Source organism: Vibrio profundi, assembly GCF_043642225.1.
Taxonomy (GTDB): Bacteria; Pseudomonadota; Gammaproteobacteria; order Enterobacterales; family Vibrionaceae; genus Vibrio; species Vibrio profundi_A.
Genome location: NZ_JBHZSF010000006.1, coordinates 1 through 57671, shown reverse-complemented (window position 1 = coordinate 57671; position 57671 = coordinate 1). Strand labels below are relative to the sequence as shown.

Here is a 57671-nt window from a genome sequence, read left to right as displayed (position 1 = left end):
TGTTCCTGCAGACGCGTACTATGGTATTCACACGCTACGCGCGATTGAAAACTTCAATATCTCCAACGTAACGATTTCAGATGTTCCTGAATTTGTTCGTGGCATGGTCATGACGAAGAAAGCTGCGGCTTTAGCAAACAAAGAGTTAGGCGTAATTCCAAGTGAAGTGGCTAAATACATCATTCAAGCTTGTGATGTGATCCTAGACACTGGTAAGTGTATGGATCAGTTCCCATCCGACGTATTCCAAGGTGGTGCTGGTACTTCTGTAAACATGAACGCGAATGAAGTCGTGGCGAACGTTGCTCTAGAGTTAATGGGCAAAGAAAAAGGTCAATACGATTTCATCAACCCTAATGATCACGTAAACAAGAGCCAATCAACAAACTGTGCTTACCCAACAGGTTTCCGTATTTCTGTTTACAACAGCGTACGTAAGCTGATTGACTCTATCGAGTACCTAAAAGGTGCATTCGAGCTTAAGAGCCAAGAATTCAACACGATCCTAAAAATGGGTCGTACTCAACTGCAAGACGCAGTGCCAATGACGGTTGGCCAAGAATTCCACGCTTGGGCGGTCACGTTAAACGAAGAAATAAAAAACCTAGAGTATACCTCTAAGCTGCTACTTGAAGTGAACATCGGTGCAACTGCAATCGGTACTGGCTTAAATGCAGCAAAAGGCTACCAAGAACTCGCAGTAAAACATCTCGCTGAAGTGACTGGCCTTGAGTGTGTACCAGCGGAAGATTTGATTGAAGCGACATCAGACTGTGGTGCTTATGTAATGACGCACGGTGCGCTTAAGCGTCTAGCGGTGAAACTGTCTAAGATTTGTAACGACTTACGTCTACTGTCTTCAGGCCCACGCGCAGGCCTAAACGAATTAAACCTTCCTGAGCTGCAAGCGGGTTCTTCTATCATGCCTGCAAAAGTAAACCCTGTTGTGCCAGAAGTGGTTAACCAAGTATGTTTCAAAGTTCTAGGTAACGACAACACAGTTTCTTTCGCGGCTGAAGGTGGTCAATTACAGTTGAACGTAATGGAGCCTGTGATTGCACAAAGCATGTTTGAATCGCTAGATATCCTAACCAATGCTTGTGTGAACCTACGTGACAAGTGTGTTGATGGCATCACAGTAAACAAAGAAGTCTGTGAAGCTCATGTATTTAACTCTATCGGTATCGTGACTTACCTAAACCCATACATTGGCCACCACGAAGGTGACATCGTTGGTAAGATTTGTGCGGAAACCGGTAAGAGTGTCCGTGAAGTCGTCCTTGAGCGCGGTTTATTAACCGAAGAAGAGCTCGATGACATCTTCTCTGTTGACAACCTCATGAATCCTCAATATAAAGCAAAACGCTACGAATAATCGAAAATATAGGGCTCCTTTCGGAGCCCTTTTTTAGTCCAGAATACGGTTAACCTTATTCTGGCCATGGTTATTTAGCACAGCAATTAAGAGTAATTATCTGAATGTTTAAAGGTTGAGTTTTCAGATAATTAAAATCTAAAAATGAGGTATCACTATGGTAGCGGTTGAACTATTTGTTGTTCTGCTCTTTATCTTTTTAGGGGCCAGAATTGGCGGCATCGGTATCGGCTTTGCCGGCGGTGCAGGTGTTATAGCACTCTCTTTACTTCTTGGCGTTCCAACAAGCCAAGCTTTCATTCCTGTCGACGTAATTTTAATCATCATGTCTGTTATCACAGCCATTGCAGCCATGCAGGTTGCCGGTGGTATGGACTGGTTGGTTCAAATAGCAGAAAACTTTTTAAGAAAGCACCCTGAACGTATTACCTTTTACGCGCCTGTCGTGACCTTTTTAATGACGCTAATGGCGGGAACAGGTCACACAGCCTTCTCGACATTACCCGTGATCGCAGAAGTTGCCAAAGGCCAAGGTGTACGCCCTTCTCGTCCACTTTCTATCGCTGTGGTCGCGTCGCAGATTGCTATCACAGCCTCACCGATTTCAGCGGCAGTCGTTGCATTCGCCGCCATGTTGGCTCCATTCGGAGTTGATTACTTAACCTTGTTGGCCGTCTGTATTCCGACTACGTTTATTGCGTGTATGGTTGGTGCTTTCGTCGCTAACTTTATGGGCAGCGAACTTAAAGACGATCCTATTTATCAAGAACGTCTAGAAAAAGGACTGATTAAGCTTTCGACAGAGAGACAGCGTGAAATTTTGCCGACAGCGAAAAAGGCGACGTTCATTTTCTTAGCCGCGATCGGATTTGTGGTTTGCTACGCTGCTGCTATTTCGAGTTCCGTAGGCCTCATCGAAAACCCAGCGCTTGGTCGTAACGAAGCAATCATGAGTGTGATGCTTGCTGCGGCGGCAGGTATCGTACTGTTCACTAAAATTGATGCATCGAAAATCGCTTCTGCACCGACTTTCCGCTCAGGCATGACCGCTTGTGTCTGCGTACTGGGCGTTGCGTGGTTAGGCTCGACCTTTGTAAACGCACACGTTGATGGCATCAAAGATGTCGCAGGGGCATTGCTGTCTGACTACCCTTGGATGCTTGCATTAGTACTGTTTTTTGCATCGATGCTGCTTTACTCTCAAGGCGCGACCACTGTTGCACTCATGCCTGCTGCACTTGCGATTGGCGTAGCACCGCTTACTGCTGTCGCGTCGTTCGCTGCGGTCAGTGCTCTATTCGTACTTCCAACTTACCCAACGCTACTTGCGGCGGTTGAAATGGATGACACAGGCTCAACTCGCATCGGTAGCTACGTGTTTAATCACCCATTCTTCATTCCTGGCGTCGTGACAATCAGCACTGCGGTTGCGTTAGGATTCGGCTTTGGCGGGCTATTCATTTAATCCCCTCTAGACTGTTAAAAAAGGAAGCCTCGGCTTCCTTTTTCTCTATCCATTGTCACGATTTCTCACTTATGTTTGAGTATTTGTGAAACTTATTAAGCGCCTACCCTGTCTGATTACGTTAAGATACTCTCAACTTAATTTTGTCGAACTCCCTTATGCGCGCAGTCATTTCATTTCTTGTGATTGGTCTTTTGACCCTTTCAAACCCTGCTTTTGCCCTGTTTGGTAAAAACGCTCAGGGCCTTACACTAGGTAATAGCAGCAATACCTTTGTCCCTGTCGATCAAGCCTTTCCTTTCAATCACTACCAACAAGGCAATACGGTCCTGCTCGATTGGCAGGTAAAAGAAGACTATTACCTGTACCAAAGCCGGATGTCGTTTAGTGCAGAAAATGCGGTGGTCGGCGATGTGGTGATGGAAGAAGGTCAGCCTTACCAAGATGAGTTTTTCGGTAAAGTTAATATTTACACTCAGCCACTGTTCGTAGAAGTTCCACTGTCTGACTATCAAGATGGCGCAAAACTGATTGTGCAATACCAAGGTTGTGCCAAAGCGGGCTTTTGTTATCCGCCAGAAACGCGCGTTATCGACTTACAACCGTTTGATACTGTAAGCCCATCTGGAACACCTGCCGTTCAAACCGCCAAGGCTCCTGAAAGCACAGTTCAGCCCGCACCAGTTCAATCAGCTACAGCGGTTACTCAAGAAAGTAACCTTGCGGATAAGCTTGGTGACAGTTGGTGGACACCCTTCCTATTTTTAGCGCTTGGGGTTGGCCTAGCGTTCACGCCTTGTGTATTGCCTATGTACCCAATCCTCACAGGAATCGTGCTTGGCGGTGGTAAGCTCAACCAACGCCGAGCATTAGGGCTATCGTTCATTTATGTTCAGGGCATGGCGCTCACCTATACCTTATTAGGCTTAGTGGTCGCGTCAGCTGGTATGCAATTTCAAGCAGCGATGCAGCACCCTTACGTATTGATTGGCTTGAGCCTGCTATTCGTTGCGCTGGCAATGTCGATGTTTGGCCTTTACAGCCTACAGTTACCTAGCAGCGCACAAACTTGGCTCAACAACCTCTCGAATAAGCAAAAAGGGGGCAATAGCGCTGGCGTATTTGCGATGGGTGCAATCTCCGGCTTAGTGTGCTCGCCATGCACCACTGCACCACTTTCTGGCGCGCTATTATATGTCGCGCAAAGTGGTGATTTAGTGACGGGTGGCATTGCGCTTTATGCACTTGCAATGGGCATGGGCATTCCACTGATTTTAGTTGCGGTCTTTGGTAACAAATTGCTGCCTAAAGCAGGAAGCTGGATGGATAAAGTCAAAATCGTCTTCGGCTTCATTCTGTTGGCTGCACCGATCTTCTTACTAGAACGTATCTTGCCAGAACTTTGGTCGACCGTATTATGGTCTGCGCTTGGGTTTGTTGCATTCGGCTGGCTATATCACAGCAAAAACGCATTACGTTTTGGTGGTTGGAAGCAAAGTACAGTTGGCATTATCGCGATGCTAGGGCTCTTTGCTTCAGCACAGCCAGCACTCAATTACTATTTCGCTGCTCAATCACCGGCGGTCACGCAAACTCAAGTTTCTTTCACTCGCGTAAGCAATGTTCAAGAACTCGAGGAGCAATTAGTTCTCGCGAAAAAACTTGGGAAACCCGTCATGCTCGATTTCTATGCCGACTGGTGCGTCGCGTGTAAGGAGTTTGAAAAATACACATTCCATCAAACCGATGTCGAAGCGAAGCTTAAAGGCTTTGTATTATTGCAAGCGGACGTCACTCGTAACCAGCCACAAGACATCGAATTACTCTCTCAATTGAAAGTGTTAGGGCTCCCAACCATCGAATTTTGGGATGCATCCGGTCAGCATGTTCCGAATGCAAGGGTGACTGGCTTTATGAATGCCGAGAAGTTCTTAAGCCACATCAATGGTCATCAACTGTAATCAAATAAGCCGCACGACATTGTGCGGCTTTTTTATGACACTAATGAAATGGACTTAATCAGAACGGTGCAAAAGTCGATTGAGTTCAGACTTTTAGTGCTTAGAGATTGTCCAGATAAGCAATCAAGACAATAATAAAAACAATTTCATCTCCAGAAGTGTATACAGTCATGGATTCGACCTACACCATTATCATCGCTGATGATCACCCTCTTTTTCGTAATGCACTCTTCCAGTCGGTACATATGGCGATCAGTGGCGCGAACTTGTTAGAAGCCGACTCTCTTGATGCTCTACTTAGCCTATTAAAAAAAGAAGATGAACCGGATCTTTTGCTGTTAGATCTAAAGATGCCCGGCGCGAACGGCATGTCAGGGTTAATCCAACTGCGAGCTGAATACCCAGATTTACCGATTGTGGTGATTTCTGCCAGTGAAGATGCCAGTGTGGTGACGCAAGTTAAAAGCCATGGCGCATTCGGCTTCATTCCAAAATCGAGCGACATGCGCGAGTTAATCAGCGCGCTCAACCAAGTGCTGGACGGCGACCCGTTCTTCCCTGAAGGTCTCATAACCAATAATGCTGCTTGTACTGATTTAGCCGAGAAGATTGCGACTCTTACTCCGCAGCAGTACAAGGTATTAGGCATGTTGTCTGATGGCTTATTAAACAAGCAAATCGCTTATGAACTCAATGTTTCTGAAGCCACCATCAAAGCGCATATGACCGCAATTTTCCGTAAGTTAGATGTAAAAAATCGCACTCAAGCGGTGATCTTGTTACAACAGATGGAACCAGAAAGTTAATCCCCTTTACTTGAGAGTCCTCACATTGTGATGACTTAAAAGGAATAGTAGACGCTATAATATCAAGGCTGCCTTCCGGCGGCCTTTTATCCCTCTGTAACCAACTCTGGGAGGCTTTACCTTTTGCTTAGCATCATCATTACTCAATTCGTCGTATTATGGGCCGTCATTGACCCTATCGGATCCGTGCCCGTCTACCTATCCCAAACCCAAAGCTTAACCGTGAAACAAAGACGCTTAGTTGCACTCAAAGCCGTCGCGATTTCTGCTGGGGTGCTACTGTTTTTCCTTATCGCGGGACAGCTACTACTCGAAGCAATGCAAATTCCATTGCCAGCATTCCAAGCTGCCGGCGGGTTAGTCCTACTTCTGTTTGCATTAACCATGATTTTTGGTGAGAGCAAACCTGAGCAAGAGCAAAAGCTCTCTGAGGAAGTCAGTCATTCTCAACTGGCGGATCTAGCGGTCTATCCACTCGCGATTCCATCCATTGCATCACCAGGGGCGATGATGGCGATTGTGATGCTAACCGACAACCATCGATTCTCTTTGGTGGATCAGAGCATCACTGCTGGGGTAATGCTTGCAGTACTGGTGATTACTTTACTGCTCCTGCTCGGCGCTACAACGATTCACAAACTCATCGGTAATGTCGGTGCCGCGATAATTAGCCGCGTCATGGGCCTAATACTGGCTGCCGTTGCAGTGAACAACCTGTTACTTGGCATCAAAGATTTCTACTTATAATTTCCATTTATCTAGGTAAGTTAGGCTTACCTAGAACCTCTTTTCTCATGTACTCCTCCTTGTTTTAACGTCTCCCTTTCAACAAATTCACTGTTTAAAACGTTTTTTCGCGCATAGTCGAAGTTAAATTCAACTCCAACGTTAGACCTTTGGCTAATTTAACAACAAATTAACATCACAGTTTTCATTCATATTTTATATAAAAGCCCATTTTAAAGGCATTTCTTGCTTTTTTCGTGCCGACTAAAGTTGCACAGATCCCTTGACTTAACCTTGCTATCTTTCAAATCGTAACATTACGTTAACACAACATCTTTCTACGGAATGAAATAAAGGAGAAGGCCATGGCGTTCGAATCTACAGAACATGCTCAAGCCTACTGGAAGGAAAACTTGGGAATTATGGGAACACTGCTAGCCGTCTGGTTCGTAGTTTCTTACGGCGCAGGCATCTTATTTGTTGATGCCCTCAATACCATTCAATTTGGTGGCTTTAAGCTAGGATTTTGGTTCGCTCAACAAGGTTCGATTTACACCTTCGTAGCCCTAATCTTTGTTTACGTGTCTCGCATGAACAAGCTAGACAAAAAATACAACGTACAGGAAGACTAGAGGTTTAGAACATGGATATTCAAACTTGGACGTTTATTCTCGTCGGTATTACATTCGCACTGTATATCGGCATTGCAATCTGGGCTCGCGCGGGCTCAACCAGTGAATTCTACGTAGCAGGCGGTGGTGTACACCCAGTTGCGAATGGTATGGCAACAGCCGCTGACTGGATGTCGGCAGCGTCATTCATTTCTATGGCGGGTATTATTTCATTCGTTGGTTACGATGGTGCCGTTTACCTAATGGGTTGGACCGGTGGTTACGTACTACTTGCACTCTGTTTAGCACCTTACCTACGTAAGTTTGGTCAGTTTACGGTTCCTGATTTCATCGGTGAACGTTACTACTCAAAAACAGCGCGTATGGTAGCGGTATTCTGTGCAATCTTCGTATCATTTACGTACGTTGCAGGCCAAATGCGTGGTGTGGGCGTCGTATTCTCGCGTTTCCTAGAAGTTGATATCAACCTAGGCATCATCATTGGTATGGGTATTGTGTTCTTCTACGCAGTACTTGGTGGCATGAAAGGCATCACTTATACGCAGGTAGCTCAATTCTGTGTCCTCATTTTCGCTTTCCTTGTCCCAGCAATTTTCACATCAATTATGATGACAGGTAACCCACTTCCACAAATCGGTATGGGTTCAACAATCTCTGGCACTGACGTTTACCTATTAGACAAATTGGATGGACTAACCGAAGAACTCGGATTTACCGCCTATACCGAAGGTAATAAGAGCATGGTGGATGTATTCTTCATCTGTGCGGCTCTAATGGTGGGTACTGCTGGTCTTCCACACGTAATCATTCGTTTCTTCACTGTACCGCGTGTACGTGACGCTCGTATCTCTGCAGGTTGGGCACTACTGTTCATCTCATTGCTATACACAACAGCACCAGGTGTTGCAGCATTTGCTCGTGTAAACATGATTGAAACGATTAATGGCCCTGACATGCAAGGTGTTCCAGCAGCAGACGCTCCAAGCTGGTACAAAAACTGGGAAAGCACTGGCCTAGTAGGTTGGGAAGATAAGAACGGCGATGGCAAAATGTTCTACTCGGGCGACGAACGCAACGAGATGAAGATTAACCGTGACATCATCGTACTGGCCTCTCCAGAACTGGCGAAACTTCCAAACTGGGTTGTAGCACTATTAGCAGCCGGTGGCCTAGCAGCCGCTCTATCAACCGCTGCAGGTCTACTGCTAGTAATCTCTACCTCGATTTCGCATGACTTACTGAAGAAAGGCTTCAGACCAAACATGACCGACAAGCAGGAGCTATTAGCCGCTCGTCTGGCCGCCATGGTCGCTATCATTGGTGCAGGTTACTTGGGTATTAACCCACCAGGCTTCGTAGCACAGGTAGTAGCGTTTGCCTTCGGCTTAGCCGCAGCATCCTTCTTCCCTGCGATTATCTTAGGTATCTTCTACAAGAAGATGAACAAAGAAGGGGCAATTGCAGGTATGTTGGCTGGTATCTTGTTCACTGCAAGTTACATCATCTACTTCAAGTTCGTGAACCCAGCAGCAAGCACGCCAGACAACTGGTGGTTCGGTATCAGCCCTGAAGGCATCGGTACACTAGGTATGTGTCTAAACTTTGTAGTGTCTATCGCAGTTAACAAAGTAACAGCAGAAGTACCTGAAGATGTACAAGAAATGGTTGAGTCAATTCGTTACCCTAAAGGTGCTGGCGAAGCACACGATCACTAATATGGTCGGCACTAAGCCACATCATACTGCTCTATATTCAGTTTAGATTGTAGGGGTTTAAACTGAAACCAAGCTCAAAAGCCGATGCCAATGCATCGGCTTTTTCTTTTTATAAATAGGTTGTTTTTAAAAATCCAATTGATAATAATTATCATTACATTATCGAGAGGTTTTTATGGAAGAACAACAAATTCTCTATTCAATGTTTTACAAAGCTCAGGATCGTTTCTCACAACCTGACGTACCTGAAGGGTTTGAACCGGATATTATTCAAGAGTATATCCACAGTGGTTTGACCCTCGCATCCTATTACGAAAAACACGCAGAGCATGAAAACATACTGCTATGTGAGCTTTTTCTAAGGCAAGTATTCTTCCATCTTATTGAAGCCATTGAGTCGCCACGGCGTCCACTTACCTTTCGACAGACATGTCTTAACTCAATCTACTCACCACTCTTTAGTTTGAAGCGCCATTACTGCCAACAGGTAGAAGGGAATAAACGCTTTATCTCGCTACAAAAAACATTACAAAAAGTCCAAGCACCACTTGGCTAAAAAGGATAGAACATGACTCAACAATACCGCACAGAAAAAGACAGCATGGGCGAAGTAAAAGTCCCAGTAAATGCGCTCTACCAAGCTCAAACTCAGCGCGCTGTCGATAACTTTGCTTTCAGCTCACACGGCATGCCGAACCACTTTATTCGAGCGTTAGCATTTATCAAACAGGCCGCAGCGACGACCAATGCTCAGCTCGGCCACCTTGAAGGCGATGTCGCGGAAGCTATCTGCGATGCCAGCCAAGAAATCATTGAGGGGAAGCACCTAGAACACTTCCCTATTGATGTCTATCAGACCGGTTCTGGTACAAGCTCGAATATGAATGCGAATGAAGTGATTGCCACTTTAGCCTCTTCTCGACTTGGGGGTGATGTGAGCCCCAACGACCACGTAAACATGGGCCAAAGTAGTAATGATGTGGTACCAACAGCTATCCAAGTCAGTGTTGCTCTAACCATCGAAAATCAATTACTGCCAGCCTTAAACCACCTTTCAAAGACATTAGAGACTAAGAAAGGTGAACTTGCAGAAGTGGTGAAAACTGGTCGCACCCACCTCATGGATGCGATGCCGATTACTTTTGCTCAGGAGCTAGGCGGATGGCAATTCCAAATTGAACACGCAAAACACGGCATCGAAAACAGCTTAATAGCAGTCAAAGCTCTAGCTCAAGGAGGCACAGCCGTCGGCACCGGTATTAACGCCGATCCTCGCTTTGCGGCTAAGTTTGCGGATAGCTTGTCACAAGCAACCAAACTCGATTTCACGGCTAGCGAAAACTTCTTCTTCAACTTGAGCAGTCAAGATGCGATCGTCTCACTATCTGGCCAATTGAAAACAGCCGCTGTTGCGATCATGAAGATCTCAAACGATCTTCGCTGGATGAACTCAGGCCCACTTGCAGGTTTAGGTGAAATTGAACTGCAAGCACTTCAACCGGGCTCTTCAATCATGCCAGGTAAAGTAAACCCTGTGATCCCTGAAGCAGCTGCGATGGTGGCAGCGCAGGTGATTGGCAATGACACCACCATCACCGTGGCTGGTCAATCAGGTAACTTCCAACTCAATGTCATGCTGCCAGTTATAGCCCATAACGTGCTTGAAAGCATTGAGTTGCTGGCCAATAGCTCTACCGCTTTAGCTGACAAAGCCATTGCGACATTCAACGTCCGCCAAGATAACTTGGATTTGGCTCTATCAAAGAACCCTATTTTGGTCACGGCACTAAACCCTGTGATTGGCTACTTAAAAGCGGCCGATATCGCGAAAAAAGCCTATAAAGAAGGTCGTCCAATTCTCGATGTCGCAGAGCAAGAAACAGACTTGAGCCGCGAAGAATTAGCGCGCCTGCTAGATCCAACAAAACTGACTCAGGGTGGTATCGCCGATTAAACCGACTGAAAGTACCAATGAAAAAGGCCTCACGTGAGGCCTTTTTACGTCACTAACACTAATTACGCGACTCGATTGAGGATTGAACGAAGCTTCAGCGGCTTAACGGGTTTGGCAATAAACCCAAAACCGTTACCTTTGATTGCGGACATCATATCGTCTGTTCTATCGGCACTGATGATCACACCTTCAAATTTATCCCCAAGGCGCAGGCGACATTGCTGTAACACTTCAAGCCCGGTTCTTCCATTATCTAAGCGGTAATCCGAGAAAATCACATCCGGAATCCAATCGTCATCTAAGGCTTTTAAGCTTTCGACCAAATCAAGAGCGGTTTTCACTTCACACCCCCAGCGACCGATAAGATTCTCCATGCCTACAAGAATTTCGCTTTCATTATCCACACACAGCACTTTCAAGTGATCCAGCTCGCCACTTGGCGCAGCGACTGTTGCCTGAGGAGAAACGACGACTTGCTCTGCGCGATTAAGAGTAATGGAAAAAACGCTGCCTTCTCCCGGCCATGACCGCATCGATATTTGATGACCCAGAACATGAGCAATCCCTTTTGAAATCGCAAGACCTAACCCTAATCCTTGATCGGATCGTACCTGACTGCCGCGAGTGAACTCCTCAAAGATTTCTTGCTGTTTATCTTCATCGATCCCGGTGCCATTATCCCACACATCCAACCTCACTTGCCCTGCCACACGACGAGCTCCCAACACCACCTTCCCTTTTGGGTTGTAGCGGAAAGCGTTGGTTAAGAAGTTCTGAATCACGCGGCGCAATAGCTTAGGGTCCGACTGAACAAACAAGGTGGACGGCATCATTTCAAAATCGATCTCTTGCTGTTTCGCTAGCGCACTAAACTCAGCATTGAGATTAGAGAAAACATCATTAATCGCAAAACCGTGTACATTAACTTCTAATTTCCCAGACTCCAGTCGGGAGATATCAAGCAAGTCACCGATTAAGTCCTCTGCCGCCCCAAGTGCACTTTCAATATGAGAAGATAATTGCTTCACTTCTTGTTCTTTAGCCACTTCCGATAAGGAAGATGCAAATAGTCGAGCGGCATTTAGAGGCTGCATTAAGTCGTGACTCACCGCTGCCAAAAAACGAGTTTTTGACTGAGATTCATGCTCCGATTTTTGCGTCGCTCGAACCAAGCGATGGTTTAGTTTCTCAAGCTCTTGAGTCCGTTCATGCACTCTAAATTCCAAGCTTTCATTGGTTTCTTTTAGTGCTTGCTCTGCTTCTCTAAATACCGTGATATCCGTAAAGCTCATGACAAATCCGCCGCCCGGCATAGGGTTACCTTGCACTTCAATAACGCGTCCATCAGGACGAATTCGAGAAGAGGTATGGCGCGTACCTTGCTCTAAATGAAAGACGCGTCGACGTACATGGTCTTCTGGATCACCCGGGCCACAAAGTCCTTGTTCGGCATTATGTCGAATCACATCAGCGATAGGACGCCCGACTTGAATAAGCCCAGGAGGGAACTCGAATAGCTCAAGGTAACGTTGGTTCCACGCCACCAGCCGCATTTGTTTATCGATCACAGCAATACCCTGACCAATATGCTCGATTGCACCTTGTAGCAATCCACGGCTAAAATCATACAGCTCTGACGCTTCATCAACGATGGTAGCGACTTCTTCCAACTGCATGTTTCTGCCTTGCAAAGCAGAAGTAAGCACTAACTTAGCAGAAGAGGCACCAAACACCCCGGCTAAAACCCTTTCCGCATGGCGAATTAAGCTCGCTGGCGCTTGCTGGTTCGGTAATAGCACTTCTTCTTGCTGTTGCCAGTACGTTCGAAAAGCGCTTTTGGCTCGAGTCCTTCCCACAAAGCGAGAAGCCAGCATCTCTAATTCCGCCACAGTCACTCGGCTTTGATACAAGCTAATATTTTCACTTTCAGGCAGTGGCGTGCCAACGAATGAAGCCGACTGTAAGCGCTCACTTAAGCTTGAGCGAGTCAATAAAGAAACCAAGACGTAACACAACGTGTTAACACTGACACTTAAGACAATCCCCCAATCGGAACCCTTAATATTCCAACTGCTTAAAAAGTCTGGAGGCGTCACAATCCATAAGAGTGGATTAGTCTCGCCATCACCGGCCAGCATATCCGTTTGGCTCATTAAGGTGATTAACCAAATTAAGAAGCCAAACATCAAGCCAACATACACACCTTTTCGATTCCCTAAGCGCCAGTACATACCACCAATCAAAGCGGGAGCAAATTGGGTAATTGCAGCAAAAGAAAGAAATCCAATCGCCGATAAGGAATGAATGCTATCTAATGCTTGATAGAACCCCCACGCGCCAAGTAGTAGCAACAGAATCAAGCCACGGCGAATAATCAACAATAGCCCTGAGAAATGGCGGTGGTTACGATGCGTTAGCCGCATTCGGCGTAATAGAAGTGGCATCACCAGATCATTCGACACCATGATCGCGAGCGCGATCGTCGAAACGATAACCATACCACTCGCCGCCGATGTACCACCTAAAAATGCCAATAGCGCAATATGATTTGCCCCCACTTCCATCGGCACACTGATCACATAGGTGTCGGCGGAAGAACCACTTAATAGCCCTTGCCCTGCCCATGCTATTGGTAGAACAAACAGCCCCATTAAGATCAAGTAAACAGGGAAAAGCCAACGCGCGGTATGCAAATCTTGCGGACGCTCATTTTCCACGACCATGGTGTGGAACTGTCTGGGCAGACAAACGATCGCCAGCATGGTTAATACGGTGTGGATAGCTAAAGTCGGTAGGTTGGGAGATTCATACGTTTCAGCAGCAATATCGAGCAAATCAATGGTTTCATGATTCCATGCGAGGTAAATAATGAACACACCCACACAGAGAAAAGCCACTAACTTAACAATGGATTCAAAAGCAACCGCCATCATCATGCCACGGTGATGCTCGGTATTATCAATATGCCTTGTACCAAACAGCATGGTGAAAATCGCGAGTGCACCCACGACAAACCAAGACACGTGATAATCCTGATAACCAAAATCAGCGGCTAAGTTAGGCGCTACGATATCTAACCCCATGGTGATACCGCGCAGTTGTAGAGCGATATAAGGCAAGATCCCGGCAACCGCAATAAGAGTGACCACCACTGCCAACCCTTGAGATTTTCCATAGCGAGCAGCGATAAAATCGGCAATAGAGGTAATATGCTCTCGCTTGGCTATCAGAATTAGCCGTGCGAGGATTCGCCATCCAAAAGTAAACACCAAGATGGGCGCAATATAGATAGGTAAAAATGACCAAGGGTTGTTACTTGCTTGCCCGACCGTGCCGTAAAACGTCCAAGAGGTACAATAAACCGCAATGGATAAACTATAAATCCAAGGCCGCCAACGCGAAAGCCAACGGGTTTGCCTGTCACCATACCAAGCAATAAGAAACAGTACCCCTAAATACGCGAGGGAAACTGGTACAACTATCCAACCTTGCATTCACCATATCCTTATGAAAAAGCCTGCAATTTGCAGGCTTTCATTATGCTTAGTTTTATTTAACTAAGGATGGATATTGAACACAATCACAACGGTTTAATTCTGTGCTTTAGGCTCTAATTCCGTTACGTGACCTTTGGTTTCCACTTTAACGAACAGCGCCAAAATACCCATGGCCGCCATCGCCCAGAACACATCGGCTCCCCAAAGCTCGTATCCCCAGCCGCTTAAAGTCGTCATTAACGCGATAAAAGCGCCCAGTGGTATCGCATTGTACAGGGCTTGTAGTGCCACCATTTTGCTCGCTTCTTGAGACTGGATGTATCGAATCGCAGCGATATGCGCCATGGCGAACGTCACACCATGAAGTAACTGAACAGCGACCAGAGCGAATATAGCGGTAGTGGACGCCGTGATTCCCCAGCGCATCATGACTCCAATAGAGGCTGCAACAAACAAAGCACGCAGCGTCCAACCGGCAAATAAACGCTTACTAAATGCAAACACGCCCACTTCAGCGACAACCCCTAAGCTCCACAAGTAACCAATGATCGCTTCTGAATGTCCTGCTTCTTTCCAATAAATCGCGCTAAAGCTGTAATAGGCGGCGTGGCTGCCCTGTATTAGCGCAACTAAAGTTAAGAACTTAACCACAGATGACTCTCGCAACAGTTGTGACAACTTAGGCCTAGGAGCGACTTCTTCAGACTTAGTAACAGGCATCACATTCGGGTTACGCATACCAACCACTAACGAAAACAGCACGCCCGCCAAAGCCGTATACAAAATCATACTGGTGCCAAACTCGGCGACCAAAAAACCCACAACAGTAGAACCAGCAATGAAAGCGACCGAGCCCCATAGGCGCGTTCGTCCGTAATCAAGCAGCTTTAGACGGCTGTAATAATTTGCCATGGCATCAGATAACGGAACAATTGGGCCACAACATAAGTTAAATAGCACGGTAGCCAATGCCATTAACCAAAAATCGCCCCCTGTGAAAAAGTGGAAGCCGATAAAGATTAAAGCCGCGAGACTCAACCAACGAAGTGCAGGCAGTAAGTGTTCGACTTTATGAATACGCGGTGTGATCACGATATTCGCGACACAACGAGTTGCAAAACCGAGGCCAATCAGCACACCTATATCACTAGGAGAAACACCTTGGTCTTCAAACCAAAGTGCCCAAAAAGGTAGGTATACCCCATAGGCAAAAAAGAACCCGAGGAAGTACTGGGATATCCAGCCATAAGGAGAAGGATGCTGCATCAAAATACCTGCTTAAAAATTGAGATGATTGGCGAGAGAATTATGCCCACCTTACCTTGAGTTAAAAAGGGAATATTTGGAGACACTCCGTTTCCTTATTAGAAAAAAGGTCATAGCGCCTATTTCTTTGTCTTACTTCAGATTAATTAGACTAAAGTCGTCTGGAGGTTCAAGCAGGATTTGTCAGACTTATCGTACCTCTTGCCTTGCTAGCGATATCACCATGCCTGATAAATTCAATATGCAGTCTCCTCCTTTCGACCGATTGTCTGAAAGCCAACAGCTTACACTGCGATCTTCATTGGATGTCGCTTATTACCGCGAGAGAGAAACCTTACTCGAAGCAGGCAAACCCTGTGAACATTTGCATATTTTAATTAAGGGAGCGGTAGAAGAGCGAGCACCTAAGAGTGAAGAAATATATGCTCATTACGCGAACGACGATATTTTTGATGTACGCGGACAGCTAGAAGATCACGTCAAACACCATTACGTGGCTCTTGAAGACACACTAAGCTACCTGCTCCCCAAGCGAGTATTTCTCGACCTTTACCACCAGAATGGTCAGTTTGCAGCGTACTTTGATAGCAACCTAGCCCGTCGGCAAGAACTTATCGAAGCCGCAAAAGAGCAAAAGAACCTCGCGGAATTTATTCTGACAAAGGTCGATAGCAGTATTTACCATCCTCCGATGCTCCTCGCTCCCGAGATGCCGATTAATGAAGTCACTCAACAACTAAGAGACAACGGGATTGATTCTGCATTAGTGAAGTTGTCGCCTGATGATGAAAGATTGCAACAAAACCCAAATGCTCATCCTTACGCAATAGTGACTCGCACCAATATGCTGCACGCTGTGATGTTAGAAGAGCACCCTCTCACGACGCCCGTGAAAGACATTGCGACCTTTCCTGTCTTTCACGTTGAAGAAGATGATTTTCTGTTCAACGCCATGATCACCATGACACGAAATCGAATGAAGCGAGTGATGGTCGTCGAGGGGAAGAAAGCAATTGGCATGCTAGACATGACTCAAATCCTCAGCGCTTTTTCGACTCACTCTCACGTACTGACATTAAGTATTGCAAGAGCCACTAGCGTTGAAGAACTTGCACTGGCTTCAAATAAACAGAGGCAACTCGTCGAGAGCTTACTCAGCAATGGTATCCGAACCCGGTTTATCATGGAGCTCATCTCGGCCGTCAATGAACAAATCATTGAGAAGGCCTTTGAACTTATTGTTCCTCCAGCATTGCACGAGCATTGCTGCTTAATCGTATTAGGCTCAGAAGGGCGCGGAGAACAAATCCTAAAAACTGACCAAGATAATGCGCTCATCATAGAAAATGGCTTACATTGGGAACAATGCGCCAGCGTCATGGATAACCTTACCCATACCTTGCAGCAATTAGGGTATCCACTCTGCCCAGGGAAAGTGATGGTCAACAATCCGCAATGGGTGAAAACACAAGCCGAATGGAAAAAAGAACTATCACATTGGGTTCAATCTGCGACACCTGAAAAAGTCATGAACATAGCAATTATGGCGGACGCTCATGCCGTGGCTGGCAACCGAAAGTTGCTCAACCCTATTCAGTCGCATTTGAGCCAACTCATGGCAGGGCAAGAACTTATCCTCACGGAATTTTGTCGCCCCGCGATTAATTTCTCGGTACCGCTGACACTCTTTGGTAACGTCAAAAGCTCCAAATCTGGTTTAGATATCAAACGTGGCGGTATTTTTCCTTTAGTCCACGGCATTCGCGCATTAAGCCTGGAATATGAAATTACCGAAAAAAACACCTTCGACCGAATCCAAGCATTAGTGCGTAAAAAAGTTTTGGAAAAAAGCACCGCTGAAAACCTGAGTGAAGCCCTAAAAGAGTTCTTTAAATGGCGTTTGGCCCAGCGACTGGCTCAACATAACAGCAGCAATAAACTCGACATCAAACTGATGGACCGTTCAGAGCGCGATCTGCTCAGGCATAGTCTACACGTAGTCAAAAAATTCAAGCAATGGCTCGGTTACCACTATCAGATTCGCGATTAACAGAGCAATCAGCCCGTCAACATTAATGAAAACAGCGATGATGAGTCATCTAAGGACAAGCCATGAACTGGTTGGTACGACGCTATTGGCAACACAAACTGAAAGGTTCCGATTTTCAGTCGTTGTTCTGCGCTCCACACTCTAGTGAGTTCGTGTCTTTAGATTGTGAAACCACCAGCCTAGATCCAAACAGAGCCGAACTTGTTACCATTGCCGCCACAAAAATCATAGGTAATCGCATCATCACGAGCCAACCCTTTGAAGTGCGGCTACGAGCACCACAATCCTTAGACTCGGGCTCCGTCAAAATTCACCGTATCCGCCACAAAGATCTATTGAATGGAATAGACGAAAAGCAAGCCTTACTTAAACTGTTAGACTTCATCGGAAACCGTCCTTTAGTCGGCTACCATATTCGCTACGACAAAAAAATCTTAGATCGAGCTTGCCAAAAGCAGCTTGGGTTCCCACTCCCCAATCAACTGGTAGAAGTCAGCCAGCTTTATCACGATAAGCTGGTTCAGAGTCTACCCAACGCCTATTTTGACCTCAGTTTAGATGCAATCTGCAAGCAATTAGGGCTTCCTCAACAAACAAACAAACACGACGCGCTGCAAGATGCCATTTCTGCTGCGTTAGTCTTTATCCGTTTGAAACACGGCGATACCCCTCGCTTCAATTCCTCATACAGTCGATAGATCAACATCGCAATTCTTGACTTAACTGGCTATTTTTCAAGTAAATAGACGCTTCTCATCCTAAAGTCTAATTGTAGAAAACCCTGAGCTGGCGGAAAGTGATAAGCATACAGGTTGTTCAAAGATAATGACCGCGCAACACAAATAGCCCAAACGCTCAGTTGGAGCACACAACGGACATTTGCCTGGTTTAAAGGGAATAAACCCTCAAGATAGGCACAAGGAGAGAAGCAATGAGTGAAGCCCACGTTTATCCGGTAAAAGAAAATATCAAATCAACCACACACGCGGATAATGACACTTACCTAGCCATGTACCAGCAATCCGTTTCTGACCCAGTAGGTTTCTGGGGGGAGCACGGTAAGATTGTCGATTGGATTAAGCCGTTCACACAAGTTAAAAACACGTCATTTGATACGGGTCATGTAGACATTCGCTGGTTTGAAGACGGCACACTGAACGTATCGGCTAACTGTATTGATCGCCACTTGGCTGAACGCGGTGACGAAGTCGCTATCATTTGGGAAGGTGATGACCCGGCAGATGATAAAACACTGACTTTTAATGAACTGCATAAAGAAGTCTGTGAGTTTTCTAACGCACTAAAAGAGCAAGGGGTTCGCAAAGGCGATGTGGTATGTCTTTACATGCCAATGGTACCTGAAGCTGCCGTTGCTATGCTCGCTTGTACTCGTATCGGTGCGGTTCATACTGTCGTATTCGGCGGTTTCTCTCCAGAAGCACTATCAGGTCGTATTATCGATTCAGACTCAAAAGTTGTCATTACCGCTGATGAAGGCGTTCGTGGCGGCCGCGCGGTTCCACTCAAGAAAAACGTCGATGAAGCTCTAACGAACCCAGAAGTTAAAACCATCGAGAAAGTCATTGTAATGAAACGCACTGGTGGTGATATTGAATGGCATGAGCATCGCGATGTTTGGTGGCATGAAGCGACAGCGAATGTGTCTTCAGATTGCCCACCGGAAGAAATGAACGCGGAAGACCCACTATTTATTCTTTATACATCTGGCTCCACAGGCAAACCAAAAGGTGTGCTTCATACGACGGGTGGCTACCTTGTCTACGCTGCGATGACATTCAAATACGTATTCGATTACCAAGAAGGCGAAACATTCTGGTGTACAGCGGATGTGGGTTGGATTACTGGCCATACTTACCTAATATACGGACCACTAGCCAACGGCGCAAAAACCATTCTTTTTGAAGGCGTGCCAAACTACCCAAATACAAGCCGAATGAGTGAAGTGGTCGATAAGCACCAAGTTAACATCCTTTACACAGCGCCAACGGCTATTCGTGCATTGATGGCGAAAGGCAATGAAGCGGTTGAAGGTACATCTCGTGACAGTCTTCGTATCATGGGTTCGGTTGGTGAACCTATTAACCCAGAAGCATGGGAGTGGTACTACAAAACCATCGGTAACGAGCAATCACCAATTGTAGATACATGGTGGCAAACAGAAACGGGCGGTATCTTAATCGCCCCACTACCTGGAGCAACCGATCTTAAACCAGGCTCAGCGACTCGACCATTCTTCGGCGTTCAACCAGCACTTGTCGATAATATGGGTAACATTATCGAAGGCGCAACAGACGGTAACTTAGTGATCCTTGATTCATGGCCTGGCCAAATGCGAACGGTTTATGGTGATCATGACCGCTTTGAGCAAACTTACTTCTCAACGTTTAAAGGTATGTACTTCACCAGTGACGGTGCTCGCCGTGATGAAGATGGCTACTACTGGATTACAGGCCGTGTAGATGACGTATTGAACGTATCTGGCCACCGTATGGGTACTGCTGAGATTGAGTCAGCGCTAGTTGCATTCGATAAGATTGCAGAGGCTGCGATTGTTGGTATTCCTCACGACATCAAAGGCCAAGCGATTTACGCTTATATCACACTAAATGATGGCGAGTTCCCAACAGCAGAACTGCATAAAGAAGTGAAAAACTGGGTTCGTAAGGAAATCGGCCCTATCGCAACTCCTGATGTTCTTCACTGGACGGATTCACTTCCGAAAACGCGTTCTGGTAAAATCATGCGCCGTATTCTGCGTAAGATTGCGACAGGTGATACCAGTAACTTAGGTGATACCTCTACACTGGCAGACCCAAGTGTAGTCGATAAACTGATCGCTGAAAAAGCGGAACTCGCGTAAGCAATCCGCTCGTTTCAAACAGGCTCACACCAAAAACCGTCACTTTGTGGCGGTTTTTTATATCTGATCGACCTCCCAAATATCCACTTTCATGTAAAGGTTAATACATTTTTTTGTTAACTTGATACCACTTCCCTGCACTACAAACAGGAGATTAGACCAGTAAATTGCTGCGATTTGCGCTGAATTAGCTATAATCTGGTTCTAATTTTTAATTTTGGGCTTTTCTCACTAGAAATTAACCCAAAATATTCAATAAAATGGCAACATTCACATTCGTAATCACGATATAGGAAGATAGCCCCAAGATGTCTACAAAGTTAAGCATTCTAGTTCTAAATGGCCCAAACCTTAATCTTTTGGGACTAAGAGAGCCTGCGCATTATGGTTCTCAAACACTGGCGCAAATTATTGACTCGCTAACAGAACAAGCAAATAGCCAAGATGTCGAGCTGACTCACCTGCAATCGAACCGTGAATATGAGCTGATTGAAGCAGTTCACGCCGCATACCAAAAGGTTGATTTTATTATCATCAACCCTGCTGCGTTTACCCATACTAGTGTCGCATTACGAGATGCGTTACTTGGTGTTGCTATTCCATTTATTGAAGTACACCTATCCAATGTGCATGCACGGGAATCTTTCCGTCATCATTCATACCTTTCCGATAAAGCCGAAGGGGTGATTTGTGGGTTAGGTGCTCAAGGATATCAATTTGCTTTGACGGCTGCGATTAACGCGCTCAAGTCAAGGTAACAATAAATATCATATAGATAGAACTAATACTTTCCTACTCAGTCATAGAGTAAGGTCAATTAACAGATAAAGAGAAAGAAACAATGGATATTCGCAAAATCAAAAAGCTGATCGAATTGGTTGAAGAGTCTGGCATTGCTGAGCTAGAAATCTCTGAAGGTGAAGAGTCTGTACGAATCAGCCGCAACGGTACTGCACCGGTAGCGCCTGTTCAGTATGCAGCTCCAGCTCCTGTAGCAGCAGCTCCAGCAGCGGCTCCAGCGGCGGCTCCTGCAGCAGCGGCACCAGCTGAAGCAGCAGTTCCAGCAGGTCACCAAGTTCTTTCTCCAATGGTTGGTACTTTCTACAGCGCTCCAAGCCCAGATGCGAAACCATTCGTTAAAGTTGGCCAACAAGTTAATGCTGGTGAAACACTTTGCATCGTTGAAGCGATGAAAATGATGAACCAAATTGAAGCAGACAAGTCTGGTGTTGTTACCGCTATCCTAGTGGAAGACGGCCAACCAGTTGAATTTGACCAAGCTCTAGTAATTATCGAGTAATAGAGGTTACTCATTATGTTAGATAAATTAGTTATCGCGAACCGTGGTGAAATTGCACTACGTATTTTGCGTGCATGTAAAGAGCTTGGCATTAAGACCGTTGCTGTTCACTCAACAGCAGACCGCGATCTTAAGCACGTACTACTCGCAGACGAAACAATTTGTATCGGTCCTGCTCGTGGTATCGACAGCTACCTAAATATTCCTCGCATCATCAGTGCAGCTGAAGTAACTGGCGCAGTGGCTATCCACCCAGGTTACGGTTTCCTATCTGAAAATGCAGACTTCGCTGAGCAAGTTGAGCGCAGTGGCTTTATCTTTGTTGGTCCTAAAGCGGAAACTATCCGCATTATGGGCGACAAAGTATCAGCAATCACAGCAATGAAAAAAGCTGGTGTACCTTGTGTACCAGGTTCTGATGGCCCACTTGACGATGACGAAGCAAAAAACAAAGCACACGCTAAGCGCATTGGTTACCCAGTGATCATCAAGGCGTCTGGCGGCGGCGGCGGTCGTGGTATGCGTGTTGTTCGTTCTGAGCAAGAGCTGACTGAAGCTATCGCAATGACTCGTGCAGAAGCAAAAGCATGTTTCAACAACGATATGGTTTACATGGAAAAATTCCTAGAAAACCCACGTCACGTTGAAGTACAAGTGATTGCAGATGGCCAAGGCGGCGCAATCCACCTAGGTGAACGTGACTGTTCTATGCAGCGTCGTCACCAAAAAGTAGTGGAAGAAGCTCCGGCTCCTGGTATTACTGAAGAAATGCGTAAGTACATCGGTGAACGTTGTACTCGTGCATGTCTTGAAATCGGTTACCGCGGCGCAGGTACTTTCGAATTCCTTTACGAAAACGGCGAATTCTACTTCATCGAAATGAATACTCGTATTCAAGTAGAGCACCCAGTAACAGAAATGGTAACGGGCGTTGACCTAATCAAAGAGCAACTGCGTGTTGCTGCTGGTCAGCCTCTATCTTTCACGCAAGATGACATCAAGATCAAAGGTCACGCGATCGAATGTCGTATCAATGCGGAAGACCCAGAGAAGTTCCTTCCTTCTCCAGGTAAGATTGAGCGTTTCCACGCACCGGGCGGCATGGGTGTTCGTTGGGATTCTCACATCTACACGGGTTACACAGTTCCACCTCATTACGATTCAATGATTGGTAAGCTAATCACCTACGGTGAGAACCGTGATGTAGCGATCTCTCGTATGAAGAACGCTCTAGGTGAAATGATTGTTGAAGGCATCAAAGTAAACGTATCTCTTCAAGAGTCGATCATGAACGACGAAAACTTCCAACACGGTGGTGCGAACATCCACTACCTTGAGAAGAAACTTGGTCTTCAGTAACAATTAGCTAATCGTTAATTGAAGAATGTAAAATGCTCACCTCGGTGGGCATTTTTTATTTTTATGGCCTCAAAATTCTTACGCTATCACTCCAATCAAAGCACGGGCTTTTCGTGAATTTGTTCATATTTTCTGCTAGACTCGCCATCCATTTTTTATCAGATAGAAGACGCAGCCATGCCTTGGATTCAAATCAAGCTCAATGCAACTAATGAAAATGCCGAACAAATTGGCGATATGTTAATGGAGGAGACAGGTGCTCTTTCTGTAACTTTTCTTGATGCACAGGATACCCCTGTATTTGAGCCTCTGCCGGGTGAAACGCGCCTTTGGGGTGATACTGACATCCTAGCGCTTTATGATGCGGAAATTGACACTAGCGTCGTTCTAGCGCAAATCAAAGCGAGCTACATGTTCCCTGCTGACTTTGCACATAAAGTAGAGCAGATTGAAGATAAAGATTGGGAACGTGAGTGGATGGACAACTTCCACCCAATGAAATTTGGCGAACGTCTATGGATTTGCCCAAGCTGGCGCGATATCCCTGAACCTGACGCTGTCAACGTAATGCTAGACCCAGGCCTTGCATTCGGCACAGGTACTCACCCAACCACCGCTTTATGTCTTGAGTGGCTGGAAGGGTTAGACCTTACTGGCAAAACCGTGATCGATTTTGGTTGTGGCTCAGGCATCCTAGCGATCGCTGCGATCAAACTCGGCGCTGCGAAAGTTGTCGGGATCGACATTGATCCTCAAGCTTTACTTGCTTCTAAAGACAACGCTGAGCGTAACGGCGTCGCTGATCAGCTAGAAGTCTACCTACCACAAGATCAACCTGAAGGCCTGATTGCTGATGTGGTTGTCGCTAACATTCTTGCGGGTCCACTTCGTGAGCTTTCAGGCATAATTAAGGGCCTAGTGAAAGCAGATGGCGTGCTTGCGATGTCGGGTGTTTTAGATACACAAGCTGAAGACGTCGCAACATATTATCGTGACGAGCTTCACATTGATCCGATTGCCGAGCAACAAGAGTGGTGTCGCATCTCTGGTCGCAAGCAAGGCTAGGTAAGACTTTGCGGCCTAATTGATTGAAATTTAAGCGTATTACAAAAACAAATTGTAAATGCTCAAATATTAGTCTTTTCACGCGGCAAAAAAATGCGTAAAATGCGCGCCCTTGCTAGTACAGAACTGTGATGACGTTTTGAAAATCGGAAACTATCAACTTAAGAATAATCTAATCGTCGCTCCTATGGCTGGCGTAACGGATAGACCATTCCGTGAGTTGTGTCTTCGCTATGGTGCCGGAATGGCCGTCAGTGAAATGATGTCCTCCAATCCTAAGGTTTGGAAAACGTCTAAGTCTCAACAGCGTATGGTACATGAAGGCGAATCGGGCATTCGCTCAGTACAAATTGCTGGTGCAGATCCACAGCTCATGGCAGAGGCAGCTCAATTTAATGTTGAGAACGGTGCGCAAATCATCGATATCAATATGGGTTGCCCAGCAAAAAAAGTGAATAAGAAGCTAGCCGGCTCTGCCTTGCTACAGCATCCAGCTCTCATTGAAGAGATTTTGAAAGCTGTCGTAAACGCAGTAGACGTTCCCGTAACGTTGAAAACCCGTACTGGCTGGGATACAGAAAATAGAAACTGTGTCCAAATCGCTAAATTAGCCGAAGACTGCGGCATACAAGCACTTGCCCTTCACGGGAGAACTCGCGCTTGTATGTACAAAGGTGAGGCCGAATATGAACACATAAAAGCGGCGAAACACGCTGTCTCTATACCGGTTATCGCTAACGGTGATATCGATAGCCCCGAGAAAGCAAAGTTTGTGCTGGAGTACACTGGCGCTGACGCTTTAATGATTGGACGCCCTGCCCAAGGTCGTCCGTGGATTTTTCAAGAAATCCAACACTATTTGGAAAACGGCACCACGATGGCTGAACTACCTCTAGAGGAAGTGAAAGACATCATGCTTGGTCATGTGAATGCTCTTCATGAATTTTATGGAGAGTTTTTAGGCCCTCGCATCGCTCGTAAGCATGTGGGTTGGTACCTAAAAGAGCACGAGCAAGCTAGTGAGTTTCGCCGTACCTTCAACGCTTTAGAAGCAGGAAACCTGCAACTTGAAGCGCTAGAAGGTTATTTTGATAACGTTGCACCATAATTACGAGAAGAGCTAGACCGAATATGTTCGAACAAAATCTGACTTCAGAAGCATTGACAGTGACTACAGTTACATCACAAGACCAAATCACGCAGAAGCCACTACGTGACTCAGTTAAAGCATCATTGAAAAATTACCTTGCTCAATTAAACGGTCAAGAAGTCAGCGAGTTATACGAACTAGTATTAGCTGAAGTTGAACAGCCACTACTAGACACCATCATGCAGTACACTCGCGGTAACCAAACTCGCGCAGCAACTATGATGGGTATCAACCGCGGTACTCTTCGCAAGAAGCTTAAAAAATACGGCATGAACTAATAGTTCTTTCGTAATATATTGAATTTAAAGCCAAGCTAATTTATTTAGTTTGGCTTTTTTTGTATCTATCCAACAAACAGCCTCCCCTTTAATTGAGTTCAATACAGACACGGAAGCTATCTGAACTACTTTATTTATTGTGCAGGCTAATAATCAACCATTATGTGATCAGTTACGATTGATAACCTTTACACTACCGATATAATGGTCAATTACTCTAAATGTCTGGAATCACTACATGGTTGATATGAAAAGGGAAGAATGGCTTGGCCTAATGCTTAATTCACTCCCAGATCGTCATCTATTAGTCGATCACTCTGGGCACATCGTAGAAAGCTTTGGTCACACCTCCGAGACCACTCACAAAAAAATCTCAGACCTGTTACCCGCTGCCATTTCCTCGAAACTACAGCAGACTGTAGCGCGCGCGCTTTCTTCAGGAGAAATCCAACAAATTCAATATTCCCTCTCCCCTTGTCAGCAGTTGCAACTTTCCATTGAGGAACTAATTGCTCTTGGTGAAATGGAGGAGCAATGGTTCGAGTCTACCTTCAAGCCAGTCGACACATCCGCAGGGGAAAGATTCGTTTTATGGCAAGAACGAAACATCACTCAAGCTTTCTTGCGTGAAGCCGAGCTAAAGAGGCTGTCAGAAACGGATGAATTAACCGGTATTTTGAATCGTCGTGCGTTTCTCGTCGGATTAGAGCAAGAATTTCATATGGCGGCAACTCAAAGTCTGAGCTGCTTAATGATTGATATCGACCATTTCAAAGAGATTAATGACCAAGTCGGGCATATGTCAGGAGATGAAGTCATTATTCATGTTGCCAGAATTTGCCAGCAATCTATCCGTTCATGTGACTACATCGGTCGCCTTGGCGGAGAGGAGTTTGGGGTGGTATTAAGTGGCATCAACGCTATTCAAGCGTATGATATTGCGGAAAAACTCAGATCAGCCATCGAAGCTAGTCCGTGCACTGTTGATGGTAATAGTATCTACCCTACAGTAAGTATCGGTGTTGCTGAAACCAACGAGCAAATCACCAGTGTAAAAGCGTTACTTGTCAATGCTGACAAAGCCATGTATTACTCGAAACAAACAGGAAGAAACCAAGTTACGCTTTACTATGATAATCTTCCTGATATCAAATCGAATGCTCAGCGAAAAGCTAAAATTCTAAAAGCTTCTTAGCGCTCTGCTTTCTCCGTTGCACAGCAAGAGCTTTGACGCTCTTCACTGGCCAATGCCCCTAATATTGAACAATGACTAGCGTCATCATCAACATGGCCACAGCACGCATCGTTGATTTTCTTTAGTGCGGTCCTAATCCGCCCTAATTCATTAATTTTTTCATCGATAACAATCAACTTTGCAGTCGTTATCGCTTTCACTTCTGCACAACTATGCTCGGTCGCTTCCAGCTTAATCTCAAGTAACTCTTTGATCTCTTCAAGACTAAGTCCTAGCTCTTTCGCTTTAAGGATAAAGCTGACTTGTTTTTGATTCTCATCACTGTATAAGCGATACCCAGATTCACTTCTTCCCGCCGGGGCGATAAGCGCATTTTTTTCGTAAAAACGAAGCGTATCAGCCGTCACTCCACAGCGCTTCGCCAATTCACCGATCTGAAACATAACTTTCCTTATTAACTATCTCGTTACTTTTAAAGCCGAAATCGTCTTTTTTCATAATTAATTTTGAGATGCCAAACGATTGCGCGAGCTTTTTTGTAATAAATTAGTTAGAATGTGCGCCATCAAATTTGGAGTTGGTTATCTTATTGCTTGATGATAAGTCTACCCCAAAAGGTCTTTACCAAAACTGGCCAATATTTTATCTCTTCTAAGAAGAAGATAGAAACAAGTTCTTTTTTGGCAAATATCTTTATTTTTAACTCCATGAATTTGAGGAAGATGGAAGCATGAATAACGCTCGTCCAATTCGCCGCGCTCTAATCAGCGTATCAGACAAAACTGGTATCGTTGAATTTGCACAAGCTCTTGCTAACCGTGGTGTAGATATCCTATCTACCGGTGGCACTGCTCGCCTGCTTGCTGAAAAAGGCATCTCTGTAACAGAAGTCTCTGACTACACTGGTTTCCCAGAAATGATGGATGGCCGTGTTAAGACTCTACACCCAAAAGTTCATGGTGGTGTTCTAGGCCGTCGTGGCCAAGACGATGACGTAATGGAAACTCACGGTATCAACCCTATCGATATGGTTGTTGTAAACCTATACCCATTCGCTGAAACCGTTGCTAAAGAAGGCTGTACCCTTGCTGATGCCGTTGAGAACATCGACATCGGTGGCCCAACAATGGTTCGCTCTGCAGCGAAAAACCACAAAGACGTAACTATCGTTGTGAACGCTAACGATTACGACCGCGTTATCGCTGAAATGGACGCTAACGAGAAATCTCTAACACTAGAAACTCGTTTCGACCTCGCTATCGCAGCATTCGAGCACACGGCTTCTTACGACGGCATGATCGCTAACTACTTCGGCACTATGGTTCCATCTTACGGTGAGAACAAAGAAGGTGACGAAAAAAGCAAATTCCCTCGCACGTTCAACCAACAGTTCGAGAAAAAACAAGATATGCGCTACGGTGAGAACAGCCACCAAGCAGCCGCATTCTACGTTGAAGCAAACCCTGAAGAAGCGTCTGTTTCTACTGCTCGCCAAATCCAAGGTAAAGCCCTTTCTTACAACAACATCGCTGATACTGACGCAGCACTTGAGTGTGTGAAAGAGTTCGACGAGCCAGCATGTGTCATCGTTAAGCACGCTAACCCATGTGGTGTAGCGCTAGGTAAAGACATCCTAGAAGCTTACGACCGTGCGTTCAAAACAGACCCAACGTCTGCATTTGGCGGCATCATCGCATTCAACCGCGAACTAGACGCAGCAACAGCAACGGCTATCACTGAGCGCCAATTCGTTGAAGTTATCATTGCACCTTCTGTTTCTGCTGAAGCAGTAGAAATCGTAGCGGCTAAGAAAAACCTTCGCCTACTTGAGTGTGGTGAGTGGACAACTAAGACAACTGGCTTTGACGTGAAGCGCGTTAACGGCGGACTACTGGTTCAAGACCGCGACCAAGGCATGGTATCTGAAGATGACCTTAAAGTGGTTTCTAAGCGCCAACCTACAGCTGAAGAGCTAAAAGATGCCCTATTCTGCTGGAAAGTAGCAAAATACGTGAAATCTAACGCGATCGTTTACTCAAAAGGTGACATGACTATCGGTGTAGGCGCAGGCCAAATGAGCCGCGTTTACTCTGCGAAAATCGCAGGCATCAAAGCTGCAGACGAAGGTCTACAGGTTGAAGGTTGTGTAATGGCATCAGATGCATTCTTCCCATTCCGTGACGGTATCGACGCGGCAGCAGAAGCGGGCATCAAGTGTGTTATCCAACCGGGCGGCTCTATGCGTGATGACGAAGTTATCGCAGCAGCAGACGAGCACGGCATGGCGATGATCTTTACGGGTATGCGTCACTTCCGCCACTAATTTCCTCTTCGTATTTGGCACTGTGGCGTCGTTAGCTGCTTTCGTCCACCCCGGTCACATAGCGAGCTATGCTCCCGGGGATGGGCTCAATTGCTGCCTAGCCACATCACCAACTACTTTGAGCAAAACTTATAATTTTGTTTTTTTAAATATTCCGATATTTGAAATACGTAGAGCAAGTCAGTGACTTTAGTTCAAGGAAAACACGCGGAGCTTATGACTATAAGTGAGCATGTTTGACACAGAAATAAAGGCTCTGAAGCAGCTATAAGGATTTTAAAACATGAATGTATTGATTATTGGTGCCGGCGGCAGAGAACACGCTTTAGGTTGGAAAGCAGCACAAAACCCAAACGTTGAAACAGTATTCGTTGCTCCAGGTAACGCAGGTACTGCACTTGAGCCAAAACTTGAGAACGTAAACATCGGTGTTGAAGACATCGCTGGTTTAGTGGCGTTTGCTCAAGAGAAAAAAATCGAACTGACTATCGTAGGCCCAGAAGCACCATTAGTCATTGGTGTGGTTGACGCGTTCCGCGAAGTGGGTCTGCCTATCTTTGGTCCAACTCAAGCAGCAGCACAGCTTGAAGGTTCGAAAGCATTCACTAAAGACTTCCTAGCTCGTCATGACATCCCAACGGGTTACTACGCAAACTTCACTGAGATTGAGCCAGCTATCGCTTACGTCCGTGAGCAAGGCGCTCCAATCGTAGTAAAAGCAGACGGTCTTGCGGCAGGTAAAGGCGTTATCGTTGCGATGACGCTTGAAGAGGCTGAAGACGCAATCAAAGACATGCTAGCAGGCAACGTATTTGGCGAAGCTGGCAGCCGCGTGGTTATCGAAGAGTTCCTTGAAGGCGAAGAAGCAAGTTTCATCGTAATGGTTGACGGTTCTAGCGTGCTTCCTATGGCCACCAGCCAAGATCACAAACGTGTTGGCGACAAAGACACTGGTCCTAATACTGGCGGCATGGGTGCTTACTCTCCTGCTCCAGTTGTGACGCCTGAAATCCACAACCGTATCCTTGAGGAAGTTATCTACCCAACGGTACGTGGTATGGATGCCGAAGGCGCACCTTACACGGGTTTCCTTTACGCTGGTCTAATGATCGATGCTGACGGCACACCTAAAGTTATCGAATACAACTGCCGCTTCGGCGATCCAGAAACGCAACCTATCATGATGCGTATGGAGTCAGACCTTGTTGAGCTTTGCCTAATGGCGATCGACGAGAAACTAGACGAAGCAGAGTCAAAGTGGGATCCACGCGCTTCTATCGGTGTTGTTCTTGCGGCTGGCGGTTACCCTGCTGACTACGCAAAAGGTGACGTTATTTCACTACCAACAAGTGAAGTTGAAGGCCAAAAAGTTTTCCACGCGGGTACGACAAATAACGAAGCTGGCGATGTGGTGACAAACGGTGGTCGTGTACTTTGTGCAACGGCACTGGGTAACACGGTTTCTGAAGCTCAAGAGCGCGCTTACGCGTTGACTAAGCAAGTTAGCTGGAATGGTATGTTCCACCGCAATGACATTGGTTACCGTGCGATTGCACGTGAGCAATCACAAGGCTAATAATCTTTGCTAGCTACAAATAAAAAGGGCGCTCTTTGAGCGCCTTTTTAATACCTGTAACTTAGGATTCAAAGAAAGTTATTCTTCAATAAAGACCGGTCTTTCGATACAGTCATGGCTATCTTCCGCCAACATCAATAACTCTTCCACCGACAGTTCCCCTAATGAAGCTTTCCCTAGAAATGCAGCATAGCTATCTACGGTAGCAAGTCGGTTAATCACAAAGCTTGGCAAGGTTTGGTTAAACTCAAACTTATCGTATTCTTTGCCAGAACACGTTTCAAACGTGCTGCCATCCCAGTAGCCTTGAATAAGCTCTAAACCCTCGCCTTTTTGCTTTTGAGTACGCTCTAAAACAGACTTGGCTTCTTTTTGGTATCTTTGTAGTTGCTCTGATTGAATAGGCAATACGCGGCCATCTATACGATATTGTTGATACACGGCTTCGTTCACTTTATTGAAACGCACGTGTATTCGATAAGGCACTAACTTGTTTGATGAATCTCGTTGTTCACCTTGACGAATAAACTCTCGTAAAGTGTCTTCTTGCCAGCGGTAGTCACTTTTATACCAACCGTAATCCCCAACAGAAACATAGTCCGATGCAGTGTAAGGCTGTGTGAGTTTTTTGGTTACCCAGTAGAAACTTGTCGCATCTCCCATGACTTGGCCGCCAGAGGAATCAGAAAATTGGTCTAAATTTGGACGAGGAGAGGACGAGGAACATCCGAGAATAAGAGAAGAAAGAAGTGGAACGAGAAAGAATGCTTTGTTCATAAAAACCTGTACCGAGGTGAGGTGAAACTACCTCGGTACAGTTTAGATTATTTTACTGAATCTTTCAGTGCTTTACCCGCTACAAATGCAGGAACATTTGCTGCAGCGATTTGAATCTCATCACCAGTTTTTGGGTTACGACCAGTGCGAGCTGCACGGTGGTTTACTTTGAAAGTACCAAAACCAATTAGTTGAACTTGGTCGCCGTCTTTAAGAGCATCAGTTACACCGCCAAGAGTCGCTTCTAGAGCTGCTTTAGCTTGTGCTTTAGAAAGGTCCGCTTTTTCAGCAATAAAGTCGATTAATTGGGTCTTGTTCATTAGGTTTCCCTTCTTTGTAATTTTGAATTCGGATTCACTCTAAAACATAAATGCCCCATCTGGCAAAGGTTTGTCGACGATCTTTAGCTCTAATGCCTTACTTTTAGCCATAATATGAGTAATAACTCACAATTTGTTACTTCTTCATCGTATTGAAACCTTGTTTTATAAAGGTTTCGGGCCAATTTACAAGGTTCCAGAACAAGCGTATTTCTTAGAGTACGAGAGATTTCTGGGTACTTAAATTACATTTATGCAAGGTCAATTATGCTGCTGCTAACCTTATATGTTTCCATTGCCATTGGAATTTCATTCATCTGTTCTGTTCTAGAGGCTGTTCTTCTTAGTATCAGTCCGAGCTATATCGCTCAGTTGAAGCAACAAGATCACCCAGCGGCAAAGTCCTTAGATAAACTAAAAACAGACATCGATAGACCGCTGGCATCCATTCTTACCCTGAATACGATTGCCCATACCATCGGCGCTGCGACTGCAGGTGCTCAAGCAGCAGTCGTATTTGGTAGCCAATGGCTAGGTGTGTTCTCCGCGGTTCTGACACTCGGCATTCTGGTTCTGTCGGAGATCGTACCGAAAACCATTGGTGCAACCTACTGGCGCCAGCTTGCTCCGGCATCAGCCACAGTGTTACGATGGATGGTATTCTTCTTAACACCATTCGTATGGTTCTCAGAGCAAATCACGAAAAGACTGGCCAGTGGTCATCAGGCACCCAAAATGCGTGATGAGTTATCTGCAATGGCGATCCTTGCAAAGGAAAGCGGCGAGTTTGCGGAAGGTGAGTCTAAAATTCTGAGCAACCTGCTCGGCATTCAGGATGTTGCCATTACTCAAGTAATGACACCTCGCCCTGTCGTCTTTAGAGTCGATGCCGAGATGAGCATCAATCAGTTCCTAAAAGAGCATAAAGATACGCCATTTTCTCGTCCATTGGTTTATTCCGAGCAATCGGACAACATCATCGGCTTTGTACACAGACTGGAGCTTTTTAGGCTGCAGCAAGCGGGTTGTGGAGATAAGTCACTTGGGGATGTCATGCGCCCTATCCACGTATTGCTCAATAATCTAGGCCTTGCCAAAGCCTTTGACCAAATGATGTCAAATCGTCTGCAACTGGCGCTCGTTGTCGATGAATACGGCACTATCCAAGGCCTACTAACTTTAGAAGACATCTTCGAACATTTACTCGGTGAAGAAATCGTCGATGAAGCGGATAAAAACACAGACATGCAAGAACTGGCATTCCAACGTTGGGAAAACTGGAAAGAAAAGCATGGAGTGATTGAAAGTCGAGATGATGAAGAAGACGTTGCAACAAAAGACGTCGAAAAGAAAGAATCGTAAATGAATAAAGGCTCCGAAAGGAGCCTTTATTTTTTTATAACGTCACACCAATATTGCTGACTGCTTCTTCACGAAGCTCATGGCGTAAATCTTTAATCAATTCGATGTCGCGTTCCGTCGTTTCTCGTAACGGTCTAAAAATAGCCCACTGAACATCCCACTCTTCACAAACCGCTTCGTTTTCTTTTTGGTTGTCGTTTGTGATCTCTTCACCACCTTGAGCAAGCTCTAAGTCCGCTACCGTTTTTACCGACTGCTGACTCAGCTTCAACATAGACTCAAATAGGTGCTCACGATCTAGCAAGCCGTGAAGTAGCGTTGATAAACCTTGGCAGGCATCCATCGCAGGATAAACGCCGTAGAAGTCAAAATCATCCGCACTCGGAAAAAGCTCTTCAATTTTTTCTAGTTGACGTTCAAAGTTCACTTTTGCCGTTTTAACGGTCAAGATTTCCCACACACTATCAAGCACATCACGATAAATACGCGCTTCTGCAAATTCTGTATTGTCACAAAACATGGCATAGTTAGGGTACATACGCTCACATAAACACGCCATGAAGGTAATTTGTTGCCAAGGTTCTAACTTTTCAAGACGAACCTGAAGTGGATTCTGTAGCATAGTCACTCAATAATTGCAGAAAAAGACAGCGGAAGTGTACTTGATAAACACTAGGGAAAAAAGGCAAGCCCATGAACAATTTCACGAATAAGCTTTATATTCTCACCGAACATAACGACACATACAGACAGCTCATTCTCAATCAATCTCTTCCTGAGTTGGAAATCTGTGAGACCCCAGAAGAAGCAGACATAGTACTCGCCTCGCCTCCACTGATTGTAGGACAACTCGACCGCTTTACCCAATTGGACTGGCTTCAATCGACTTACGCTGGGATCAATACTCTGATAGATGACAACCTTCGACAAGATTATCGTTTAACCAATATTAAAGGGATTTTCGGCCCTGCGATTGCGGAATATGTTCTAGGTTACTCTATCAGTCACTATCGTCATTTTCGCACCTATCAACAGCAACAAGAAAAAGGCCACTGGCAACCCCACCTATACAGCTCTTTAACTAATAAAGTCATGGTTATCCTAGGAACAGGTTCCATTGGTAGTCATTTAGCTCAGGTCGCTTCAGCCCTTGGTATCCATACAATAGGTGTGAATCGTACAGGTATCCCCTCTAAAGCCACGACTTTCAAGGACACCTTTCATATTAACGAGATGAAAGCTGCCCTCGAACAGGCAGACATCGTCGTGAACACTTTACCCGCGACGGACTCTACCGTTGGGTTACTCAACGAAGAAACCCTGAGCTACTGCAAACGAGCTTTGCTGTTTAATGTAGGTCGAGGGGAAACGTTGGACGATAAAGCACTATTAATCGCATTGAAAAACCATTGGATTGAACACGCCTTTTTAGATGTTTTTACTCATGAGCCTTTGAGTGAAGCGCACCCTTTTTGGAAAATGCAGCAAATTACTCTCACACCACACATCGCAGCCTTAAGTGAACCACGCCAAGTGGTCAATATCTTTGCACGTAATTACCAGCTTTGGCGAGATGGCTTTCAGCTCGACAACATGATTGATTTCGATAAAGGCTACTAATGCTTGATGACCTTCTCGGCGAGATTCGTCAATGTCAGGTATGCGCAGAAAGTCTCATGCTTGGTTCAAACCCTGTCATTCAGGCATCCACTGAAGCGAAACTTCTGATCATTGGTCAAGCGCCAGGGCTTAAAGTACACCAGAGCTCCATTCCTTGGGACGATGCGAGTGGAGAGCGGCTGAGGGAATGGTTGAGTATCGAAGCCGATGACTTCTACAACCCCAAGAAAATTGCCATTATGCCGATGGGACTGTGCTACCCAGGCAAAGGAAAAAGCGGGGATTTACCGCCGCGAAAAGAGTGTGCACCACTGTGGCACAAACAAGTAAGCGCACTACTTCCGAATATAGAGATGACACTCCTGATAGGCCAATACGCTCAAAACTATTATTTGCCAAACAAGCCTAAAACGCTGACCGAAACGGTTGAACAATGGCAACGTTGGGCCCCGCAATATATTCCCCTGCCTCACCCGTCACCACGCAACAATATCTGGCTCAAAAAGAACCCTTGGTTTGTACAAGAAGTATTGCCCTATATCAAAAAGCAGGTCTCGGAGTATTTGGCCTACCATGATCCAAAAACCTAAAAATCTGTACACTAACGAAATCATACGAGTATTGAATGCCGATATTAAGGCAATAAAAAAGCGCTGTTGGTTTCCCAACTGCGCTTTCAATAATCTGACCTAGAGTTACTTGTGGTAAGGCTTAGACAGCTCGTGTACCGCATCTACGAACACACCAGCATTTTCTGGTGGCACATCCAGGTGGATACCGTGACCAAGGTTAAATACGTGACCCGTACCAGCATCGCCGAAGCCTTCTAGAATAGAGGCCACTTCTTCACGAATACGTTCTGGTTGAGCGTAAAGGATCGATGGATCCATGTTGCCTTGCAGAGCGACCTTATCGCCAATTCGTGCTTTCGCGTCAGCAATGTTGATAGTCCAGTCTAGGCCTACAGCATCACAACCTGTTGCTGCGATAGATTCTAACCACATGCCACCGTTCTTAGTGAATAGCGTCACTGGCACTCGACGACCATCGTTTTCTCGGATTAAGCCATCAACGATTTTGTGCATGTATTGCAGTGAGAACAAGTTGTAGTCACGTGGAGTCAATACGCCACCCCAAGTATCAAATACCATCACCGATTGAGCACCCGCTTTGATCTGTGCGTTTAGGTATTCGATCACGCTGTCTGCTAGCTTATCAAGCAGTAGGTGTAGCGTTTGTGGCTCTGCATACATCATCTTTTTGATCTTAGTGAATGCTTTCGAGCTGCCACCTTCAACCATGTATGTTGCAAGAGTCCATGGACTGCCAGAGAAACCGATCAAAGGTACATCACCGTTTAGATCTTTACGGATCTGACGAACAGCGTTCATGACGTACTGAAGTTCACCTTCAGGATCTGGTAAGCCAATCTTTTCTACGTCAGCTTTACAAGTAATAGGACGCTCGAATTTCGGACCTTCACCTGTTTCGAAATACAAACCTAGCCCCATCGCATCGGGAATAGTCAGAATATCTGAGAACAAGATTGCCGCATCAAGAGGGAAACGACGTAAAGGCTGAAGCGTTACTTCAGACGCCAACTCTGCGTTCTTACACAAAGACATGAAATCGCCTGCTTCTGCACGCGTTGCTTTGTACTCAGGAAGATAGCGGCCTGCTTGACGCATCATCCATACTGGCGTGTGGTCTACAGGTTGCTTTAACAGTGCGCGTAAATAGCGATCATTCTTTAGTTCGGTCATTCCGTTAAATTCCAATTCAATCTTGTCTATTTTGAAGGAGAGTATTCTAACACTGATTCACCTCTAAAAGCTGTGTGCTTTGCAACCTAGATCAAGTTATTAACTTTTAAATCAATGCTTAGTTTGCACCCCATAGGGGAGCATGTTAAAAATTTGTTCGCTAGCGAAAATAACAATTATAAACTGAGTACACAGTACTCAGCATCTCATAACGACATCTTACTTACCCCCTCCACTTGTGGAGGGTTTTTTTTACTTATTTTTCAATACCTTTACTAAACTAACCGTATGGTCAATAAGGGACTTTGCGATCGTACCTGGAGGAGCGACTTCAGGTAATTCATCCACATCAAACCATCGTGCATCAGACAATTCACTGTAATCTGGCCTCAGTGTGCCACCAGCGTATTCAGCCACAAACCCCATCATCATACTCGAGGGAAATGCCCATGGTTGGCTACCAAAATACTCAATTTGGGAAACTTCGATCCCAGTTTCTTCTTTCACTTCGCGGGCGACACACTGCTCAAGAGTCTCCCCTACCTCAAGGAAGCCCGCTATCACTGTATACATTCCCGTTCTGTGCCTAGGGTGCTGCGCCAATAAGATCTGAGTTCGATTGCGCACTGCGACAATAATGCACGGAAAAATCCGCGGGTAATGAAGCGTGCGGCAATCACCACACTGCATCGCCAATTGATTATGGTTTAGGAAGTTACGACCTCCACACTGCGGGCAAAAACGTTGAGTTTGAGACATATGGCCATATTGAATCGCTTTACTCGTTAGCAAAAATACCGACTCTTCCCAATGTAATAGGCTTCTTAGAGGCGTCAGTTCAACATCATGCGTTAATTCTGATTCGTTGACCCAATATACTGGTGCGTTTAAATGTCGTCCCACTTCTACAGCCTGATCTATTGGTATACCAAGCTCTTCAGCTGTGCCGTAAGGTAAGGCATCATTTTTCGTCCACACTTCACTACCGGAAACCACACACCAATAAGCAGAACCCATTTTCGTCTTGTCACTTTTTTTTAACATCCGTGCCTCTCACCGCTTGCAGTTCGTTCATTTTACTGGCAATCTAATTTCATACTAGAGCTGTTGCAAAGAATTAGTTCTAGCTGGTTTTAGTATTTACAATAATATGAAATGGACCCCTGCTTCGGCAATTTACTTTGATCACACGGCTGTGATCAGATCATGAGGACATGGTCATGCTAAATAAATTCAAACAAACACAAGAACAGTGGAGTGGCTCAAATGAAGTCATCGACCATTGGCTAGAAACTCGTCAATCCTTGATTGTCGAATATTGTAAACTTGCTGCGCTTCAACCCTGCTCAACCAAAACCACCACCATCGCTGAACTCCCTTCTTCTGAAGAACTTCAATCTTTTTGCCAACATCTAGTCGATTATATTTCGGAAGGCCACTTCAAGATCTATGACATGGTAATGGATAAATGGCAGGCGACCGGCTTTAAGGTGACGGAAGAGATTAACCAAACTTATGGTCATATCGTGCTCACGACAGAGCCTCTTCTCAACTTCACCGATAGGTATGCCGCGATTGCAAACAACGATGAACTGGAAAGCTTTGATAGCGACCTTTCTCTGATTGGTGAAATTATCGAAGCAAGGTTTGAAGTCGAAGATCAATTAATTCAGCAAATTGCTGACAGTCTAGCGGTACCGCCAGGCGCTTAATTGACATGACCATTCTCTAAGCTTGCCATTGTGCAAGCTTTTCGTTTTGTCTAAGAATTATGGTTTAGCTTCACACCATCTACTCGTCCATTTCCTGCTAGCCCCTTTTACTCTCTTTCCAATACTACCTTTCAAAGGCTGATGTAAATCGTGCTTTAAAGCTCGCATAGACGTATTTTCTACAACGACAGAAACAAAAAAGGCACCCGAAGGTGCCTTTTTTAGTTCTAATGAACAATCGACTTAACGATTACTCGTCAGAAGAGAAGCCAGCATTTAGAAGTGCTGCTAGGTTATCTGTCGCTTGTTCTGCAGATGGACCTTCTTGCTCTTCACGTTGCTTTTGACGATCTTGGTGGTATGCGAAACCAGTACCAGCTGGGATCAGACGACCAACAATTACGTTCTCTTTCAGACCACGTAGATCATCACGCTTACCAGAAACCGCAGCTTCTGTTAGTACGCGAGTTGTCTCTTGGAATGACGCCGCTGAAATAAATGATTCAGTTGCAAGAGAAGCTTTCGTGATACCAAGTAGTTCACGTTCGAAACGAACCAGTTCTTTACCTTCTGCTTCTAGAGCACGGTTAGCAATCTTAACTTGAGAGTACTCAACTTGCTCACCAGGTAGGAACTCAGAGTCACCAGCGTGTGTAATAGTACACTTACGTAGCATTTGACGAACGATAGTCTCGATGTGCTTATCGTTAATCTTTACGCCTTGTAGACGGTAAACTTCTTGTACTTCGTTTGCGATGTACTGAGTCACAGCGTGAATGCCACGTAGACGTAGAATGTCATGTGGAGTCTCTGGACCATCAGCGATTACATCACCACGTTCGATCTTCTCACCTTCAAACACGTTAAGTTGACGGTGCTTAGGAATCATCTCTTCGTAAGTGTCGCCACCTTCGCGAGTGATTACTAGACGACGCTTACCTTTCGTTTCTTTACCGAAAGACACAGTACCTGTGTGTTCAGCAAGGATCGCAGGCTCTTTCGGCTTACGAGCTTCGAATAGGTCAGCTACGCGTGGTAGACCACCGGTGATATCTTTGTTTCCGCCAGACTTCTGAGGGATACGTGCAAGAGTGTCACCAATGCCAACTTCTGCGCCATCTTCGATGTTTACAATCGCTTTACCAGGTAGGAAGTAGTGAGCTGGCATATCAGTACCAGGGATCATTACGTCGTTACCTGCCGCATCAACAAGTTTGATAGCTGGACGCATATCTTTACCTGCTGCTGGACGCGCTGCTGCATCAGTTACTTCGCTTGAAGATAGACCCGTTAGGTCATCTGTTTGGCGAGCTACTGTAACACCGTCGATCATGTCTACGAACTGGATGCGACCTGCCACTTCAGTGATGATTGGCATTGTGTGCGCTTCCCAGTTAGCTACCACTTCACCAGCTTCAACAGCATCGCTGTCTGCCTTGTTTAGCGTAGAACCGTAAGGAAGTTTGTGCTTCTCTTTCGTACGACCGAACTCATCAATAATCGTCATCTCAGATGCACGAGAAGTGATGACCAGTTTCTTGTCTTTGTTGATTACGAACTTAGCGTTGTGAAGTTTCACAGTACCAGTTGTCTTAGCTTGGATGCTGTTCTCTGCTGCTGCAGTAGATGCCGCACCACCGATGTGGAACGTACGCATCGTTAGCTGTGTACCCGGTTCACCGATAGACTGAGCAGCGATAACACCAACTGCTTCACCTTGGTTCACTAGGTGACCACGTGCTAGGTCACGACCGTAACACTGTGCACAACAACCGAAGTCTGCATCACAGGTAACAACAGAGCGCACTTTCATGCTATCTACTGAGTTGTCTTCCATGATCTGACACCACTTCTCATCAATTAGAGTATTACGTGGGATCAGTACATCTTCAGTACCTGGTTTAAGAACGTCTTCAGCAACTACACGACCTAGAGCAAGCTCAGAAAGTGCAACTTTAACGTCACCACCTTCGATGTGAGGCATCATGTCGATACCTTCGTGCGTGCCACAGTCATGTTCGTGAACTACAACGTCTTGAGCAACGTCTACTAGACGACGAGTTAGGTAACCCGAGTTCGCTGTTTTCAGTGCTGTATCCGCAAGACCCTTACGAGCACCGTGCGTTGAGATAAAGTACTGAAGGACGTTTAGACCTTCTTTAAAGTTCGCTGTGATCGGCGTTTCGATGATTGAACCATCTGGACGCGCCATCAGACCACGCATACCTGCTAGCTGACGAATCTGAGCTGCAGAACCACGAGCGCCCGAGTCGGCCATCATGTAGATGCTGTTGAACGATTCTTGCTGCTCTTCTTCACCGTCGCGGTTAACAACAGTTTCAGAAGATAGGTTATCCATCATCGCTTTCGCAACGCGGTCGTTCGTTGACGCCCAGATATCGATAACTTTGTTGTAACGCTCACCCGCAGTAACAAGACCAGATTGGAATTGCTCTTGGATTTCACGAACTTCTTCTTCAGCAGATTCGATTTCGTCGTATTTCGCTTGAGGTACAACCATGTCGTTAATACCTACAGAAACACCAGAAAGTGCTGCGTAAGCAAAACCTGCGTACATGATTTGGTCAGCGAATACTACCGTGTCTTTAAGACCAAGCTTACGGTACGCTTCGTTAAGTAGGTTAGAGATTTGTTTCTTACCTAGCTTTTGGTTAACGATGCTGTACGGAAGACCTTTCGGTACGATTTGCCATAGCATTGCACGACCAACAGTTGTATCAACCAGTTTAGTCTCTGTAGTGCTATTGCCATCTTCGTCTACTACTGTTTCAGTGATACGCACTTTAACGCGAGCGTGTAGCTCAGCAGTCTTAGTGCGGTATGCCTTCTCAGCCTCTTCAGGGCCTGCAAGGTACATACCTTCACCTTTCACGTTGATTTTCTCACGTGTCATGTAGTAAAGACCCAATACAACGTCCTGAGAAGGTACGATGATCGGATCACCCGATGCTGGCGACAGAATGTTGTTTGTCGACATCATTAGGGTACGAGCTTCAAGCTGTGCTTCTAGAGTTAGAGGCACGTGAACCGCCATTTGGTCACCATCGAAGTCGGCGTTGTATGCCGCACACACTAGTGGGTGAAGCTGGATCGCTTTACCTTCGATTAGTACTGGTTCAAACGCTTGGATACCTAGACGGTGAAGTGTAGGTGCACGGTTAAGTAGTACTGGGTGTTCGCGGATTACTTCGTCTAGGATATCCCAAACGATCGCTTCTTCGCGCTCTACCATCTTCTTAGCAGCTTTGATTGTCGTAGCCATGCCACGAGTTTCTAGCTTGCTGTAGATAAATGGCTTGAATAGCTCAAGTGCCATCTTCTTAGGAAGACCACACTGGTGCAGACGAAGGTATGGACCTACTGTGATTACAGAACGGCCAGAGTAGTCTACACGTTTACCTAGAAGGTTCTGACGGAAACGACCTTGTTTACCCTTGATCATATCAGCAAGAGATTTCAGAGGACGCTTGTTCGAACCTGTGATTGCACGACCACGACGACCGTTATCTAGAAGTGCATCAACAGACTCTTGCAGCATACGCTTTTCGTTACGTACGATGATGTCCGGAGCAGCTAGCTCTAGAAGGCGCTTCAAACGGTTGTTACGGTTGATCACACGACGGTAAAGGTCGTTCAGATCTGAAGTCGCAAAACGACCGCCATCTAGAGGTACTAGAGGACGTAGATCTGGCGGAAGCACAGGAAGTACAGTCAGAATCATCCATTGTGGATCGTTACCAGACTGGATGAATGCTTCAACTAGCTTCAAACGCTTAGTGACTTTCTTACGCTTAGTTTCAGAGTTAGTTGTTTCCAACTCTTCGCGCATTTCTTCTGCTTCTTGATGAAGGTCCATAGTTGAAAGCAGATCTTTGATCGCTTCCGCACCCATCTTAGCAGTGAATTCGTCACCCCACTCTTCTAGACGATCCAGATACTCTTCTTCAGTAAGCATCTGAGATTTTTCTAGATCAGTCATACCTGGTTCAGTTACTACGTACATTTCGAAGTAAAGAACACGTTCGATATCACGCAGTGGGATATCCATTAGTAGACCGATACGAGACGGTAGTGATTTTAGGAACCAGATGTGAGCAACTGGTGAAGCAAGCTCGATGTGGCCCATACGGTCACGACGAACTTTAGTTTGTGTAACTTCAACGCCACACTTCTCACAGATAACACCACGGTGTTTCAGACGCTTGTATTTGCCACAAAGACATTCGTAGTCTTTAACTGGACCAAAGATACGCGCACAGAACAGACCATCGCGCTCAGGTTTGAACGTACGATAGTTGATCGTCTCAGGTTTTTTAACTTCACCAAAAGACCATGAACGGATCATGTCAGGTGAAGATAGACCGATTTTGATAGCATCAAATTCTTCGGTCTTATGCTGTGCTTTTAGAAAGTTTAATAAGTCTTTCACATTCAGCTCCTGTAAGGAGTTAAAAGGAGCCCACCAGCTAAAGTGAGCCCCCTTCTACCAAATAATCCCGAGGGATTACTCTTCGTCTTCTAGCTCGATGTTGATACCTAGCGAGCGGATCTCTTTCAACAATACGTTGAACGATTCTGGCATGCCAGGTTCCATGCTATGATTGCCATCTACGATGTTCTTATACATCTTAGTACGGCCATTAACGTCATCCGACTTAACTGTTAGCATTTCTTGTAGAGTATATGCAGCACCGTATGCTTCTAGTGCCCATACTTCCATCTCACCGAAACGCTGACCACCGAACTGAGCTTTACCACCAAGTGGTTGCTGAGTTACTAGGCTGTAAGAACCAGTCGAACGAGCGTGCATCTTGTCATCAACAAGGTGGTTCAGTTTCAGCATGTACATGTAACCAACAGTTACAGGACGCTCAAACGCATCACCAGTACGACCATCAAACAGAGTTAGCTGACCAGATTCTGGTAAGTCACCCAGTTTAAGTAGTTCTTTGATTAACGCTTCAGAAGCACCGTCGAACACAGGAGTAGCAATCGGTAGACCGCCACGTAAGTTCTTGATCAGAGTACGAACTTGATCATCAGACAGTTCAGCAATATCAACTTTCTGACGAGTATCACCAAGATCGTAAACCTTCTGTAGGAACTCACGGAACTTATGCAGTTCTTGTTGTTCCTTAACCATTTGGTTGATCTTGTCACCGATACCTTTCGCAGCCAAACCTAAGTGTACTTCTAGGATCTGACCGATGTTCATACGCGATGGTACACCCAGTGGGTTAAGTACGATGTCTACAGGCTGACCTTTCTCATCGTATGGCATGTCTTCAACAGGGTTAATCTTAGAGATTACACCTTTGTTACCGTGACGACCCGCCATCTTATCACCAGGCTGAATGCGACGTTTAACTGCTAGGTAAACCTTAACAATCTTCAGTACGCCAGGCGCTAGATCATCACCTTGAGTGATCTTACGACGCTTAGTTTCAAACTTCTTATCGAAGTCTGCTTTTAGCTCATCCCACTGCTCAGCAAGTTGCTCAAGCTGTGATTGTAGTGCGTCGTCTTCTAGTGCTTGCTCTAGCCATTTCTTACGGCCGATTGCATCAAGCTTAGCTTCAGAGTAACCACCAGAAAGAAGTACAGCTTTAACACGGTTAAGAAGGCCACCCTCAAGAATCTGGAATTCTTCAGTTAGATCTTTCTTAGCTTCTTTCAGCTGCATTTGTTCGATTTCAAGTGCACGCTTGTCTTTCTCTACGCCATCGCGAGTGAAGACTTGTACATCGATGATCGTACCTGAAACAGAGTTTGGTACACGTAGAGAAGTATCTTTAACATCAGATGCTTTCTCACCGAAGATCGCACGTAGTAGCTTCTCTTCAGGAGTCAGTTGAGTTTCACCTTTAGGTGTTACTTTACCAACTAGGATGTCGCCACCCTTAACTTCAGCACCAATGTAAACGATACCTGACTCGTCTAGTTTAGACAGAGCAGACTCACCTACGTTTGGAATATCAGCTGTGATCTCTTCAGAGCCCAGCTTAGTATCACGAGCCACACAAGATAGTTCTTGGATGTGGATAGTCGTGAAACGGTCTTCTTGAACTACGCGCTCAGATACTAAGATCGAGTCTTCGAAGTTGTAGCCGTTCCAAGGCATGAATGCGATACGCATGTTTTGACCAAGTGCTAGCTCACCAAGGTCTGTTGAAGGACCGTCAGCTAGTACGTCACCACGTGATACAGGTTCACCTGGAAGCACTGTAGGGCGTTGGTTAATACATGTGTTTTGGTTAGAACGCGTGTACTTAGTTAGGTTGTAGATGTCAATACCAGCTTCGCCAGGTACTAGCTCATCTTCGTTAACCTTAACTACGATACGAGAAGCGTCTACAGACTGAACTTGACCGCCACGCTTAGCAACCGCTGTAACACCAGAGTCAACTGCGATGTTACGCTCAATACCAGTACCAACTAGAGGCTTATCAGCTTTTAGAGTTGGAACTGCTTGACGTTGCATGTTCGCACCCATCAATGCACGGTTCGCATCATCGTGTTCTAGGAACGGGATAAGCGAGGCAGCGATAGATACTACTTGGTTTGTCGCAACGTCCATGTAGTCAACGTGATCGCGTGGGTGAAGACCAGATTCACCTTTTTGACGAGCTGTGATTAGCTCATCTGCAAACGTACCTTCTTCAGTAAGAATGGTGTTTGCTTGCGCGATTACGAATTGACCTTCCTGAATTGCAGACAGGTAATCAACTTCTTCTGTTACTACACCATCGACTACACGACGGTACGGAGTTTCTAGGAAACCGTAATCGTTACAACGTGCAAACGCAGATAGCGAGTTAATTAGACCGATGTTTGGACCTTCAGGCGTTTCGATCGGACATAGACGACCGTAGTGAGTTACGTGAACGTCACGTACTTCGAAGCCTGCGCGCTCACGAGTAAGACCACCAGGACCTAAAGCAGAGATACGACGTTTGTGCGTAACTTCTGACAATGGGTTGTTTTGGTCCATGAACTGTGAAAGCTGTGAGGAGCCAAAGAATTCTTTAACTGCAGCAGAGATCGGCTTAGCGTTGATAAGATCTTGAGGCATGATTGCATCAAGGTCACCAAGGCTTAGGCGTTCTTTAACGGCACGTTCTACACGAACTAGACCAACACGGAATTGGTTTTCTGCCATTTCACCTACAGAACGGATACGACGGTTGCCAAGGTGGTCGATATCGTCCACTTCACCAATGCCGTTACGGATACCAATCAGTTTCTTCATCACTTCGATGATGTCTGATTCATCCAGAGTACCGCGCTCTTCTTCTTCTTCACGCTCGATAGAGCTGTTGAACTTCATACGGCCTACAGTTGATAGGTCGTAACGTTCTTCAGAGAAGAATAGGCTTTCGAATAGAGACTCTGCAGCTTCTTTCGTTGGTGGCTCGCCAGGACGCATCATGCGGTAGATTTCTACCAATGCAGAGATGCGATCTACTGTGCTATCTGCACGTAGAGTGTCTGACATGAATGGACCGTGATCTAGGTCATTCGTGAACAGAGTTTGTAGAGCCTTGTGACCTGCTTGAGACAGGTTAGCAAGTGCTTCTAGGCTAATCTCTTGGTTCGCGCCAACGATGATCTCGCCAGTTGCTTCATTGATGTAATCTTTAGATGCAACTTTACCAACGATGTACTCTACTGGTACTTCGATGTGCTCAACGCCATCTTTTTCAAGTTGACGGATATGACGAGCAGTAACACGACGACCAGTCTCAACGTAAGTTTTGCCGTTTGCTTCGATGTCGAATGACGCAGTTTCACCACGTAGACGATCAGGAACCAACTCCATAAGAAGAGTTTGGTCTTTAACTTCGAAGTTCACTTTGTCGAAGAACAGATCTAGGATCTCTTCAGTCGATTTACCAAGTGCACGAAGAATAATCGATGCTGGTAGCTTACGACGACGGTCGATACGTACGAATAAGTTATCCTTAGGATCGAACTCAAAGTCTAACCATGAGCCACGGTAAGGAATTACACGTGCGTTATAAAGAACTTTACCTGATGAGTGGGTCTTACCCTTATCACTGTCGAAGAACACGCCTGGGCTTCGGTGCAGCTGGGATACGATAACCCTCTCGGTACCATTAATTACGAAAGTACCATTGTCTGTCATAAGCGGAATTTCGCCCATGTAGACTTCTTGTTCTTTAATGTCTTTTACAGTACCTGCTGGTGCATCTCGATCAAAGATAACTAGACGTAGTTTTACGCGTAGTGGCTTTGAGTAAGTAACACCGCGGATTTGACATTCTTTAACGTCAAAAACTGGCTCACCAAGACGGTAGCTAACGTATTGCAGCTCAGAATTGCCGTTGTAGCTCTGAATTGGAAATACAGAACGGAAAGCAGCTTCAAGACCGTATTGACCTTCTGGATCCTGTTCGATGAATTTGTCGAAAGAATCAAGCTGGATCGATAACAGGTATGGAATGTCCAAAACTTGTGGACGAGTACCAAAGTCCTTACGGATGCGCTTTTTCTCGGTATAGGAGTAAACCATGGGGTTCCTCAGCTCGCTGATAAGTGACCCAAACTACCCAAAACACTCTCATAGAGGGGGTAGTGACTAACAGCTGTTTACTGTAGTTACCAATCATTTCGAAAACATGAATTGGTTTTTTGCTCAGACGATGATGTTTAAACAGCGGGAAAATTCATCAAAGCCCTACAGCGCAAAAAGGCCGGTGGTTAAATAACCACCAGCCATTAGCCTATCGGCTAAGAAATTAAGTAATAATAATTACTTGATTTCAACAGAAGCGCCTGCTTCTTCTAGCTGTGCTTTAAGAGCTTCAGCTTCAGCTTTGTCAACGCCTTCTTTTAGAGGTGCTGGAGCTGAGTCTACAAGACCTTTAGCTTCTTTAAGGCCTAGACCTGTTGCGCCACGTACTGCTTTGATAACAGAAACTTTGTTACCGCCAGCAGCAGTTAGGATTACGTCAAATTCAGTTTGCTCAGCAGCAGCTTCGCCGCCAGCTGCGCCACCTGCAACTACTGCAGCAGCAGCAGATACACCGAATTTCTCTTCCATAGCTTCGATTAGTTCAACAACTTGCATTACAGACATTTCTGCAACTGCGTCTAGGATTTGCTCGTTAGTAATAGACATAACAATTCTCTTTTAAGTCAACAATAAGTTTATTTAGCAACCAGTGAAAAGCAAGGCTTAAGCCGCAGCTTCTTCTTTTTGGTCGCGTAGTGCAGCGATAGTACGTACCAGCTTGCCAGCAGAAGCTTCTTTCATGCACATCATTAGGCGTGCAATTGCTTCGTCGTAAGTTGGTAGTGTCGCTAGTACTTCAGCATCAGTAACTGCGCCTTCAAATGCAGCAGCTTTGATCTCGAAATCTTTATTCTCTTTAGCGAAGTCTTTGAAAAGACGCGCTGCAGCACCTGGGTGCTCGTTAGAGAATGCGATCAGAGTAGGACCAGTGAAAGTGTCTACTAGACACTCGTAGTCTGTACCTTGAACCGCACGGCGTGCTAGTGTGTTACGAACAACTTTCACGTAAACACCCGCTTCGCGAGCTTGCTTACGTAGAGAAGTCATTGCGCCAACTTCAACGCCACGAGAATCAGCTACAACTGCAGAAAGTGCACCACTGGCAGCTTCGTTGACTTCAGCAACAATTGCTTTTTTGTCTTGAAGATTTAAAGCCATTTGGATTAACCTCTGGTTGTGATTACAGCACTCACTACAAAATGTAATGAGCGTTTACGATGTTATTAAAAACAAATAAATTCATTTCAAACGACAACATCGCCTACGTAGGTTTTATTAAGCCATATCTCCGAAGAGTACAGCGCCTACGGTCTTGGGATAGATGATTTGAATTACTTCAAAAATCACCCAACCACAAATATTAGGCGCAGAAGTATACACATAAATCTGCGCCTAAGCAAATTAGTTTGCTAGAGTGTTCAGGCTAGCCTGATCAACAGCAACACCAGCACCCATAGTAGTAGAGATGCTTACTTTCTTCAGGAAAGTACCTTTCGCTGAAGACGGCTTAGCTTTCTTAAGAGCAACTAGAAGTGCTTCTAGGTTCTCTTGAAGCTGGTTAGCTTCGAAAGATGCTTTACCGATAGTAGTGTGGATGATGCCGTTCTTGTCGTTACGGTAACGAACCTGACCAGCTTTAGCATTTTTAACTGCTTCAGCAACGTTAGGAGTTACAGTACCAACTTTAGGGTTTGGCATAAGACCGCGTGGACCTAAGATAGTACCTAGTTGACCAACAACACGCATTGCATCTGGAGAAGCAACAACAACGTCGAAGTTCATTTCGCCTTTCTTAACTTGCTCAGCAAGATCTTCCATACCTACAACATCAGCGCCAGCTTCTTTAGCTGCTTCTGCGTTTGCACCTTGAGTGAACACAGCAACGCGGATTTCACGGCCAGTACCGTGAGGTAGCACAGTTGCGCCACGTACGTTTTGGTCAGATTTACGAGCATCAATGCCTAGGTTAACAGCAACGTCAACAGACTCATTGAATTTAGCAGTAGCTAGTTCTTTAAGAAGAGCAACAGCTTCGTTGATTTCGTACTCTTTAGTTACGTCAACTTTTTCGCGGATTACGCGCATACGCTTAGTAAGTTTTGCCATGATCTTATCCCTCTACCACTAGGCCCATTGAACGAGCAGTACCAGCGATAGAACGCTTCATTGCTTCGATGTCAGCACCAGTCATATCAGCAGCTTTAGTTTCTGCGATTTCTTGGATTTGAGCGTCAGTTACTGTACCCACTTTTTCAGTGTTTGGACGACCAGAACCAGACTTAACGCCAGCAGCTTTCTTAAGAAGAACAGCAGCAGGTGGAGTCTTAGTTAGGAACGTGAAAGAGCGGTCGTTGTAAACAGTAATTACTACTGGAGTAGGAAGACCTTTCTCAATAGATTCTGTTTTTGCGTTGAACGCTTTACAGAATTCCATGATGTTCACACCGTGTTGACCTAGAGCAGGACCAACCGGTGGCGACGGGTTTGCCATACCAGCTGCAACTTGCAGTTTGATATAAGCTTCAACTTTCTTAGCCATGATATTTCCTAATTTTGGGTTCATACGCCAACCTTTCGGTAAGCTCCCCGTATTTTCATTAAAATCTTTTTGCAGTGATACCTGCAAAAAGGCGCGAAATTATAAGCATAATTCGCGCCTTAAACAACCCTAAAAAGGTGAATTTTTATACTCTTTTATTTTGAACAGCTTATTGAATATTTATCCACAGCTTACTCAAATTAATCGAGTCTTAGTCCAGTTTTTCAACCTGACCAAATTCAAGCTCAACTGGCGTTGCACGACCAAAGATCGATACAGACACCTTAATGCGGCTCTTCTCGTAATCTACTTCTTCAACAGTGCCGTTGAAGTCAGCAAATGGACCATCGTTAACACGTACCACTTCACCAGCTTCGAACATCGTCTTAGGACGAGGTGCTTCGCTTGCTTTCTCTAAACGGTTAAGAATAGCATCAGCTTCTTTATCAGTGATAGGCGCAGGACGATCAGAGGTACCACCAATGAAGCCCATTACACGAGGAATACTACGAACTAAGTGCCATGATTCATCATTCATGATCATTTGCACTAATACGTAGCCAGGGAAGAACTTACGTTCGCTCTTACGGCGTTGACCCGCACGCATTTCCACTACTTCTTCAGTAGGTACTAGTACGTCGCCAAACAATTCTTCCATGTTGTGCATTTTAATATGCTCGCGTAGAGACTGTGCTACACGACCTTCAAAACCAGAAAAGGCTTGAACTACATACCAACGTTTTTTTGGAGCTTCACTCATGAATCAGAACCCTCACACCCCAGTAGCAAAAGAAACTAGACGAACCATAATGCCGTCAATTCCCCAAAGCACTAGAGACATAACAATACATACAGCTAGAACGATCAACGTAGTTTGCATAGTTTCTTGGCGAGTAGGCCAAACTACTTTGCGAATTTCAACTCGAGACTCTTGAGCGAACGTGATCGCAGCTTTACCTTTAGTTGTTGTTGCTGCAACGCCAAGTGCGGCAGCAATCAGCACAACTACACCTGCAGCGCGAATTACAACAGACAATTCACCATACAGGTAATTACCCACAACAGCGGCGGCTAGCAGAACAAAAGCGACTACCCACTTAAATGTATCTGCTGCACTTGAGCTATCAGGAGTTTCAGCGTTTGCTTTCATAAAACCAACCTGTGATAAGTCTTAAATATAGACGACAATAACCCCGCTGTTGCAGGGCACATTCCTTTGCGTTGCAGAACAACACATTTGACAGCCAAATTAACCAATTTGAGCCATCGAATTCTTTGCTTGAAGTACAAATTTGATATGAAATCAAGTTACACTTTTTTTAGCGCAGAAAAAGGGCATCAAATGATGCCCTTTTTACTAGTGGTTAGTCAAATCTTATGCAAAGATTTTAGCTACAACACCAGCACCTACAGTACGGCCACCTTCACGGATAGCGAAACGTAGACCTTCGTCCATTGCGATTGGAGCGATTAGCTCAACAGTCATTTGAACGTTGTCACCTGGCATTACCATTTCTACGCCTTCTGGTAGAGTGATGTCGCCTGTTACGTCAGTTGTACGGAAGTAGAACTGTGGACGGTAACCTTTGAAGAAAGGAGTGTGACGGCCGCCTTCGTCTTTAGAAAGTACGTATACTTCAGACTCGAACTTAGTGTGTGGGTTGATAGAACCTTTAGCAGATAGTACTTGGCCACGTTCAACTTCGTCACGCTTAGTACCACGTAGTAGTGCACCAACGTTCTCACCTGCACGACCTTCGTCAAGCAGCTTACGGAACATTTCAACACCAGTACAAGTAGTAAGAGTTGTCTCTTTGATACCAACGATTTCTACTTCGTCACCTACACGTAGGATACCACGCTCGATACGACCAGTTACAACAGTACCACGACCTTGGATCGAGAATACGTCTTCGATTGGTAGTAGGAACGGTTGGTCTACTGCACGCTCTGGCTCTGGGATGTAAGAATCTAGTGCTTCTGCAAGCTCAATGATCTTGTCTTCCCATTGCTTTTCGCCGTTTAGTGCACCAAGAGCTGAACCTTGGATTACTGGTAGGTCATCACCTGGGAATTCGTACTCAGAAAGAAGTTCACGAACTTCCATTTCTACTAGCTCAAGTAGCTCTTCGTCATCAACCATGTCACATTTGTTCATGAATACGATGATGTAAGGGATACCAACTTGACGACCAAGTAGGATGTGCTCACGAGTTTGAGGCATTGGGCCGTCAGTCGCAGCAACAACTAGGATACCACCGTCCATTTGTGCAGCACCAGTGATCATGTTTTTAACATAATCCGCGTGTCCTGGACAGTCTACGTGTGCGTAGTGACGAGTTGGAGTGTCGTACTCAACGTGAGAAGTTGCGATTGTGATACCGCGCTCACGCTCTTCTGGAGCGTTATCGATAGATGCGAAGTCTTTCGCTTCACCACCGTACACTTTAGAAAGTGTAGTACAGATAGCAGCTGTTAGAGTTGTTTTACCGTGGTCAACGTGGCCGATAGTACCAACGTTTACGTGCGGTTTCGTACGTTCAAATTTTTCTTTAGACATGGGGTGTCCCTCTAGGTACGGATTTAGGTGGCTTTTAAGACCACGCAACCAAAAAATATGGCATTAATTTTATCAAAAGGAAAAGTATGCTTTAGACTGGTGCTGATACCCAGATTTGAACTGGGGACCTCACCCTTACCAAGGGTGCGCTCTACCGACTGAGCTATATCAGCACACAAAATGAGTTGGAGCGTGCAGCGGGAATCGAACCCGCATCATCAGCTTGGAAGGCTGAGGTAATAGCCATTATACGATGCACGCAACACGTAACTCTTTTGAGCTATTTAACCTTTAGAATATGGTGGAGGGGGACGGATTCGAACCATCGAAGGCAGTGCCGGCAGATTTACAGTCTGCTCCCTTTGGCCACTCGGGAACCCCTCCAAATTTTTAAGCTTTCTTCTCGCTCCCTTAGGAGGTAAGAAAGTGGTGCCGACTACCGGAATCGAACTGGTGACCTACTGATTACAAGTCAGTTGCTCTACCTACTGAGCTAAGTCGGCACAAGTGGGGCGCATTTTATTGAATGATTTTCCACCTTGCAATAGTAAATTTAAAAAAAATTAAATTTCTCTGCAATTAATTGTTAGAAGCAGCAAATAGACGAATTTAAGTCGCGAAATGCGTCGTTCTGGCCGCTTAGACATTTGATTTATTAGCTGCTTGATGTATTTTCCATGCTCTTAATATTAATTTACACTGAGTATTGTATGAGCCCATTTATGTCTTTTGACCGAGCAAGTTGGTCTGAACTACGCAGTTCTGTGCCAATGACGCTTTCCGAGTCAGACTTAAAAGAGCTACAAGGCATTAACGAAAAGCTCACGATAGAAGAAGCAGTAGACATCTACCTTCCACTTTCTCGCTTACTCAATCTGTATGTTGAGGCAAGGCAAAGCCGTAATTCAGTCCTTCATCAATTTCTTGGGAAATCTGAACACGCTCCTCCTTTTATCATTGGTATCGCAGGCAGTGTGGCAGTTGGGAAAAGTACGACAGCAAGGCTACTGAAAGCGCTTCTTTCTCGATGGGAAAACCACCCCAAAGTGGAGCTTATTACGACTGATGGCTTTCTTTACCCTAACGAAGTACTCGAAGAAAGAGGCCTGATGTCAAAAAAGGGGTTTCCTGAGTCCTACGACATTAAACGCTTGGTTCAGTTTGTTTCCGATGTAAAAGCTTGCAAGCGCAATGTGAAAGCGCCAGTGTATTCGCACTTGACCTACAATATTACTGACGACGAAAAAATTGTTGACCTACCTGACGTACTGATCATTGAAGGTCTTAACGTTTTACAAACCGGAATGAACTACCCACACGAACCACATCGTGTGTTTATTTCAGACTTCTTGGATTTTTCACTATATGTCGACGCTGACTGCGAACTGATTGAAAAGTGGTATGTAGAAAGGTTCATGAAATTTAGGCAAGGTGCATTTGCCAAGCCAGGTTCATACTTTGGGCATTATACAAAACTCACAGAACATGCCGCTGTCGAAAAAGCACAAAGTATCTGGCGCTCTATTAACGGCCTCAATTTGGAAACAAATATCAAGCCTACTCGTGAGCGTGCGCACTTAATCTTACGCAAAGGTGAAAACCATACCGTAGAAGAAGTGTTATTGAGAAAGTAGAGGAGCAGCGCTCCTCTAATCGTTTTTACGTAAAGAGATTTCTCCACCAATAAAGCTCTGGATTCCGTTTTCGTTTTTGAGAATTACCGCTCCCTGTTCATCGATCCCCATTACTTCGCCTTCTATTTCTCTAGGTCCAATAATCAGTCGCACTTGCCGACCTAAGAAGTTATCTAACCGGTTCCATCTAGGCACAAAGCCAACCATTCCCGATTGTTCGTAGTCAATCAGCGCATTTCGTAGCGCAACAATCAATGCTTGAGCAAGTTGATTGCGTCCCGGAAGAGTTCCGCCGGTAACTTTAGTTAACGATGTCCAAGGCTGATCGATATCTTCAGTACCGGTATCCATCGCAATATTCAACCCCATACCAATAACAAGATTAGCGGCGCCGCCTGCTTGACCAGACATTTCAACCAAAATACCCGCGAGCTTTTGGTCATTAAAGTACAAGTCATTTGGCCATTTGAGTTTTATCCCGTACACACCGAGCTTTTCTAACGCCTCAACTACTGCAACTCCAACTACCAAACTCAGCCCCATAGCTGCAGCCATGCCCGCATCCAAACGCCAGTAGATAGACAGATACAGGTTAGCTCCAAAAGGAGAAACCCATTGACGTCCGCGCCTGCCTCTTCCGCTTGACTGGTACTCGGCCAGACAAACCGAACCTGACTCCAACTGATTAACTCGATCCAGAAGGTATTGATTAGTCGAATCAATCACTGGAATGACACAGATTGAACCACAACCTTGTGGAGTCTCTAATTTGTTACTATCAAGAAGCTCTAATTCATTAGCCAGTTGATACCCGCGTCCTTGGACTCGATATATATCAATTCCCCATTCTTGAATACCTTTAATATGCTTGCTAATCGCTGCCCTAGATACACCTATTTTATCGCCAAGCGCCTCTCCAGAATGGAATTGACCATCCGATAAGCATTCGAGCAACGTTAACTTGGTATGATGATCTCTCATTTGTTGCCCTCGAGAATCTTGGATAAATTGGTTTCTTTAGCTGCACCGATAAAACGAACTTCATGTTCTAGCGCTATCTCATAACGTTCTAACACCGTTTCGCGTATAAATGCTGCTAATTCGACAACGTCGCATGGTTTTGCATGATTTTGGTTAATTAGCACTAACGCTTGCTTAGGGTGAACTTGAGCTCCTCCGATTGTCACTCCTTTGAATCCACTTTGATCAATCAACCAACCAGCTGCGACTTTGATCTTGTCACCGACGGGGTAACCGACGATATTTGGGTAAACGGCAGTTAAACGATCAAAATGATCATGCGAGATCTCCGGATTTTTGAAAAAGCTGCCAGCATTACCCTGCAGGCTTGGATCTGGTAACTTGCTTCTACGAACTTCACAGACGGCCTCAAAGATACCTCTCGGGTTCAGCGCAGACTGACTTAAGCTTTGGAGAGGCCCGTAGTGAGAGCAAGCCTTCCAAGCTTTTGTTAACTTTAAGCCTATACCTACAACTGCGCCTTTCTCATATAGCTCATGCTTAAAGATTGAATCTCGGTAGCCAAAATTACATTCTTTAACCGATAACCGCCGAATATTCATATCTTCAAAGCATAGAAAATCGACGTACTCGCACACATCTTTAAACTCGACGCCATATGCACCAATATTTTGAATTGGCGCTGAACCAGCACACCCGGGGATCATGGCTAAATTCTCCAAGCCCCCAATACCTTTCATCACAGTCCATTCGACTAGACTTGGCCAATCCTCTCCACCCTCAACATGTATACGATAATGCTCGTTATCTTCTTGGAAAGACTTCCCTAGCAGACGATTGACAACCACAACCCCTTCAAAGTGTTCACAGAACAGAACATTGCTGCCCTTACCAAGCAAAAGCTTGGGTTTATTCATCCATTCTTCAGATTGGTAAACTTCTTTTAACTCTTCCAAAGAGGTAATTTCTACAAGGGCATCACAAGTCTGATCCATTGAGAAAGTGTGGAAAGGCTTTAAATTCGCATTCAGATAAAATTGCATGGCCATCAATAATTAAATTAAACTTTAGCCATTCTAACTTAGATATCTCAGATAGTGCAGTGACTGAATGAACAATGTCATCATTGAACAGCTAGACCCAATCAAACTCCCTTTAGTTAAACGCTTTTACAAACAGCACTACCCTTCAGGTAGAGCAAATAGAAGTGAGTTGATTCTCACACTTTCAATTAACAATGCGCTACATGGCGTCGTGAGATTTAAAACGATTGACCGTTTTAGATTACTGACTGGGATGGTAATTAGTACGTCAAATAGAGGCCAGGGATTAGGACATTCCTTAATGGAGTTTTGTCGAATCAACACTCTCGCTTCTAGTGATTATTGCTTTTCGTTTCGTCATCTCGAAAGCTTCTATGCTTCTCATGGTTTTAAGACGATCGAGCCAGATAACCTACCAAGCGAGTTGAAAAACCTTTATGACCGCTACGGCAAAAGTGGTAAAGATCTCATTCCAATGCATTTTCATCTAAATTGTTAGAGAATCTCTCTATTTTCTAGTATTGAGATAGTCTACTTTGGTAAAATTGCCGATTCGCAATTTTGCATTATTTTAAGGTAAAACAGCCAATATGATTGCCAGTAGGAACCCATTCGAACAGCTGCCGACTATCGCGCAAGATCCTGATAAGTTTGAAGTACTACTTTCAGCAGAAGCATTTCGTTTGCGTTTGTTAAGCGAGATAAAAAATGCTAAAAGCAGAATATCTTTGGTCGCACTTTATCTAGAAGATGATGAAGCTGGGCGAGAAGTTCTTACAACCTTATACGAAGCGAAACAGAACAACCCGGAATTAGATGTCAGTGTATGTGTTGATTGGCACAGAGCACAACGCGGCCTAATTGGTGCGGAAACTTCCGAAGGCAATGCTGCAATGTACAAGGCTTTCGCTGAACGTTATGAGCACAAAGTGCCAGTGTATGGTGTACCAGTTCGTGGTAGAGAAGTCTTTGGTGTATTACACCTTAAAGGCTTTGTTATCGATGACACTGTCATATACAGCGGAGCTAGCCTCAACAACATCTATTTAAATTATCATGACCGCTATCGCTTTGATCGCTACCATGTCGTAGAGAATCAAGCACTCGCTGACTCTATGTTCGACTATGTAAAAGCAGAGATGATCGAAGATCCCGCTGTCAACGACTTGTGCTGTAACCAAAAACCTACCACAAAAGAAATTAAGCCGGCTATCCGCCAACTCAGAGCTTCATTATCTCGTTCTGAATATCAGTTTAATGGTGAGAAGGTAGCGCCCGAACAGGTGGCTATAACTCCAATGGTCGGAATAGGAAAGCGCCGTAATCGACTTAATCAAGGAATTAACCAACTCATTGCGCAGGCACAGGATGAAGTTTTCATCTGCACCCCATACTTCAACTTCCCTAAAAGCCTTGCTAAAGAAGTTAAGAAAGCGCTTAAGCGTGGAGTCAAAGTCACCATCGTTGTCGGGGACAAAACTGCGAATGACTTTTTCATTTCCCCAGAAGAGCAGTTTAAAACAATTGGTGGGCTCCCTTATCTATATGAATTGAATTTGCGTCGTTTCGCCAAAGCCAATGAAGCAAATATCGCAAGTCGCAAACTATCTATACATGTATGGAAACATGACCAAAATAGCTTTCACTTGAAAGGGATTTGGGTCGATAAGCGTTACATGCTACTAACAGGCAATAATTTAAATCCAAGAGCTTGGAAGCTCGATCTCGAAAACGGCATATTCATACAAGATCACTACAATCACCTTGCAGAGAAATTTCAATCTGAAGTTGATAATATTCTGGAACAAGCAGAACTTATCTGCACTTATAAGCAGTTAGACAAGATTGAAAGCTACCCAGACGCCGTTCAAAAACTCATAAGAAAGATAACAAGAGTTAAAGCCGATAGAATCCTTAAACAAATTCTCTAGTTCCCAAACGCTCAGCTATTGCTGAGCGTTTCTTTATCTAAAGACCATTTAAGACTTTTAGCAGCAATCCCCGGAATGTATAACTCCACTCATGGAAAACTGCAGTAGACAGAAGCTCTCATGCTTTATAGACAATGACCTTTAGCTACGTAGTTGATAGCTATTTGTTTCTTTTGCGTTATAAGCAAAGCTGTTAATAGATGAAGGTTAACGTATGCTATTTTCTTCAGACGTAAAAAAGCCCAAGTCTTTCGACTTGGGCTTCTCTAATAAGTGGCGGAGTGGACGGGACTCGAAC

At 45.2% G+C, this 57671-nt stretch carries 47 protein-coding genes and 4 tRNA genes (1 of these 51 running past the window's edge); 28 read left to right on the top strand and 23 right to left on the bottom strand.

Going from position 1 to position 57671, the window contains the following annotated elements; translation table 11 throughout:
- From aspA to ACHUFI_RS11215, 9 genes are all read left to right on the top strand, one after another.
- On the top strand, positions 1–1375 hold the 3' portion of the coding sequence (aspA, locus tag ACHUFI_RS11255; protein ID WP_394249147.1) for an aspartate ammonia-lyase. It extends 77 nt beyond the left edge of the window; only the last 1375 of its 1452 coding nucleotides appear in the window; the start codon falls outside the window, past its left edge; it ends in the stop codon at positions 1373–1375.
- A 157-nt stretch (positions 1376–1532) separates the two neighbouring features.
- Positions 1533–2840, top strand: coding sequence for an anaerobic C4-dicarboxylate transporter (locus ACHUFI_RS11250; RefSeq protein WP_394249145.1), 1308 nt, complete (start codon positions 1533–1535; stop codon positions 2838–2840).
- A gap of 158 nt (positions 2841–2998) precedes the next feature.
- Positions 2999–4801 (top strand): protein-disulfide reductase DsbD, encoded by a 1803-nt coding sequence (locus ACHUFI_RS11245; protein WP_394249143.1) that lies wholly within the window; start codon positions 2999–3001, stop codon positions 4799–4801.
- Between the two features lie 170 nt (positions 4802–4971).
- The gene (locus ACHUFI_RS11240) at positions 4972–5607 is read left to right on the top strand and encodes a response regulator (protein ID WP_394249141.1); all 636 of its coding nucleotides are present in this window, start codon (positions 4972–4974) and stop codon (positions 5605–5607) included.
- 123 nt (positions 5608–5730) lie between these two features.
- Complete coding sequence (locus ACHUFI_RS11235) at positions 5731–6354, top strand: MarC family protein (protein WP_394249139.1); 624 nt, start codon at positions 5731–5733, stop codon at positions 6352–6354.
- Between the two features lie 344 nt (positions 6355–6698).
- A complete protein-coding gene (locus ACHUFI_RS11230; protein ID WP_137358519.1) occupies positions 6699–6965 on the top strand; it encodes a DUF4212 domain-containing protein in 267 nt (88 codons plus the stop codon).
- An 11-nt stretch (positions 6966–6976) separates the two neighbouring features.
- A complete protein-coding gene (locus ACHUFI_RS11225) occupies positions 6977–8680 on the top strand; it encodes a sodium:solute symporter family protein (RefSeq protein ID WP_394249137.1) in 1704 nt (567 codons plus the stop codon).
- A gap of 175 nt (positions 8681–8855) precedes the next feature.
- Positions 8856–9236 carry a hypothetical protein gene (locus ACHUFI_RS11220; RefSeq protein ID WP_394249135.1) on the top strand — a complete coding sequence of 127 codons (381 nt, stop codon included), beginning with the start codon at positions 8856–8858 and terminating at the stop codon, positions 9234–9236.
- Positions 9237–9248: 12 nt separating this feature from the next.
- Positions 9249–10634, top strand: a complete 1386-nt coding sequence (locus ACHUFI_RS11215) for a class II fumarate hydratase (RefSeq protein WP_394249133.1) — start codon at positions 9249–9251, stop codon at positions 10632–10634.
- Between the two features lie 62 nt (positions 10635–10696).
- Here ACHUFI_RS11215 and ACHUFI_RS11210 read toward each other — a convergent pair whose 3' ends face one another.
- Together ACHUFI_RS11210 and ACHUFI_RS11205 are read right to left on the bottom strand one after the other, a co-directional pair.
- The gene (locus ACHUFI_RS11210) at positions 10697–14128 is read right to left on the bottom strand and encodes a hybrid sensor histidine kinase/response regulator (RefSeq protein WP_394249131.1); all 3432 of its coding nucleotides are present in this window, start codon (positions 14126–14128) and stop codon (positions 10697–10699) included.
- Between the two features lie 96 nt (positions 14129–14224).
- Positions 14225–15397: a 3-phenylpropionate MFS transporter gene (locus ACHUFI_RS11205; protein WP_394249129.1), complete on the bottom strand. Its 1173-nt coding sequence runs from the start codon at positions 15395–15397 to the stop codon at positions 14225–14227.
- Positions 15398–15614: 217 nt separating this feature from the next.
- Between ACHUFI_RS11205 and ACHUFI_RS11200 the strand changes: the two genes are divergently transcribed.
- The 10 genes from ACHUFI_RS11200 (at position 15615) to ACHUFI_RS11155 (ending at position 26675) form a co-directional block, all read left to right on the top strand.
- Positions 15615–17447: a DUF294 nucleotidyltransferase-like domain-containing protein gene (locus ACHUFI_RS11200; protein WP_394249472.1), complete on the top strand. Its 1833-nt coding sequence runs from the start codon at positions 15615–15617 to the stop codon at positions 17445–17447.
- A 62-nt stretch (positions 17448–17509) separates the two neighbouring features.
- Complete coding sequence (locus ACHUFI_RS11195) at positions 17510–18145, top strand: 3'-5' exonuclease (RefSeq protein ID WP_394249127.1); 636 nt, start codon at positions 17510–17512, stop codon at positions 18143–18145.
- A 233-nt stretch (positions 18146–18378) separates the two neighbouring features.
- Entirely contained in the window at positions 18379–20328 is a 1950-nt protein-coding gene (gene acs / locus ACHUFI_RS11190) for an acetate--CoA ligase (RefSeq protein WP_394249126.1), read from the top strand.
- 308 nt (positions 20329–20636) lie between these two features.
- On the top strand, positions 20637–21086 hold the full coding sequence (aroQ, locus tag ACHUFI_RS11185) for a type II 3-dehydroquinate dehydratase (protein ID WP_394249124.1): 450 nt from the start codon (positions 20637–20639) through the stop codon (positions 21084–21086).
- Between the two features lie 83 nt (positions 21087–21169).
- Complete coding sequence (gene accB / locus ACHUFI_RS11180; RefSeq protein ID WP_394249122.1) at positions 21170–21628, top strand: acetyl-CoA carboxylase biotin carboxyl carrier protein; 459 nt, start codon at positions 21170–21172, stop codon at positions 21626–21628.
- A 15-nt stretch (positions 21629–21643) separates the two neighbouring features.
- Positions 21644–22987, top strand: coding sequence for an acetyl-CoA carboxylase biotin carboxylase subunit (gene accC / locus ACHUFI_RS11175; protein WP_394249120.1), 1344 nt, complete (start codon positions 21644–21646; stop codon positions 22985–22987).
- 177 nt (positions 22988–23164) lie between these two features.
- On the top strand, positions 23165–24052 hold the full coding sequence (gene prmA, locus ACHUFI_RS11170) for a 50S ribosomal protein L11 methyltransferase (RefSeq protein WP_394249119.1): 888 nt from the start codon (positions 23165–23167) through the stop codon (positions 24050–24052).
- A gap of 139 nt (positions 24053–24191) precedes the next feature.
- Positions 24192–25160, top strand: a complete 969-nt coding sequence (gene dusB, locus ACHUFI_RS11165) for a tRNA dihydrouridine synthase DusB (RefSeq protein ID WP_394249118.1) — start codon at positions 24192–24194, stop codon at positions 25158–25160.
- A gap of 23 nt (positions 25161–25183) precedes the next feature.
- Complete coding sequence (fis, locus tag ACHUFI_RS11160) at positions 25184–25480, top strand: DNA-binding transcriptional regulator Fis (RefSeq protein WP_004729744.1); 297 nt, start codon at positions 25184–25186, stop codon at positions 25478–25480.
- Positions 25481–25718: 238 nt separating this feature from the next.
- On the top strand, positions 25719–26675 hold the full coding sequence (locus ACHUFI_RS11155; RefSeq protein ID WP_394249117.1) for a GGDEF domain-containing protein: 957 nt from the start codon (positions 25719–25721) through the stop codon (positions 26673–26675).
- Here the strand turns inward: ACHUFI_RS11155 and zntR are convergent.
- Positions 26672–27118 carry a Zn(2+)-responsive transcriptional regulator gene (gene zntR, locus ACHUFI_RS11150; protein WP_394249116.1) on the bottom strand — a complete coding sequence of 149 codons (447 nt, stop codon included), beginning with the start codon at positions 27116–27118 and terminating at the stop codon, positions 26672–26674. The genes ACHUFI_RS11155 and zntR overlap by 4 nt on opposite strands.
- Positions 27119–27405: 287 nt before the next feature.
- Here zntR and purH point away from each other — a divergent pair, with 287 nt between their 5' ends.
- Both purH and purD read left to right on the top strand, forming a co-directional pair.
- A complete protein-coding gene (gene purH / locus ACHUFI_RS11145; protein WP_394249114.1) occupies positions 27406–28998 on the top strand; it encodes a bifunctional phosphoribosylaminoimidazolecarboxamide formyltransferase/IMP cyclohydrolase in 1593 nt (530 codons plus the stop codon).
- Positions 28999–29281: 283 nt separating this feature from the next.
- Positions 29282–30574 (top strand): phosphoribosylamine--glycine ligase, encoded by a 1293-nt coding sequence (purD, locus tag ACHUFI_RS11140; protein WP_394249112.1) that lies wholly within the window; start codon positions 29282–29284, stop codon positions 30572–30574.
- Positions 30575–30652: 78 nt separating this feature from the next.
- Here the strand turns inward: purD and ACHUFI_RS11135 are convergent, their stop codons facing one another.
- Positions 30653–31351 (bottom strand): DUF1481 domain-containing protein, encoded by a 699-nt coding sequence (locus ACHUFI_RS11135; protein WP_394249110.1) that lies wholly within the window; start codon positions 31349–31351, stop codon positions 30653–30655.
- Positions 31352–31398: 47 nt separating this feature from the next.
- Positions 31399–31671, bottom strand: coding sequence for a nucleoid-associated protein HU-alpha (gene hupA, locus ACHUFI_RS11130; protein ID WP_004729753.1), 273 nt, complete (start codon positions 31669–31671; stop codon positions 31399–31401).
- Between the two features lie 267 nt (positions 31672–31938).
- Here hupA and ACHUFI_RS11125 point away from each other — a divergent pair, with 267 nt between their 5' ends.
- Complete coding sequence (locus ACHUFI_RS11125; protein WP_394249108.1) at positions 31939–33033, top strand: CNNM domain-containing protein; 1095 nt, start codon at positions 31939–31941, stop codon at positions 33031–33033.
- Positions 33034–33067: 34 nt separating this feature from the next.
- On the opposite strand, the gene ACHUFI_RS11120 is transcribed toward ACHUFI_RS11125, so the two are convergent.
- Positions 33068–33655 (bottom strand): YjaG family protein, encoded by a 588-nt coding sequence (locus tag ACHUFI_RS11120; protein ID WP_394249106.1) that lies wholly within the window; start codon positions 33653–33655, stop codon positions 33068–33070.
- 71 nt (positions 33656–33726) lie between these two features.
- Here ACHUFI_RS11120 and ACHUFI_RS11115 point away from each other — a divergent pair, with 71 nt between their 5' ends.
- Positions 33727–34653: a D-2-hydroxyacid dehydrogenase gene (locus tag ACHUFI_RS11115; RefSeq protein ID WP_394249104.1), complete on the top strand. Its 927-nt coding sequence runs from the start codon at positions 33727–33729 to the stop codon at positions 34651–34653.
- Complete coding sequence (locus tag ACHUFI_RS11110) at positions 34653–35243, top strand: uracil-DNA glycosylase family protein (RefSeq protein WP_394249102.1); 591 nt, start codon at positions 34653–34655, stop codon at positions 35241–35243. The genes ACHUFI_RS11115 and ACHUFI_RS11110 overlap by 1 nt, the downstream gene beginning before the upstream one ends.
- 105 nt (positions 35244–35348) lie before the next feature.
- On the opposite strand, the gene hemE is transcribed toward ACHUFI_RS11110, so the two are convergent.
- Together hemE and nudC are read right to left on the bottom strand one after the other, a co-directional pair.
- Positions 35349–36416: a uroporphyrinogen decarboxylase gene (gene hemE, locus ACHUFI_RS11105; protein WP_394249100.1), complete on the bottom strand. Its 1068-nt coding sequence runs from the start codon at positions 36414–36416 to the stop codon at positions 35349–35351.
- Positions 36417–36668: 252 nt separating this feature from the next.
- Positions 36669–37460 (bottom strand): NAD(+) diphosphatase, encoded by a 792-nt coding sequence (gene nudC, locus ACHUFI_RS11100; RefSeq protein ID WP_394249098.1) that lies wholly within the window; start codon positions 37458–37460, stop codon positions 36669–36671.
- A gap of 170 nt (positions 37461–37630) precedes the next feature.
- Between nudC and rsd the strand changes: the two genes are divergently transcribed.
- Positions 37631–38128 carry a sigma D regulator gene (rsd, locus tag ACHUFI_RS11095; protein ID WP_394249096.1) on the top strand — a complete coding sequence of 166 codons (498 nt, stop codon included), beginning with the start codon at positions 37631–37633 and terminating at the stop codon, positions 38126–38128.
- A gap of 250 nt (positions 38129–38378) precedes the next feature.
- Here the strand turns inward: rsd and rpoC are convergent, their stop codons facing one another.
- The 13 genes from rpoC to ACHUFI_RS11030 form a co-directional block, all read right to left on the bottom strand.
- Positions 38379–42578, bottom strand: a complete 4200-nt coding sequence (rpoC, locus tag ACHUFI_RS11090) for a DNA-directed RNA polymerase subunit beta' (protein WP_394249094.1) — start codon at positions 42576–42578, stop codon at positions 38379–38381.
- A 75-nt stretch (positions 42579–42653) separates the two neighbouring features.
- A complete protein-coding gene (gene rpoB, locus ACHUFI_RS11085) occupies positions 42654–46682 on the bottom strand; it encodes a DNA-directed RNA polymerase subunit beta (RefSeq protein WP_394249092.1) in 4029 nt (1342 codons plus the stop codon).
- 240 nt (positions 46683–46922) lie between these two features.
- On the bottom strand, positions 46923–47291 hold the full coding sequence (gene rplL, locus ACHUFI_RS11080) for a 50S ribosomal protein L7/L12 (RefSeq protein WP_137358491.1): 369 nt from the start codon (positions 47289–47291) through the stop codon (positions 46923–46925).
- 57 nt (positions 47292–47348) lie between these two features.
- Entirely contained in the window at positions 47349–47843 is a 495-nt protein-coding gene (gene rplJ / locus ACHUFI_RS11075; protein ID WP_137358490.1) for a 50S ribosomal protein L10, read from the bottom strand.
- Positions 47844–48086: 243 nt separating this feature from the next.
- Positions 48087–48791, bottom strand: a complete 705-nt coding sequence (rplA, locus tag ACHUFI_RS11070) for a 50S ribosomal protein L1 (RefSeq protein ID WP_137358489.1) — start codon at positions 48789–48791, stop codon at positions 48087–48089.
- A 4-nt stretch (positions 48792–48795) separates the two neighbouring features.
- Positions 48796–49224 carry a 50S ribosomal protein L11 gene (gene rplK / locus ACHUFI_RS11065; RefSeq protein ID WP_137358692.1) on the bottom strand — a complete coding sequence of 143 codons (429 nt, stop codon included), beginning with the start codon at positions 49222–49224 and terminating at the stop codon, positions 48796–48798.
- A gap of 211 nt (positions 49225–49435) precedes the next feature.
- Positions 49436–49984, bottom strand: coding sequence for a transcription termination/antitermination protein NusG (gene nusG, locus ACHUFI_RS11060; RefSeq protein ID WP_032549909.1), 549 nt, complete (start codon positions 49982–49984; stop codon positions 49436–49438).
- A 12-nt stretch (positions 49985–49996) separates the two neighbouring features.
- On the bottom strand, positions 49997–50374 hold the full coding sequence (secE, locus tag ACHUFI_RS11055; protein WP_137358488.1) for a preprotein translocase subunit SecE: 378 nt from the start codon (positions 50372–50374) through the stop codon (positions 49997–49999).
- 225 nt (positions 50375–50599) lie between these two features.
- Positions 50600–51784, bottom strand: a complete 1185-nt coding sequence (gene tuf, locus ACHUFI_RS11050) for an elongation factor Tu (protein WP_394249089.1) — start codon at positions 51782–51784, stop codon at positions 50600–50602.
- Between the two features lie 97 nt (positions 51785–51881).
- Positions 51882–51957: transfer RNA gene (locus ACHUFI_RS11045), tRNA-Thr, on the bottom strand.
- A gap of 13 nt (positions 51958–51970) precedes the next feature.
- Positions 51971–52045, bottom strand: a tRNA-Gly gene (locus ACHUFI_RS11040).
- A 38-nt stretch (positions 52046–52083) separates the two neighbouring features.
- Positions 52084–52168: transfer RNA gene (locus tag ACHUFI_RS11035), tRNA-Tyr, on the bottom strand.
- A 43-nt stretch (positions 52169–52211) separates the two neighbouring features.
- Positions 52212–52287, bottom strand: a tRNA-Thr gene (locus tag ACHUFI_RS11030).
- Between the two features lie 207 nt (positions 52288–52494).
- Between ACHUFI_RS11030 and coaA the strand changes: the two genes are divergently transcribed.
- A complete protein-coding gene (gene coaA / locus ACHUFI_RS11025; protein WP_394249087.1) occupies positions 52495–53418 on the top strand; it encodes a type I pantothenate kinase in 924 nt (307 codons plus the stop codon).
- A gap of 15 nt (positions 53419–53433) precedes the next feature.
- Here the strand turns inward: coaA and birA are convergent, their stop codons facing one another.
- Both birA and murB read right to left on the bottom strand, forming a co-directional pair.
- Positions 53434–54399, bottom strand: coding sequence for a bifunctional biotin--[acetyl-CoA-carboxylase] ligase/biotin operon repressor BirA (gene birA, locus ACHUFI_RS11020; protein ID WP_394249085.1), 966 nt, complete (start codon positions 54397–54399; stop codon positions 53434–53436).
- Positions 54396–55442 (bottom strand): UDP-N-acetylmuramate dehydrogenase, encoded by a 1047-nt coding sequence (murB, locus tag ACHUFI_RS11015; RefSeq protein ID WP_394249083.1) that lies wholly within the window; start codon positions 55440–55442, stop codon positions 54396–54398. The genes birA and murB overlap by 4 nt, the downstream gene beginning before the upstream one ends.
- Before the next feature lie 67 nt (positions 55443–55509).
- Here murB and ACHUFI_RS11010 point away from each other — a divergent pair, with 67 nt between their 5' ends.
- Positions 55510–55941, top strand: coding sequence for a GNAT family N-acetyltransferase (locus ACHUFI_RS11010; protein ID WP_394249081.1), 432 nt, complete (start codon positions 55510–55512; stop codon positions 55939–55941).
- A gap of 91 nt (positions 55942–56032) precedes the next feature.
- Complete coding sequence (gene pssA / locus ACHUFI_RS11005; RefSeq protein WP_394249079.1) at positions 56033–57373, top strand: CDP-diacylglycerol--serine O-phosphatidyltransferase; 1341 nt, start codon at positions 56033–56035, stop codon at positions 57371–57373.
- Positions 57374–57671 lie beyond the last annotated feature (298 nt).

Excerpts from the sequence above, each read along its gene's own strand:
- ACHUFI_RS11250 (WP_394249145.1), top strand. The coding sequence starts at position 1,533 with ATGGTAGCGGTTGAACTATTTGTTGTTCTGCTCTTTATCTTTTTAGGG.
- ACHUFI_RS11245 (WP_394249143.1), top strand. The coding sequence starts at position 2,999 with ATGCGCGCAGTCATTTCATTTCTTGTGATTGGTCTTTTGACCCTTTCA.
- ACHUFI_RS11240 (WP_394249141.1), top strand. The coding sequence starts at position 4,972 with ATGGATTCGACCTACACCATTATCATCGCTGATGATCACCCTCTTTTT.
- ACHUFI_RS11230 (WP_137358519.1), top strand. The coding sequence starts at position 6,699 with ATGGCGTTCGAATCTACAGAACATGCTCAAGCCTACTGGAAGGAAAAC.
- ACHUFI_RS11225 (WP_394249137.1), top strand. The coding sequence starts at position 6,977 with ATGGATATTCAAACTTGGACGTTTATTCTCGTCGGTATTACATTCGCA.
- ACHUFI_RS11220 (WP_394249135.1), top strand. The coding sequence starts at position 8,856 with ATGGAAGAACAACAAATTCTCTATTCAATGTTTTACAAAGCTCAGGAT.
- ACHUFI_RS11215 (WP_394249133.1), top strand. The coding sequence starts at position 9,249 with ATGACTCAACAATACCGCACAGAAAAAGACAGCATGGGCGAAGTAAAA.
- ACHUFI_RS11210 (WP_394249131.1), bottom strand. The coding sequence starts at position 14,128 with ATGCAAGGTTGGATAGTTGTACCAGTTTCCCTCGCGTATTTAGGGGTA.
- ACHUFI_RS11205 (WP_394249129.1), bottom strand. The coding sequence starts at position 15,397 with ATGCAGCATCCTTCTCCTTATGGCTGGATATCCCAGTACTTCCTCGGG.
- ACHUFI_RS11195 (WP_394249127.1), top strand. The coding sequence starts at position 17,510 with ATGAACTGGTTGGTACGACGCTATTGGCAACACAAACTGAAAGGTTCC.
- acs (WP_394249126.1), top strand. The coding sequence starts at position 18,379 with ATGAGTGAAGCCCACGTTTATCCGGTAAAAGAAAATATCAAATCAACC.
- aroQ (WP_394249124.1), top strand. The coding sequence starts at position 20,637 with ATGTCTACAAAGTTAAGCATTCTAGTTCTAAATGGCCCAAACCTTAAT.
- accB (WP_394249122.1), top strand. The coding sequence starts at position 21,170 with ATGGATATTCGCAAAATCAAAAAGCTGATCGAATTGGTTGAAGAGTCT.
- accC (WP_394249120.1), top strand. The coding sequence starts at position 21,644 with ATGTTAGATAAATTAGTTATCGCGAACCGTGGTGAAATTGCACTACGT.
- prmA (WP_394249119.1), top strand. The coding sequence starts at position 23,165 with ATGCCTTGGATTCAAATCAAGCTCAATGCAACTAATGAAAATGCCGAA.
- fis (WP_004729744.1), top strand. The coding sequence starts at position 25,184 with ATGTTCGAACAAAATCTGACTTCAGAAGCATTGACAGTGACTACAGTT.
- ACHUFI_RS11155 (WP_394249117.1), top strand. The coding sequence starts at position 25,719 with ATGGTTGATATGAAAAGGGAAGAATGGCTTGGCCTAATGCTTAATTCA.
- zntR (WP_394249116.1), bottom strand. The coding sequence starts at position 27,118 with ATGTTTCAGATCGGTGAATTGGCGAAGCGCTGTGGAGTGACGGCTGAT.
- purH (WP_394249114.1), top strand. The coding sequence starts at position 27,406 with ATGAATAACGCTCGTCCAATTCGCCGCGCTCTAATCAGCGTATCAGAC.
- purD (WP_394249112.1), top strand. The coding sequence starts at position 29,282 with ATGAATGTATTGATTATTGGTGCCGGCGGCAGAGAACACGCTTTAGGT.
- ACHUFI_RS11135 (WP_394249110.1), bottom strand. The coding sequence starts at position 31,351 with ATGAACAAAGCATTCTTTCTCGTTCCACTTCTTTCTTCTCTTATTCTC.
- hupA (WP_004729753.1), bottom strand. The coding sequence starts at position 31,671 with ATGAACAAGACCCAATTAATCGACTTTATTGCTGAAAAAGCGGACCTT.
- ACHUFI_RS11125 (WP_394249108.1), top strand. The coding sequence starts at position 31,939 with ATGCTGCTGCTAACCTTATATGTTTCCATTGCCATTGGAATTTCATTC.
- ACHUFI_RS11120 (WP_394249106.1), bottom strand. The coding sequence starts at position 33,655 with ATGCTACAGAATCCACTTCAGGTTCGTCTTGAAAAGTTAGAACCTTGG.
- ACHUFI_RS11115 (WP_394249104.1), top strand. The coding sequence starts at position 33,727 with ATGAACAATTTCACGAATAAGCTTTATATTCTCACCGAACATAACGAC.
- ACHUFI_RS11110 (WP_394249102.1), top strand. The coding sequence starts at position 34,653 with ATGCTTGATGACCTTCTCGGCGAGATTCGTCAATGTCAGGTATGCGCA.
- hemE (WP_394249100.1), bottom strand. The coding sequence starts at position 36,416 with ATGACCGAACTAAAGAATGATCGCTATTTACGCGCACTGTTAAAGCAA.
- nudC (WP_394249098.1), bottom strand. The coding sequence starts at position 37,460 with ATGTTAAAAAAAAGTGACAAGACGAAAATGGGTTCTGCTTATTGGTGT.
- rsd (WP_394249096.1), top strand. The coding sequence starts at position 37,631 with ATGGTCATGCTAAATAAATTCAAACAAACACAAGAACAGTGGAGTGGC.
- rpoB (WP_394249092.1), bottom strand. The coding sequence starts at position 46,682 with ATGGTTTACTCCTATACCGAGAAAAAGCGCATCCGTAAGGACTTTGGT.
- rplL (WP_137358491.1), bottom strand. The coding sequence starts at position 47,291 with ATGTCTATTACTAACGAGCAAATCCTAGACGCAGTTGCAGAAATGTCT.
- rplJ (WP_137358490.1), bottom strand. The coding sequence starts at position 47,843 with ATGGCTTTAAATCTTCAAGACAAAAAAGCAATTGTTGCTGAAGTCAAC.
- rplA (WP_137358489.1), bottom strand. The coding sequence starts at position 48,791 with ATGGCAAAACTTACTAAGCGTATGCGCGTAATCCGCGAAAAAGTTGAC.
- rplK (WP_137358692.1), bottom strand. The coding sequence starts at position 49,224 with ATGGCTAAGAAAGTTGAAGCTTATATCAAACTGCAAGTTGCAGCTGGT.
- nusG (WP_032549909.1), bottom strand. The coding sequence starts at position 49,984 with ATGAGTGAAGCTCCAAAAAAACGTTGGTATGTAGTTCAAGCCTTTTCT.
- secE (WP_137358488.1), bottom strand. The coding sequence starts at position 50,374 with ATGAAAGCAAACGCTGAAACTCCTGATAGCTCAAGTGCAGCAGATACA.
- tuf (WP_394249089.1), bottom strand. The coding sequence starts at position 51,784 with ATGTCTAAAGAAAAATTTGAACGTACGAAACCGCACGTAAACGTTGGT.
- coaA (WP_394249087.1), top strand. The coding sequence starts at position 52,495 with ATGAGCCCATTTATGTCTTTTGACCGAGCAAGTTGGTCTGAACTACGC.
- birA (WP_394249085.1), bottom strand. The coding sequence starts at position 54,399 with ATGAGAGATCATCATACCAAGTTAACGTTGCTCGAATGCTTATCGGAT.
- murB (WP_394249083.1), bottom strand. The coding sequence starts at position 55,442 with ATGCAATTTTATCTGAATGCGAATTTAAAGCCTTTCCACACTTTCTCA.
- ACHUFI_RS11010 (WP_394249081.1), top strand. The coding sequence starts at position 55,510 with ATGAACAATGTCATCATTGAACAGCTAGACCCAATCAAACTCCCTTTA.
- pssA (WP_394249079.1), top strand. The coding sequence starts at position 56,033 with ATGATTGCCAGTAGGAACCCATTCGAACAGCTGCCGACTATCGCGCAA.